Below are 57,671 nucleotides of genomic sequence, written 5' to 3'. Positions count from 1 at the left end.
TGGACATTTACCGTCCGGGTGAGAAATACCCTTCGTACCTGATCTGGATAATGCCAGCGAAGGAAAGCGCAAAGCTGTTCTCCCACCTTTGAATGCTCCCGCGTTGGCTCAGGTTTTTATAACAACGAGCTAACAACATGCCCAATCAATCCCTGAAGTACACAGCGCTGGCACTGGCGCTGACGCAAGCGTTTGTCGCCCCCGCATTTGCAGCCGATGAATCCCCTGCACCGGCGGTGCCCGCCGCGCAAGCCGCGGCAACGCAAACCGCGCAAGAAGTCGTCATTACCGCACAGCGGGTGCACACCACCAAGCACGCCACCGTCGGCGGCTTCTCCGAGCAGCCGCTGGTCAAGACGCCCTCCTCCATCATGGTCATCGATCGCGCGTTGATGGACGACCTGGGCATCCGCAACACCACCGACGCGGTCAAGCTCGACGCCAGCATTTCCGACTCGTACAACGCGGTCGGCTACGCAGAACAGTTCTCGATCCGCGGCTTCGCCCTCGATAACGCATCGAGCTACCGCAAGGACGGCATCGCCATCCCGGCCGACACCCAGATCCCGCTCGAGAACAAGGAGCGGCTGGAGGTGCTGAAGGGCCTCGCCGGCCTGCAGGCAGGCGTCGCTTCGCCGGGCGGCATCGTCAACTACGTCGTCAAGCGTCCCACCCAGTCGCCTCTGCTGTCCGCCACGGTCGGCGCGAGCGAGCGCGGCACGCTGTACGGCGCGGTCGACGCGGGCGGACGCTTTACCGATTCGCGCTTCGGCTACCGCATCAACGCGGCCGGCGAGCGCCTGCGCTCCTACGTCAAGGGCGCCGATGGCGAGCGCCAGTTCTTCTCCGCGGCGTTCGACTGGCAGATGTCGCCGCAGGCCCTGCTGCAACTGGACATGGACTACCAGCACAAGTCGCAGGTCACCGCGCCGGGTTACCAGCTGATCGGCAATGTCGCTCTGCCGGCGAACGTGTCGCCGAAGACGCTGCTGAACGACCAGCCCTGGACCAAGCCGGTGGACACCGACAGCACCAACCTCGGCCTGCGCTTCGAGTACCGCTTCAACGACGCATGGAACATGTCGCTGGCGGCCAACAAGCATTGGTTCAAGCGCGACGACTACACCGCCTTCCCGTATGGCTGCAGCCAGGAGTTCCTGTGGCCGGGCTACTGCTCCAACGGCGACTATGACGTGTACGACTACCAGAGCCTGGGCGAGAAGAAGACCCCGGCGGGCGCGCAGGCGATCGTGCAGGGCAAATTCGCGACCGGCGCGGTGGCGCACCAGCTGACGGCGGGCGCTTCCTTCTACGAGCGCCACGACGTGTTTGGCGACTACGTGTACGAATTCGCTGGCGTCTCCAACATCTACAAGAACGTGATCGTGCCGCCGTCGGGCCTGACCTTCGACTGGGACACGGTGCGCGAGCAGAACACGGAGCGCGAACGCGCGGTCTTCGTGCAGGACATCGTCAGCCTGGGCGACGCGTACACGCTGCACGCCGGCCTGCGCCATGTGTCGGTCAAGCGCAACGGCGTCGATGAGAGCTTCACGCTGCCGAACGTCGCGCTGGTGTACGCACCGTCCGGCCTGTGGTCGGTGTACGGCTCCGTCGCGCACGGCATGGAGCATGGCGGCTACGCGCCGATGGAGACCGAAAATCCGGGCCTGCCGCTGCCGCCTAGCCGTTCGCACCAGGTGGAGATCGGCGCCAAGGCATCGGTGAGCGACATCCTGAATGGTTCGGTCACGCTGTTCCAGATCCGCAAAGGACTCGAGTACACCGACGCCGACAACTTCTATGTGCGCAATGGCGACCAGACCCACCGTGGCATCGAACTGGCCGCCAGCGGCCGCCTGTCGCTGAACCTGCGCTACGGCGCGTCGGCGACGGCGCTGCAGACGCGCCAGGAAGGCACGGGCGACCCGGCCATCGACGGCAAGCGCGCGACCAACGTCCCGCAGTTCAAGTCGAGCGCATGGCTGGAGTATTCGGTGCCGCAGGTGCAGGGCCTGAAGGTGAACGGCGCCTGGCAGTTCTCCGGCAAGAAGGCCTTCGACAAGGAGAACCTGACCTTCGTGCCGAAGTACCACGTGTTCAACCTGGGCGCGTCGTACACCACGCGCGCCGGCGGCGGCAACCTGACGCTGCGAGCCAACGTGGACAATGTGTTCGACAAGTTCTACTGGCGCGACGTGACGCCGGCGCTGGGCGGCTACCTGCTGCCGGGCGCACCGCGCGTCTTCAGGGTCTCCGCGCAGTACGACTTCTAAACAGGGGGGGCGGGGACGGTCCCCACCGGGGTCCGTCCCCTGATCTTTAGCCGCCGTCCCGCCCAGCCCGGGAACGGGGCCTGTATGCTAATGCGTGCGCCCGCCCGCATCCACAATGTCGGCACCACCCTGCACCGCTACGCGCACCGCCACCCGCAACCCTTCCATCACATCGTCCAGCGCCATGCTCGGAGCCCCTGGAAACGCCGCCGCCTGCAGCGGCAGATACGGAATGTGGATGAACCCGGCCCGCATCGCCTTCCCTTCTGTGTGATGCATCAGCCCATAGAACACATGGTTGCACACGAAGGTCCCCGCAGTCTGCGACACCGATGCAGGCAGTCCCGCCTCCCGCATCGCTTTCACGATCGCCTTGATCGGCAGCGTAGAGAAGTACGCAGCAGGCCCGCCAGCGACCACCGGCGTATCGACCAGTTGCTGCATGCTGTTGTCCATGATCGGCGCATCGTCCACATTGATCGCAACCCGTTCCACCGACAGGTCCGCGCGACCGCCCGCCTGCCCTACCGCGATGACGATGGAAGGCCGCAGCTCGTCGATGATTTCGCACAGCACGCGGTTCGCCTCGCCGAACACGCACGGCAGCTGGCGGCCGTGCACGACGAAGCCGGCTTCGCGCCAGCCGTCCAGGTGGCGCACGGCCTCCCATGCCGGGTTGACGGTGGCGTTATTGAATGGCTCGAAGCCGGTCAGCAGCACGGTAGTCGTCATGGTCATTGATGCATCAGGAAGTAGAGCAGCACGATGTTCGCGGCCAGGATGCCCAGCGCGGTCGGAATCTGCGCCTTGATCACGCCGTACTTGTCAGGCAGCTCCAGCAGCGCGGCCGGGATGATATTGAAGTTGGCCGCCATCGGCGTCATCAGGGTACCGCAATACGCGCTGAACATGCCGATCGCCGCTATCACAGCCGGGTTGGCGCCGAAGACGCCGATCAGCACCGGGATCCCGACACCTGCAGCCATTACCGGGAAGGCCGCGAAGCCATTGCCCATGATGACGGTGAACAGCGCCATGCCGATACAGTACACCGCGACGGCCACCAGCTGCGACTCCATCGGGATGTACGAGGTGGTAAGGAACGCGACTGCCTTGCCCACGCCGGCCTGCGCGAACAGCAGGCCAAGCACGGCGAGCAGGTGCGGCAGCACGACGGCCCAGCTGATCGCATCGATCATGCGGCGCGACTCGCGCATGCCCTGCAGCGGGGTCGAGCGGGTCAGCCAGCATGCGCCGATCACCGCGAGCAGCGCGCCGCAGCCCAGGCTCACCAGCGTGAGGTGCTGCTGCTCGAGCACCGGGATGCCGCCGAATTCCACATCCTTGAACAGGGTGGAGCCGATCAGCGTGACCACGGGGATCGTGAGCGCGGGGATCAGCAGCTTGTTGCCGAGGCGTGCGGCGCTGGCGCGGCGCTCCTGCTCCGGCGGCACCTGCGGCTTGCCGTGGCTGACGCCGCCGAAGCCCGCCACGAGCGCCATCGCCACCATGATCGCGCCCGCGATCACGTGCGGCATGGCTTCGCCCGCGAGGTAGATGGCGGCGTACATGGCCCAGAACAGTGCGGTGGTGTAGCGCTTGGGGTTCGACTTGTCGGTGGCCGTCATCGCGGCGACGATCAGCAGCATCGCGCCCAGCACCAGGTAAAAGTAGTCGAGCTTGATCATGCGCTTTCCTTCGCTTCGCGCGCGATCTGGGCACCCAGCAGGTGCAGCCGCCACGCGTGGATGAAGAATGCGCAAATCGCGGTCGGTACGCCCCACAGCGCGATGTGCAGCGGTTCGACCTGCACCCCTTCGGCCACCATGAACGTGTGCATGAGCACCACCGCGCCGAATGCGACGAAGACGTCTTCGCCATAGAACAGGCCAACGTTGTCGGTAGCGGCGACCATGGCGCGGATGCGGTAGCGCAGCTTGTCGGACAGCTTGGGATGGTCGCGCTCGGCCGCGGCTTCGGCCATCGGCGCGACCAGCGGGCGCACCATGGTCGGGTGGCCGCCGAGCGAAGTGAGGCCGCCGGCGGCGGAGATCTCGCGCACGGCAAGGTAGACGATCAGCAGGCGCGAGGTGGTGGCGGCGCGGATTTTGGCCACGGTCGCCTGCGCGTGTTCTTTCAGGCCGAAGCGCTCCAGCAGGCCGATGGCAGCGAGCGGCAGCAGCACGATCAGCGGCAGGTTGCGCGTCTTGATGAACGCGGCGCCGAGCGACTCCAGGATCGCCACCGGCGGCATGGCCGCCGCGAGCCCGGTGGCGGCGCAGGCCGCAATCACCACGAGCATCGGGTTGGCGCGCATCAGGAAGCCGGCTGCGATCACGGCTACGCCGACCAGCGGCCACAGGTTTACTGCTGTCTCCATCGCTCTCCCACTTATTGTCATGTCCGGGTGCTTCCCGGTTTCCTGGCCTCGGTCAGGCTCTATTTCTTGCGCCGGTCCTCGCCGCTGCGCCGCTCATGCAGCTCCAGCTGCGCCAACACCTGGGCCGCGCGCTCCACCCTCGCATCCACACTGCCCTCCAGCAGCGTGTACGCAATCCCGCGCGCCTCCAGCGCACCGATCACCTGCCCATGCACGTAATCGCGGATCTCCGCCGACTCGCGCTGCAGTCCGTCCGCCTCCCACGGCGTATCCGGCGCGGCGACAAACGTGGCCGCATACGCGTGGCGCGCCGCCAGCCGCGCCAGCTCCTCATCCACGCGGTGCCAGTAGAAGCGGCTGTACAGCGCAGTCATGAACGGCGTGGTATCGCAGAACAGCAGATGCGACGCGCGCGCTGCCGCTTCATCTTCGCGCGCCAGTTGCGTGCGCGCGATCAGTACCTGGTCCGCCTCGAACGGCACGCGCTGGCGCGTATCCACGAACTCGCGCAGGTACTCGGGCACCCACAGCGTGTCGTAACGTTCGGCCAGCGCGGCAGCCAGCGTCGACTTGCCGGACGACTCGGCGCCCAGGATGGCGATGCGGGCGACGGTCACAGCGCGCGCCTCCACACGCGCAGGCCCTGCGCTGCAAGGGCGATGAATATCGCATACAGGATCGCGGTGAACATCAGGTCCTTATACACGTAAAGGCCGACATACAGGATGTCGACGATGATCCAGACCACCCAGTTCTCCAGCTTTTTCCGCGCCAGCAGGACCTGGCCGACCAGGCTGCCGGCGGTGAGGAAGGCGTCGGGGTAGGCGACGTCGGTGTCGGTGAAGCGCGACAGCAGCATCGCCACGGCCCCGAACAGCACCAGCCACGCGACGGCCGAAGAGGCGATCCCCTTTCGCGACAGGCGCGAGACTTTCAGCTCCCCATGGTCTGCACCGCCGCGCAGCCACTGGTACCAGCCCCAGAAGGCCGCGCCGATGAACATGAACTGCAGCGACATGTCGCCGTACAGCTTGGCGTTGTAGAAAACCACCGCGTAGGTGGCGGAAGAGACGATAGTGAACAGCCACGCCCAGTGATTCTGGCGGATCGTCAGGAGCACCGTGATTACCGCCAGCGCAAAGGACAGCAGCTCCATCGGCGTGGTCGGCAGGCCAAACAGTGTGATCGCTTCGTTCATCAAGTCAACAATTCAAAAGCAACAGGCAGCGCGTGCTTGCCCCGGTGTATCGGTAAGCAATCCGAAAACACCTGTCGGGAAACTCCCCAAAACAGCGCCAACCCGATGTAGGAACCAATATCCGCAGAATGGCGTCGGAAAATTCCTAATTCGGTGCCTGACCCCGGCGGGGGTAAAAATTCCGGTTTGGGGTTCGGACATGCCTGACCCCGAAAGGAAAAACGGACGGGGTGAGCCGTCCGTTTGGGGCTATTTCTTGTATTTGATTTTCATTTCGGCGAGGACGTTGTCGGCACGGTCGACTTCCTTCATCACCCACAGCATGTAGCGGATGTCGACGTGGATCGCGCGCGTGATGGCGCTGTCGAAGTACCAGTCCTTGGTCACCGACTCGTACGTGGAGTCGAAGTTGAGGCCAACCAGTTCGCCGTTCTTGTTCATGACGGCGGAGCCGGAGTTGCCGCCGGTGGTGTCGGCGCTGGACAGGAAGTCGACGGGGACGGTGCCCAGCACAGGGTCCTTGAAGGCGCCGTAGCGCTTGGCCTGGATGGCTTCACGCAGCTTGGCCGGCGCGTCGAACGGATCCTTGCCGGTGTGCTTTTCCAAGATGCCTTCCACGGTCGTGAACGGGCCCTTGCTGATACCGTCGCGCGGGGAGTACGGGCCGACGGTGCCGAAGGTGACGCGCAGGGTGGAGTTGGCGTCCGGGTAGACCGGCTTGCCCTGCGATTTCTTCCACGCGATGACGGCGCCCATGTATTGCGGGATGGTGCGGTCAAGGTTGCCGTCGATGTCCTTGCGGCGGTTCTCCAGGGCCAGCGCTTCGCCGTACATCTTGACGGCCAGCTGGATGAACGGATCGGTCGACTGTTCGAACGCGGCCGGGGACTTGTCCATCCACGCGAGGCGGGTGGCGGTGTCGCCCAGTTTGGTCTGCTGGTACAGGGCCGGGACGCTCGCTACCGCTGGCAGCATCGGTTCGATTCCCTTGGCGCGCATTGCCGGCGGCAGTTTGGCGTAGCGCTGCAGGGCGGCGACGAAGCGGGCTTCGTCGACGCTGCCGACGAACGACTGCTCGAGGCGCTGCAGGCGCGCTTTGATGAAGGAGATGTCGCGTTCCTGGTAGCCGGTCTCGCGCTCGGCGTCGGGCTTCTGGCGCTCCAGCGAGAGGCGGTACAGGGTCTGCGCGCTCTTGAGCAGTGCGCTGGTGGTGGCGATCGAGTAGCCCAGTTCCTCGTTGGTCAGCGCCATGTCGGCGGCGATCAGCTTGTCGAGGTCGGACAGCATGGCGGTCGGCGCGGCGGACTGGTTCTTGGCCAGCCAGGCGCGGAACTCGGCATCCTGCACGTCCTTGATCGAGGCGATGTCCTTGCGCGCGAAGCCGTCCATCAGGCCCTGCGTTTTCTTGAGGACGTTGTTGGCGGACTTGACGACGTCGGCGTAGCGCACGGCGTTCGCTTCGTTGCCATTGGTGGCCTGCGCGATCACGCCAAGGTCGGCGGTGATTTCGGCGGCGCGCGCCGGGAAGTTGACGTCGCGCGCGAAGCGGATCTCGGACGGCAGCTTGTAGCGGCTGGTGCGGCCAGGGTAGCCGGCCAGCAGGATCGGGTCGCCCTGCTTCAGGCCTTCGGCGGAGACGACCAGGAAGTCTTTGGATTTGTACGGGACGTTGTCAGGCGAAGGGTCGGCGGGACGGCCGTCCTTGCCGACGTAGGCGCGCAGGAAGGCGAAGTCGCCGGTGTGGCGCGGCCATTCGAAGTTGTCGATGTCGCCGCCGTAGTTGCCGATCATGTCGGCCGGTGCGTACACCAGGCGCACGTCGCGCACGCGCATCTGGCGGATGCGGTAGTACTCGAGGCCGCGGTGGAAGGCGGGCACGGAGCAGCGGTAGGACTTGTCGGTTTCGCACTCGGCGACCAGCTGCTTGATGCGGCCGGCGACCGCTTCGTTGAAGGCGCGGCCGGTCATCGACGACGGCAGGCCCTTGAGCACGCGGTCGGTGACGTTTTCGACCTTATCGGTGACGTAGATCTGCAGCGTGGGGCCGCCAGGCAGTTCTTCGGCGCGGGTCTTGGCCAGGAAGCCGTTGACGATGTAGTTCTTCTCTGCCGTCGAGTTGCGCTGGATCGCGGAGTAGGCGCAGTGGTGGTTGGTGACGACCAGGCCTTCCGGCGAGACGAACGACGCCGAGCAGCCGCCGGTCGAGACGATCGCGGACATCGGGTGCTTGGACAGGTCGGACAGCTTTTCGGCCGGGATGGTGATGCCGACGCGCTTGAGTTCCGCTTTCAGTTGCGGAAGCTGGTGCGGCTGCCACTGGCCTTCGTCGGCGTGGGCGGCGCCCGATGCGGCAAGGCCAAGGAGGGCGACAGGCAAGGCGAGAGTTTTGAACAAGATAGTACCCCTGATGAGAAACGTCGCAGGAGTATAGCCGAATGCGTGTTGGCAAAGAATGTTTACGCGGCGATTCCGCCCGTCCGCCATCCCGCGAAAGCGGGGATCCTTGCCGAATTTGCACCGCTGGAGCGATGGGGACAGTCCCGGTGCGGGACCGTCCCCTGCCGGATTACGGCGAAGTGCACATGCAGTGGACGACGGCATTGAACGGCGCGCCGCGCACCGCCGACTGCTTGAGAAACTCCATGTCGGCCGCGACTTCGCCGGCCACGTCCGCCGGCAGCGCGTCCAGCAGCCCAAGCTTGACCTGCACCGCAAGTGCCTGCGACGCCGACGCGCCGAAGAACTGCAGCAACCGGTCCAGGCTGCTGCTCTCGCGCTCGATGTAGGCGACACGGTAGTCGCCACTCAGTTTGGCGCGCTTGGCGGCCGAGTCGATGGCGTCGCCGAACGAGCCGATACGATCGACCAGGCCGCGGTCCAGCGCCTGCTGGCCCGTCCAGACACGGCCCTGCCCCACTTCGTCGATTTTGGCTGGCGTGGTCTTGCGCGCCTGCGCGGCACTGCGCGTGAAGCGGGTGTAAATGTTTTCGACCGACGACTGCACGACCTCCACCAGGCGCGGGTCGATCGGGCGCAGCGGATCGAAGGCGCCGGCGACCCAGGTGGTGGTAACGCCATCGGCACGGATGCCCAGCTTTTCGCCGACCTTTTCGGCCGTCGGCACCAGGGCGAACACGCCGATCGAGCCGGTGATGGTGTTGGCGTCGGCGATCACTTCGTCGGCCGCCATCGAGATCCAGTAGCCGCCCGATGCCGCCAGGTTGCTCATCGAGATGACGACCGGCTTGCCGGCCGCACGCGTCAGTTCCAGTTCGCGCCGGATCAGTTCCGAGGCGAACGCGCTGCCGCCCGGCGAGTCGACGCGCAGCACGACAGCCTTGATCTGGTCGTCCTCACGCGCGGCGCGAATCAGGTTGGAGGTGGAGATGCCGCCGATCGTGCCCGGGCCGGCCGAACCGTCGCGGATGGTGCCGGAGGCGACGATCACGGCGACGCCCTCGCCGAACAGCTTTGGACGGTTGCGTTCGAGGTAGTCGCTGAAGGAGACCTGGCGGAAGCTGTCACCGCCGTCGTCCGCGACGCCGCGCTTGATCATCATGGTGCGGATTTCGTCGCGGGTCTTGAGGCCATCGACCAGTTTGCTGTCCAGCGTGACGCGCGCCAGGTCGCCGCCCCGGTCCTTCAGGCGCTGCGGCAGGTTGTCGATCAGCTGCATGACGGCGCCCGCCGGCAGCTTGCGCTGCTTTTCGACGTCCGCGGTGTAGTTGGCCCACAGGGCGTTATAGAGGTAGGAGTCGGCTTCGCGCGAGGCCTGCGACGGGCCGTTGCCGATGTACGGTTCGGCCGCGCTCTTGTAGGCTCCGACTTTCATCAGGTTGACCGTCACGCCCAGCTTGTTCAGGCCTTCGCCGTAGTAGTTGCGGTAGCCGCCGAAGCCTTCCAGCATGACGCCACCCATCGGGTGCGTGTAGATTTCGCTGGCGTGTGAGGCGATGCCGTACTGGCGCTGGGTGAAGCTGCCGCCCCAGGCGATCACCGGCTTGCCGGCCGCCTTGACGCGGTCGATCGCACGCGCGACTTCGCCGATCACGGCCAGGCCGGCGTAATCCAGCTCGTCGGTGATCAGGACCACGCTGGAGATCTGCGGATCCTTGGCGGCCGCGTTCAGCACGGTCAGCACGTCGCGCAGCTGCATGCTGCGCTTGACTTCGCCGCCGGCCAGCCCTTCGATCAGATGCTCGGACGGGCGCCCGCGGGTCTGCTCGAGCAGGTCGCCGCGCAGTTCGACCACCAGCGCGGTCTTTTCGCCAAGCGGCTTGACGCCGCCGCCGAAGATCGCCCACAGCACGAACACCGCCAGCAGCAGGAACAGGAGGTTGAAGAAGGTGCGCCGGGTGGCGTCGACGCCGCGCCAGAAGGCGCCCAGGCCGCGCCGCATGGCCGAGAATGGTTTGAACTTCATCTGCTACCTCCGACTAAAACTTGTGTAGGTCAGGCGGTGACGGCCTGGCGGCCCGCCTGCTCGGGGCGGGAAATCGCGTACAGGCCGATGAACACCATCAGGCCATTCAACATCAGCAGTTCCAGGCCCAGGCGGTACGAACCCAGGATGTGGGCCTGGTTCGCCTCCAGCAGCGCGCACAGGATCGGCGCGGCGATGGCGATGTACGGCACGCGGCGGTCGTCAATCGAACGGCGGGTGAGGATGCCGAACGCGAACAGGCCGAGCAGCGGTCCGTAAGTGTACGCCGCCAGCTTGAGAATCACGTTGATCATGCTCGCGTTGTCCACCCATTTGAAGATCATCACGATCGCCAGGAACAGGAAGGCAAAGCCCAGGTGGACCGCCTTGCGCCAGCGCAGGCGCTGGGCTTCGCTCAGGTCGGTGCGCCGCTTCAGGCCCAGGATGTCGATGCAGAACGAGGATGTGAGCGCGGTGATGGCGCCATCGGCGCTCGGGAACAGCGCGGAGATCAGCGCGATCAGGAAGATGATCTGGACCACGGCCGGCAGGTGGTTCATCACCACCGCCGAGAAGATCTTGTCGCCGGTCTCGGTGACGCCGGCGATCGGCGCGTACAGGTACAGCAGGCCGCCCAGGAACAGGAAGGCGGACAGCACGATCACCAGGATCACGGTCAGGCTGAGCAGGTTCTTCTGCGAGTCCTTCAGGGTCTTGACCGAGATCGTCTTCTGCATCATCTCCTGGTCCATGCCGGTCATCGTCAATACGATGAAGGCGCCGGCCACGATCTGCTTGAGGTAGTAGCTCGGGCTGTCGACGGAGGTGGTGAAGATCTTTGACAGGCCGCGCGCATCCATCTGCGCCAGGCTCTCGGCCACGGTCAGGTCCATGCGGTCGAGCAGGAACCAGACGCAGACGGCCAGGCCGCCGAGCATGCAGGAAGTCTGCAGGGTGTCGGTCCAGACGATGGTCTTCACGCCGCCCTGGTAGGTGTACATCAGGATCATGCCGAGGATGACCAGCGTGGTGAGCCAGAACGGCACGCCCAGGCTGTCCAGGATGATCGCCTGCAGCACTGCCACGACCAGGTACAGGCGCGCGGTGGCGCCGAACAGGCGCGAGACGATGAAGAAGCCGGCGCCGGCCTGGTAGGAGCGGCGCCCGAGGCGCACGTCCAGGTAGTGGTAGATCGAGGTGAGCCCGAGCCGGTAGTACAGCGGGAGCAGGATGTAGGCCACCGCAATGTAGCCGAACACGTAGCCGATCAGGATCTGACCGTAGCCGAAGCCGTCCGCGCCGACCGCGCCGGGCACGCTGATGAAGGTGGCGCCGGACAGCGTGGTGCCGACCATGCCGAAGGCGACCAGCATCCAGTTGCTGCTCTTGTTACCGATGAAGAAGCTGTCGTTGTTGGCGTTGCGGCCGGTGAACCAGGCGACGGCGAGAAGCAGTGCAAAATAGGCAATGAGGATGGCGAACAGGATGGCAGGAGACATAGGCTGGCGGTGTAATGGACAATCCGCCAGCAATATACACTAGATGTCCTGCCCGATCACCCGCCGGAACGGGCCGATGCAGGCATCTTCCAGCGACTCGGCGGCGCACATGATGAAGACGGTCGCGGTCGCGTTGAAGCGAATGTAGTTGGTGGAGGTGGTGCCGACCTTGAGCACCTGGCCGGCGCAGTCGGCGCCGCCGTTTTGCTTGGTGATCTTGTCGTCGAGCTTGTAGAAGCCCTTGTCGCTCGGCTGCGAAGGAATGCGGAACTCGCTTTCGGAGACTTCCTTCGCGCTCATCACGAGGGTGGTGCCGTCGGCGCGGAAGCGGTAGGTTTCCGAGCAGGATTGCTCTGGCAGGTTGAGCTCCCAGATGCCAAGGATGGGGTGGTTGGAAGCCGGCGCGACGGGTGCGGCGGCACAGGCGAGCGACGCGGCGCTCAGTAGGCTAGCGGCGAGTTTGGTGCGCATGATGGGCTCCCGAAAGGATTCCTTACGGGTCCAGTATGCGCTTGGGATGGCGCGCCGAATGTGCGCAGCCGCACGCTTTGTGGGGACTGCCCGCAAGGACCGTCCCCTTCGCTCGCTCAGGCTTTGGGCTTGGCGGGCCGGCGCGGACGGGCGGCCGGCTTGCGCGCGCGCTTGGGCGCCGCTTCCTGCTCGGCTGCCGGCTCTTCGGCGGGAGCGGCGGCCTCAGGCTCCTGCACCGGCTCGGCTGGCGCGACGTCCGCTGCGGCCTTGGCGGCTGCCTTGGCCTTGCGCGCCGGGGCCTTGCGGGCCGGACGGCGGCGCGGCGTTTCGGCCGCTTCTCCTGCCGGCGCTTCCTCTGCCATGGGCTGCTCGGCCACCGGCTCAGGCGCGGCTTCCTGCTCGAACACCGGTTCAGGCATCTCGGCGATGGCCGCCGCTTCCTGCGCCAGCGCTTCGGCATGCTCGGCGTGCTCTTCGCGCGCCTTGCGGCCGCCACGGGTGCGGCGGCGCGGCTCGGACTTGCCCCGCGTCGCCGGCTCGGCATGCGCCTGTTCCTGCTGCGCGGATGGCTGCTCGCCCTGCTCCGCGTCCTGCTGGTGCTGCACCTGAACCTGCTCGGCAGCCTGCGTGCCGCTCGGACGGTACACATAGGCGCCGGACTTTTCGTCGCGCCCGAATTCCAGCAGGCCACGCGCCTGCGCTTCTTCCAGCAGGTTGCCGAAGGTGCGGAAGCCGAAATAGGTCTCGTTAAAGTCCGGACGGCGCCGCTTGAGCGTGTCCTTGAGCAGCGATGCCCAGATCTTGCCGCTGTCGCCACGCTCGAAAGTGAGCGCGTCGAAGGTCTCGACCACCATCTCGATCGCCTCGGCCTTGCGCGATTCCTGCTCTTCCTTGCGGCGGCTGGATTCTTCCGGCGAGCGCTTCGGCTGCTGCTGTTGCGGCTGGCGGCGCGCCACCTGGCGCTGGCGCTCGCGCACCAGGTCGTCGTAGAAGATGAATTCGTCGCAGTTCGCCACCAGCAGGTCGGAGGTGGACTGCTTGACGCCCACGCCGATCACCTGCTTGGCGTTCTCGCGCAGCTTGGACACCAGCGGCGAAAAGTCGGAGTCGCCGGAGATGATCACGAAGGTATTCACGTGCGACTTGGTGTAGCACAGGTCGAGCGCGTCCACGACCATGCGGATGTCAGCAGAGTTCTTGCCGGACTGGCGCACATGCGGGATCTCGATCAGCTCGAAGTTCGCTTCGTGCATGATCGCCTTGAAGCCCTTGTAGCGGTCCCAGTCGCAGTACGCCTTCTTGACCACGATGCTCCCTTTGAGCAGAAGCTTTTCCAGCACCGGCTTGATATCGAATTTCTCGAAGTTCGCGTCGCGAACGCCGAGTGCGACGTTTTCGAAGTCGCAGAACACAGCCATGCTGAGGTTGTCGTGGGAAGATGCCATGGTGATCAGAAGTTATAAGTGTTGCAAAAACGAGGATTATACCGACTCGACCGCATCCGACCCGCACGCCGTGCGCGTGCGCATCACGGAGCGACGCGCCGCTCGGCTTTGGCGCGCTCGATATAGCGGTCCACATCCTCCTGCAGCAGCAGGCCGCGGTCGCGCAGGGCTCGCGCGCTCAGCGCTACCGCCTTGGCGTATTCCAGCCGGCTGGGGTAGCGCTGCGCGATCGACAGGCGCGGATCGCCTTCCTTGCGGGTGACCGGCAGCGGCACCGCAAAGCCGTCCAGGCCGCACAACTGCCCTTGCGCAAAGCCCTCGCGACGCAGGTTCCAGCCGGCGTAAGTGGCCAGCGGCACGTCGATGTCGGGCAGCCGGACGCCCGCGATGTCATGGCCGTCGGCGTCCACGACCGGCACCAGCAGCTGGTAGCGGCGCGCGGCGTCCGTCTGCGCGGGAACGGCGCCGTAGTCCACCACATGCAGCCAGTTGATCACCTGCGGATAGCGCACGCCATAGCTGGACAGGTCGGGGAAGCCGGTCGCTTCGGGGCGGGCCGGCGCAAGCCTGTAGCCGGCGATGGTGGGGTAGCTCGAGGCGGGTGGCGGCGTGCCGTCGCGCGACCACGCCGCCAGCCGCTCCAGCAGCGCGCGCACCAGCGGCGCCTGGGGCGCGGTGCTTTGGCGGTAACTGCACACGCCCGCGAGCGCCGGTTCGTCCGACCACACATGCTGGGTCGACGACATCAGGTAGACGCGCACGCCTTCCGGCAGTGCGATGTCTTTGCCGGCGCCGTCGGTGACCACCAGCGAAGCGCGGCCCTGCCAGAATTCGGTGCTGCTATCGACGTGCATCAGCTTCGGACAGGTGTTATCGGTGGCGCAGCGCGCAAAGATGCCGTCGGTGCGGCCCGAGACCGGATCGGTCGTCACGCCATAGCTGAACGGGAACTGGTCGCCGGGCGTGAAATGCTCGCCGTGCTGCTTGCTGTTGCGCGACGGACGCCCGAAGCGGTAGTTGGTAAAGCTCTTCTTGGCCCCCGCGATCAGGGGCATGGCGCCGTCGAATACGCGGCCGCCCTGCGGCGCTGCATTGAAGCCTTGCCAGATGAAGTCGCGCAGCACGCGCCCGGACTGCGAGACGCCGACCGCCAGCGCGACCTGCGGATCGATGTCGGCCACGGGATTATTCCCGGCCGTCTCGTCCTTGAGGAACTGGGTGACGTCGCGCAGCGCGGCCAGGCCAAGGCCCATCACTTTCGGGTCGCGCGCCTCATAAACGAATTCGTAGATCGCGCCGGCGTCGAATGCCTTCGGGCGGTCGATCTCGATCTCGCGGGGCGACACCCAGCGCCAGGAGATTACGTCGACCGGGGCATCCTGCATGTGGGCGCGTACCCGCAGACGCGCGCCCTGCTCGCCCGCCGCCGGATAGGCCAGCTTCATGCGGCTGACCGGCTTGACGTCGTCGAACACCGCCTCTTCCACCGTCATCCCGGTGAGCGGCTTGCCGCCATCGCTTGCCAGCGGCAGCTCCATGCCGGCCACCTTGCCGTCGCCGGCCAGCGGCACGTCGCCCTGCCAGCCGATCCACACCAAGGTGTGACCCTGCCGCATCGTGTAGCCGGTGCCAGCGGCGTCCTTGCTGGCCAGGGCGCCGTTGCCTTCGTTCGCCATGCGCATGAACAGCTTGTTGCCACGGTTCGGCACGTCCACCACCATCACGCGCGATGCCTTGGCCGCGTCGCGTGGGCGCAGGACGATGACGTCGGTCTTGTACCTGACCCAGGCGCCGCTGCGCTGTGCCATGCCGATATCGGCGATGGCGCGGTTGGCGGGGTGGTGCGGATTGACGCGCATGTGCGCGATCGCGGTCACCGTCTCGTACTGGCCTACGCCCTCGAAACTCGCGCCGCCAAATGCCGGCGTGCGGCTGACCACTTCAAAGCGCTCGACCTCCGCCGCGGGAGCGTTCGGGCCGCGCAGGTTGATGCCGCAACCGGCCAGCGCCAGCGCGCCAATGGCGCCGGCGAAGATGTTCATGAGCTTCAATGGGACTCCGTGAGCTGGACGGTCGCCTGGTCGCGCGCACCGCCGAAAAATCTGTCGAGGCAGGCCGCGAACACGGGTTCGCCGGGCGCCGCCAATGAGAACAACGTCATCGACGAGTGAAACTTGAGGTTGTCGGGGTAGCCGAAGATGTCGTCGGCCGATGCGGCGCCCGACGCCAGCGCGGCATGCGCGCACTCGCGCAGGCGTGCCCCCAGCACCGGATGGCCGGCGTAGGCGCGCGCCTCGTCGAGCGATGCGAGGCCGTAGTACTGCGCAGTGGCGCTGCGGCCGAGGCCAGCCAGCTGCGGGAACACGTACCACATCCAGTGGGTACGCTTGCGGCCCGCCTGCAGCTCGGCCAGCGCCTGGGCGTAGACCGGGGCCTGCGCCGCGACGAAAGGCTCGAAGTCGAATGGCGTGCGCATCGCCTCAGTCCCCGTGGATGACGGCGCCGCGGTCGGCCAGCAGCTGGCGCAGGATGCCGCGGTGGCAGCGGTTCTCGTCCTCACAGTAGCAGCCGACGGCGAAATCGGCGCTGTGCGAGAGCGCGGCCAGGGTGTCGATGAGGTGACCGGCTTCGGGCTGCGCCATCTCCTTGCGGTAGCCGCGCACGAAAGCGTTCCATTCGGCGTCCGTCCGGGCGGTGCGGCCTGCGGTCATCAGGTCGGCGGTGGGCGCCAGGTTCGGAAGCCAGACGTCGTAGTAGTCGCGGCTGGCGAATTCTTCCTTGGGTACGCCGCGTGGTGGGCGGCGCACGGTGCCGATGCGCAGGCCTTCACCCTTCGCGCGGGGTTCGCCAAGCCTCACGATGCGCACTGCCATGTCGCCTCCTTTTCCAGTGCAGAAGTCGCGCCAGCTGAAGTTCAAGGAACAGTACCCTAGCAGCTCAGGCGCGCGCCATCCTCTAGCATACGCGCGAATTCGGCGGCCGGCACCGCGGGGCTGAACAGGAAGCCCTGCAGCTGGTCGCAGCCGAGATCGCGCAAGAACGCCATCTGCTCCGCATTCTCGACGCCTTCCGCCACGATCTCCTGGCGCAGCTGCTGCGCCATCGTCACGATCGCGCGCGCGATCGCGCAGTCGCTTTCCTCGTGCGGTAATCCGACCACGAAGGAACGGTCGATCTTGAGGGTACTGATCGGGAATTTCTTCAGGTAGGACAGGCTGGAATAGCCGGTGCCAAAGTCGTCCAGCGCCAGCGCCAGCCCCATCGCCACCAGCTCGTTCATGATATCGACAACGGCGTCGCTGCCGCGCACGAGCAGGCTTTCGGTCAGCTCCAGCATCAGCTGCGAGGGCTCGACACCGTGGCGCGACAGCACCTCGTGCATGCGCTCCGGCAGGCGGCGGTCGAACTGGCGCGCGGACAGGTTGACCGCGACCGTCGGCGCGGCCACGCCGGCGTCCAGCCACGAACGCACCTGGCGGCAGGTCTCGTCCAGCACCCATGCGCCCAGCTCGTAGATCAGGCCAGTCTCTTCCGCGACGGGAATGAAGACATTCGGCGGGATCATGCCGCGCTCGGGATGACGCCAGCGGATCAGCGCTTCCGCGCCGACGATGCGCCCGCTGCGCAGGCTCACCTTGGGCTGGTAGTACAGCTCGAGCTGGGCGTCGCGCAGCGCGGTGCGCAGTTCGGACTCGACCCGCATCTGCTCCTTGGCGCGCTGGTCCATCTCCTCGCGGTAGAACAGGAAGCCGTTGGCGCCGCCCTGCGCCGACTTGGCCAGCGCCACGTCGGCAAAGCGCATCAGCGACGGCAGGTCGGTGCTGTCTTCCGGATAGGTGGCAATGCCGATGCTGGCACTGGCCTGCAGGCTGTGGCCGGCGATCGAAACCGGGGCATTGAGCGAAGCAAGCAGCTTCTGCGCGACGATGCCGGCGTGCTCGCGCTTCTCGATCTGCAGCAGGCCGACCGCGAAGCGGCTGCCGTCGATGCGCGCGAGGATGTCGGCGGTGCGCAGCGTTTCCGCGAACAGCCTTGCCGCTTCGCGTACCAGTTCGTCCGCCACTTCGTGCCCGAGCGTGTCGCTGATGGTGCCGATGCGGTGCAGCTCGATCACCAGCAGCGCGCCGTATTCGCCGCTGCGCATCGCCTCGGCCATGCGCTGGCTCATCAGCGTGGCGAGCAGGCTGCGGTTCGGCAGGCCGGTGAGCGGGTCGTAGTTGGCAAGGCGCTGCATCCGCACTTCCGCGTCCTTGTGGACCGTGATGTCGGAAAAAATCGAGAACGTGTGGGTGATCTGGCCCGCGTCGTTGCGCACCACCGAGATCGTGACCGCCTGCGGGAACAGTTCGCCGTTCTTGCGCTTGCCGATGATCTCGCCGCGCCACGGCGCCGCGCCCTTCATGGCCGCGCGCACCTTGGCGCGGAATTCCGCGTCGTGCACGCCCGAGCGCAGCAGGTCCGGCGTCTGGCCGATCGACTCGGCCGGCAGGTAGCCGGTGATGCGCGTGAAGGCGCCGTTGATCGAGACGATGCGCTCGTTGGCATCGGTGATCAGCACGCCCTGGTCGGTGTCTTCGATGATGCGCGCGTGCAGGCGCATCTTCTCGTCCGGGCTCAGGTGCTCGGCCATCGGCGACAGGTGCACGCGCATGCCCACCGGGCTGCCCGTGTCGTCATGGATCAGCGAGAGCGCCAGGCGCACCCAGATCGATTCGCCGTTCTTCTTGCGCCGGCGCGCTTCGATCAGGCCGCTGCCCTGCTCCAGGAACAGCTCGGCGATGCCGCCGTCCTCGCTGTCTTCCTCATACAGGAACAGCACGTGCTGGCCGATCGCTTCCGCGGCCGTATAGCCGAACAGCGCCTCGGCGCCGCTGTTCCAGCCGGTGAGGTAGCCCGCCATGTCGAGCAGGATGACCGGCTCGTCGGACAGTTCGAATTCGCCGGCGGCCGGCGCGCGCGCCTGCTCCAGCGCGAGTTCCAGCTGCGTCAGCGTCGCTTCCAGCTCGGCGCCGGTTTGCTTGCGGGCTGCCAGCGCCAGCGCGCGGCAGCGGTCGAGGATCGCATCAGGCACTGGCGCTGCTTTCACGGACGGCGCCCAGCATGAAGACGGATGCTTCGGCCATGGCCTGGTTGAATTCCTGGTGGCTGACCTGCAGCGCCGCCAGGTGCGCGCTAACGCGATCGAACTCTCCGCGCTCGGCCTGTTCGATCGCCAGCAGCAGCGCGCCCAATTCGCCGTCATGGTCCAGCAGCGCGGCATGGACCGCCTCGCCGATCGACAGCGGCGCCAGCACCTCCGGCAGCGGCATGCCGAACAAGGTGCCCAGCAGCGAGAACATGCCCGTCATGAAGCCCTGCTCCTGCGTCGTGCGGTCCAGGCCCGCGGCACGCGCCAGCAGTTCGATCGCGCGGCCGCGCACCGCCACCCGGGCCAGCAGCATGGCCGAGCGCGGATCGCCGTCGCGCGCGGCGAACAGCATCAGGTTGAGCCAGCGCCGCAATTGCGAACGGCCGAGGATCAGCAAGGCCTGGGAAAAGCTCGTGATCTTGCGCGTTGCGCCCATGCCGAGCGAGTTCACCAGGCGCAGCAGGTGATAGGACAGGGCGGGGTCGCGCCGCAGCAGTGCTTCGATTTCGTGGTTGTCCGCGTCGCTGGCGACACATTGCACCAGCTGCAGGGCCAGCGCGCGCGATGCGGCCTGCGCCGCGCCCAGCCTTGGCGGCGCGCTGAGGCACCAGTCTCCGCCCACCCAGCGTACGCCGGCAGGAACCACGGCCGGGTCGAACGTCTGGCCCGGATCGAACACCTCACCGGGAGCGACTGCCGTCCAGCCGGCGGCTTGCAGCTGTTCGGCCAGCACCGGATCCGTCGAGGCAGGATACAGCCGCGGGAAGGTGGCGAGGCTCTGGAACGCTTCGTCTTCGAACAGCGGCGCCAGGGCGGGCACGTCGCCCGGGCCGGCGTCGAACAGCAAGGCTGCCGGCTTGGAGCGGATATCGGCAACGACCTTCAGGAATATCAGCGGCGCCTGGGCGGGTGCGGTCATGAGTGGTTGCAATAGAGCAATAATGAATCGCTATGTTACTCTGAAAACATATCGGTAAGCCAAGTTAACCGGCCTGCGCCTGTGGTATCCAATGAACGTCATGCGCAGTCTGCAGATCGGCGGAGATATGCTAAGTTAGGCATGGATCGGCAGGATCGGCTCAGTTAATAACAAATAGCAACAATACAGCGGAGATAGGCGGCGATGTTACAGATACGGAAGAGCGAAGAACGCGGCAATGCGGACCATGGCTGGCTGCATTCGAGGCACAGCTTTTCGTTCGCCGACTATTACGATCCCCTGCACACGGGCTTCGGGCCGCTCCTGGTCATCAACGAGGACCGCGTGGCGCCTGGCATGGGATTCGGCACCCACGCGCACCGCGATATGGAAATCATCTCCTACGTGCTCGACGGCGCGCTGGAGCACAAGGACAGCCTGGGCACAGGTTCGGTGCTGCGCTATGGCGACGTGCAGCGCATGTCGGCCGGCACCGGCGTGCGGCATAGCGAGTTCAATGGATCGAAGGCGGAACTGGTGCACTTCCTGCAGATCTGGATCGAACCGTCGGTTCGCGGCATCCCGCCAAGCTACGAGGAAAAGCACTTCCCAACCGAATCGAAGACCGGGCGGCTGCGGCTGATCGCTTCGGGCGATCGGCGCGACGGCTCGGTGCTGATCCACCAGGATGCGTCCGTGTACGCGGCCATCATGGGCAGCGGGCATGTGCTGGCGCACGCGCTGGCGCCGGGCCGCCTCGGATACGTGCACGTCATCCGGGGCAGCGTGGACGTGAACGGCGTCACGCTCAAGGGCGGCGACGCGGCCAAGCTCAGTGGCGAGCCTGAAGTGATGCTGGCAGGCGCCGACAACGCCGAACTCCTCCTCTTCGACCTCCCGCCTCATTAATTATCACCGCCACCGGGGGGCCGGTCCACGGGCGGGGTCGATTTCCGTTACACTTGCGCCTACAGCAATAGAAATTACGGACCACACGCCATGCCCGCAGTACCCGACGAAATCCTCGACTACACCACCTCGTGCGCCCTCCCCACCCCGTGGGCACAGTTCACGCTGCACGCTTTCGTCGAGCATTCGACCGGCAAGGAGCACCTTGCCATGACCCTGGGCGACATCGGCAACGGCGAACCGGTGCTGGCGCGCGTGCACTCCGAATGCCTGACCGGCGACGTGCTGTTCTCGCAGCGCTGCGACTGCGGCGCCCAGCTGGAAGGCGCGCTCCAGCGCATTGCCGAAGAAGGCCGCGGCATGCTGCTGTACCTGCGCCAGGAAGGCCGCGGCATCGGCCTGGTGAACAAGATGCGCGCCTACCGCCTGCAGGAAGCGGGCGCGGACACCGTCGAAGCCAACCTGCAGCTCGGCTTCCACGCCGACGCGCGTAATTACGCGCTGTGCAAGCCGATGTTCGAGCACTTCAAGATCACGTCAGTGCGCCTGATGACCAACAACCCGCGCAAGATCGACGCTGTCGAAAAACTCGGTGTGACCGTCACCGAACGCGTGCCGCTGCTGGTCAACCGCAACCAGTTCAACCGCCGCTACCTCGATACCAAAGCCGCCAAGCTGGGCCACATGATGACGCCCGTTTCGGAGCCTGCAGCGCACGACGGCGAAGCATAAGGTCCAAATACGTTATGCTGGTGATAAGAGAGACAACACCATCCCACCATAGCGCATGAAATTACCGATCACTGCAGTCCTGCTGTCCTGCCTTGCCGCCGTCGCGTTCGCCGCGCCCGCGGCCGTCACTCCAGCCAAACCGGACGCAAAGTCCCCGCCCGGGAAAACCGCACCGGAAAAATCTGGCGCCGACGCCAAGCAGGGCGAAGACGAAGACGGCGAGAGCGCCCTGCCACCGCCCTCCTCGTCCGCCCAGAAGGTCTACTCGGCCGCCAAGGCCGACCTGCTCCAGATCCGCATGCTGCTCAAGAGCGGCCGCAGCCAGTCCTCGGTCGGTTCCGGCTTCATGATCGGCACCAGCAACCTGGTGGTCACCAACTACCATGTGGTCTCGCAGATGGCGATCGACCCCGACGTCTATGTCGGCGAATGGGTCGACACCGACGGCAAGAGCGGCCCGCTGGAACTGCTGGCGGTCGACGTGCTGCACGACCTGGCGGTGGTGCGCATCAACCGCAACGGCACCGGCTTCTTTAACGTGCCGGAAAAACCGGTGCAGCTCACGCAGGGCCAGTACCTCTACTCGCTCGGCAATCCGCTCGACCTGGGCTTTGCGATTTCGGAAGGCGCGTACAACGGCGTCATCATGCGCAGCTTCTACGACCAGCTGATGTTCACCGGCCCGATCAACTCCGGCATGAGCGGCGGCCCGAGCGTGACCGCGAATGGCCTGGTCGCGGGCGTCAACGTCTCCAAGCGGCTCGATGGGGAGCTGGTCAGCTTCCTCGTCCCCGTCAAGTATGTGCAGGAACTGCTCGCCAAGGTCGCGAAACAGGCCAGGCCGCCGAAGGAGTTCAACCCGCTGATCGGCCAGCAGCTGCTGTCGCACCAGAAGAGCATGATCGACAAGCTGCTCGAAACGCCGCTGTCGATCAAGACCATGGGACCGTACAACGTGCCGGTGCGCGAATCGGAGCAGGTGCGCTGCTGGGGCGACTCCAACGTCAAGGACGAAGCCCGCTTTACCGCCTACACCATCAACTGCACGATGGAGTCCGCCATCTACATCTCCGAATCCCAGCAGACCGGCCAGGTGTCGATGAGCCACCAGTACGTACGCTCGAACAACCTCGACCAGGTACGCTTCGCCAACCTGGCCAGCTCCCTCTTCAAGGTGGAAAACCTCGGATCGAACAAGGACACCCGGCTGACCGCGCCATCGTGCACCGAAAAATTCGTCAAGACCCGCACCTTGCCGCTGCGCGCGGTGATGTGCGTGCGCGCCTACCGCAAGTTCGAGGGACTCTACAACTTCACGCTGCTGACCGCGAGCACCGACGACGCCTACGCGAACCTTCAAAGCCGGCTTGACCTGCGCGGCGTCTCGTACGAGAACGGCCTGCGCACCAGCCAGGCATTCCTTAACGCGCTGGGACGCGGAGGCCGCAAATGAACGGCCCCTTCTACATCGAGACGCTGGCGCGCAACGGCGATGTGCTGCACCGGCACCAGGTAGGGCAACTCCCGATCCGCATCGGCCGCGGCTATGACAACGACTACATCGTGGACGACGCGCACACCGCGCCGAACCACGTGGTGGTGGAGCGCGATGAAGCCGGCAACCTGGTCATGCGGGACCTGGGCACCCGCAATGGCGTGATCCACAAGGGCAAGCGCAAGACCTTGCTGCCGCTCGATGGCGACACCATCGTGCGCATCGGGCACACGTCCCTGCGCGTGCGCAGCGCGGACTACCGGGTCGAGCCGGAACTGCTGGACCGCACGATGCACCGCTGGGAAGGCGCGGTGCCGGGCCTGCTCGGCATCCTTTTGATCGCGGTATTCACGCTGTTTACGGTATGGCTGAACGATACCGAGGACTTCGACCCGATCAACTACCTGCAAGCGGCAGCGACCGGCATCGCCGGCGGCCTGGCTTGGGCTGGGCTGTGGGCGGTCGGAAACCGGCTGTTCGGACGCCATGCGCGACTCGGACGGCACTTATTCATCCTGGGCAGCGCGCTGGCTGCGGTAACGGTATTCAAGATCGTCTCCAGCATGGTGGGATATGCGTTCTCGCTCGATGCGCTGGTCCGCTACGGCAGCCACGTCGCCATCGCGATCGCCTGCGTCATGATCTACTTCCACCTGCGGACCATCAAGCCGCACCGGCCACGCAAATTCGTGATCCTGTGCGCGTCGCTGTTCGTACTGGGGTCGGGTCTGACCCTGCTCTCGAACCAGCAAAGCAGCGGCCAGTTCGCGGACGAGCACTACATGTCGGTCGTGCTGCCGCCGTCGCTGCGCGCGAGCCCCGACTATCCGGTCGAAACTTTCTTGACCGACGTGAAGGCGCTCAAGCCGGACCTGGACGTGGAGCGCACCAAAAAGGTGGGCGAGGGCTTTGCGACCGAGGACGACGATTCCGACTCCGGCTCGGAAGAGTGACCCCGAGGCGATAACAAGCTGATCCGATTTTATTGGACATTTGGAAAGGCCTAAGTAATAGTATTGGTTGCTCCCCGCAACTAACTCCTACTCATGGCCCGCATCCAAGCAAACGCACAAGCCGCGTCCTCCGTTCCGGGCCTTACGCTCAACGGCACTGCCGGCGACGACTGGCTGACTGGCAGCCAGGGTAACGACACGATCAGTGGCAATAGCGGTCGTGACGACCTGGATGGCCAAGACGGCGACGATCTCATTTACGGAGGCGATGAGCCGGGCATCCTTCACTATGACGGCGACTACATTAAAGGAGGCGCCGGCAACGATACCGTGTACGCGGGAGCCGGGAACGATCGCATTGTTGGCGGAACGGACAATGATCTGCTCGACGGCGGCGCGGGGAACGACACCATGGAGGATCTTGCCGGAAACAACACCCTGCGCGGTGGCGACGGCAATGACAGCCTGAATTCGCAGGGCGGTTCGCTGCTCGAAGGGGGCGCGGGGGACGACACGCTGAAGGGCGGTCTCAGCGATACACTCGCAGGCGGGGATGGCGACGACGACATCATATTACTTCCATTTGGAATTCCCGCCACGACCGCTACCGCCAGTGGCGGCAATGGCGCGGATCACTTTACGCTCATGGACACGTCTTACCTGGCCTCCATCGACCTGGCGGGCGGCGCAGGGGCGGACATCTTCCGCCCGACGGGAAACATGAGCCTCCTGACGTGCACAATCACCGATTTTTCTGTTGGCCAGGATGGAGACCAGATCGATCTGGGCGCACTGCTTCCCTATGGATTTATTGGCAATCCGTTCTCCAGTCCACATCCACTCGTGCGCCTGGTTCAGGATAACGCCGACACCTTGGTGCAGGCACTCTCGCCATATGGAGGAGACGTGTATCTGCCCGTCCTGCGGCTGGCGGGCGTTGCAGCCAGTACGCTGACGGCAGACAACTTCGTGGGCGGCTATAGTCCCTCCGGCGGCTCTTCCGGGGCAACGCTGGTCGGCGGGGCCGGCAACGATACGCTACAGGGAGCCCTCCTCGATGACCAACTCGACGGCAATGACGGCGACGACGAACTGTATGGCGGGCCTGGCAACGACTCGCTCTCCGGCGGCAGCGGTAATGACACCCTGGTCGGTGGCCTTGGCGTCGATGTGCTGGATGGCGGAACTGGTGACGACACCTTGTCTGACTACGACGGCCAAGCCACGATCCTTGGCGGCGATGGGCGGGATGCGATCGCAATCTCGGCGGCGGGCGCCGCCTACGGTGGCGAAGGCAATGATCACATGGTTATCGGCTCCACCAGTGGCGCCGTCAGCATACTGGCGGAAGGCGGGATCGGGAACGACACCATCGAGCTGAAGGGGTCTGGCGCCCTGATCACGGCCAGTGGCGGCAGCGGCGCCGATGTATTTGTCTTTGACGGCCTTCCTAACGGATCGAACGACATACTGGACTTTTCAGCCGCAGAAGGTGACAAACTCAACTTATTGGCGCTGCTTCCTTACGGACTCAACGCCAATCCCTTCGGCGCGGCGGGTTACCTCCGCGCCGTCCAGGTCGGCGCCGATACGGTCGTCTCGTTCGACCGGGACGGCGCAACCGGCACCTCCTACGGTTGGCAGACGCTTGTCACCCTCAAGAACACAAGCGCATCAACACTTACGCCTGCGAACTTTTCCGGCGCGCTCAATCCAAGCGGCGCAAGCGACGGAGGCACGTTTGACGGCACCGCCGGTGCCGATACCTTGATAGGCGGCATCCTCAACGACACGCTCAGCGGAGGCGCTGGTGCGGACCGGCTTATCGGCATGGCGGGCGACGACCTTCTCATCGGCGGGGACGAGCCGGCAGGCGCTGGCGACTTCCTGTACGGTTACGGCGGCAACGACACACTACGTGGAGGCACTGGCGATGACCTCCTGGACGGCGACAGCGGCAACGACCTGCTCGAAGGAGGTGACGGCGCGGACACATTGCTCGGCAGTTTCGGCGACGATGCGCTCGACGGTGGCGCGGGAGATGACGACCTGGAGGATGCAATCGGCTTGAACTACCTCTCCGGCGGCGTGGGAGACGACGCCATGTCCGGGAGCGGCACGATCGACGGCGGAGCGGGGAACGACACCATCGGTGGCGGTCAGCATGACGTGACCCTGCTCGGCGGAGCGGGAAACGATTCGATCCTGGTCCAGGCCGCGAAGGACAATAGTGTCAACGAAGCCGAAGTGTATGGTGGCGACGGCGAGGACCACATCGAGGTTGCTGCATCTTCGCGGCCCTACTCCGTGAACGCAACCGGCGGGAACGACAGGGACATTTTCAAATTTGGCGGAATGTTCGGGCCATACCTGCCATCGGTCCAGTTGCGCATCACGGACTTCAGCGCTGGCGCTGGCGGCGACCAGCTCGACCTGAGACCAATGTCGACTTACTGGCAGCTGGACGGCCAGAGTCCGTTCGGCACTCCGGGCTACCTCCGGATAGTACAGAACGGCGCCGACACGTGGTTGCAATATGACGCGGACGGCGCTGCAGCCGGAGCGTACGGATGGACTACCATCGCCATCCTGTCCGGCGTCAGCTCGTCGGCGCTGACGGCGCACAATTTCATTGGCGGGTATTGGCCGGACGGATCCACGGCTGGCGTGCGGCTCGACGGCTCGGATGGCAATGACGTACTCATCGGAGGCTTTTGGGATGACACGATCTTTGGCGGCGCCGGCGACGATACCCTTGGCGGTGGCTCTGGCGACGATTCGCTGGACGGCGGCGACGGGAATGATCTGATCCGGCCTTACCACGGCAATGACACCGCGGACGGTGGCGCCGGGGACGACACGATCGACGGCGGCGGTGGCAGGCAACTTCTCATCGGCGGCGACGGCAATGACACGCTGTTCGGCGACAGCGGCACCAACACCCTCGAAGGCGGCGCTGGGGACGACAAGCTCACGTCGAGCGGAGGCACGAGCCTGCTCGATGGCGGCATTGGCGATGATGTACTGGTGGGCGGACGGAACGACACGCTGCTCGGCGGCATCGGGAATGATACGTTCAGTATCAGGTCAAGCGGCGCCCACCCCTTCGCGACCGCACTCACCGCGCATGGCGGCGATGGCAACGACCGCTTCCTCGTCTGGCTGTCACAGGCAAACGAAAGTGTAAGGGTAGCCGGCGGCGCGGGTGTCGACACCTACGGGATGCTAGTCTTGAATGACGTGATCTCTTACCACGTCGTCGATTTCCAGGTTGGCGAAGGTGGCGACCGCATCGACCTCGCCGCCCTCGCAGAGGAATGGGCAACCACCGCCGGACAGCCGTTCAGCGCGCCCTCTGCATTCCGGCTCCTGCAGCGCGGCGCGGACGCGGTACTGCAATACGACAGGGATGGGCCATCTGGCGCGACTCCTTTCCAGGACATTCTGGTGCTCGATAACGTGTCGGCGAGCGCGCTGGTGTCCTACAACTTCGGCGGCATCCAGCTCGGCGGTGTCCCGGGCGGGCCTGCAAACTACCTTGGGACTACTGGCGCGGATGCATTCGATGGCGGCGCGGACAACGATACGATCGCTGGCGCCGCAGGCAATGACACCTTGCGCGGCAATGGCGGGAACGACTCCATCGACGGCGGCGCAGACAACGACGCACTGCACGGCGGCGCTGGCGCCGACCAGCTGTATGGCGGGAATGGCGCCGATACCCTCGACGGTGGCGACGGCAATGATGTTATCGACGGCGGAGCCGGAAATGACCTGCTTATCGACAGCAGCGGCCAGAACACGCTACACGGCGGTACCGGGAACGACCAACTGCGCATCAGCGGCGCGGCGGGAAGCGCGCTGTACGGCGACGATGGCGACGACCAGTTACTGGGCGCTGCCGGCAACGACACCTTGCATGGCGGCACCGGCAACGATGTCCTCAACGGCGGCGGCGGCGACGACCGGATCAATGCGACGGAAGGAAGCGACACGGTCAATGGCGGAAGCGGAAATGACCGCATCGACGCCGCCGCGCCTGGCGCGAGCACGCCCGCCCTCGTGATCGACGGTGGCGCCGGCAACGATTCGATCAGGCTTGCGTTCGGTGTTGGCGCCAGCGGCGAAGTGCTGGCGCGGGGCGGCGATGGCAGCGATACCTTTACGGTGCTGAACGCGGTCGAGCACATGAACCTGGTAGTTGGAGACTTCTCCGTGGCTGGCGGCGACATGCTGGACCTGCAGACCCTTCTCCCTGCCGGCGCTGGTACGCAGGGACGGCTTCAGGCGACGCAGGCTGGCGCGGACACGGTGATCTGGTACGACCGGGACGGCGCCGAAGGCAGCGCAGCCACCTGGCAGCGGCTGGTAACGCTGACCGGGGTCGACCGCACGCTGCTGGACGAGGCACACTTTGCTGGCGGGCTGCTTCCCGACCGTCCGGGGGTCCCGCTCAACCGTGAAGGTACCGACGGTGCCGACAGCATGATGGGCGAAACGCTCGACGACACCATGTCGGGCGGTCTCGGAAACGACACCATTTCCGGAAGCGAGGGCCACGACGTGCTCTCAGGCGGGGCAGACGACGACCTCCTGCTGGGCGGGTTGGGCGAAGACTCGCTCTCGGGCGGCGACGGCGCAGATGTCATCGAAGGCGGCGACGGCAACGACGCAATCGACGGCGGTAATGGAAATGACAGCGTCAAGGGCGGTGCCGGCGACGACATCATCCTCGACACCGACGGACACGATACCCTCGACGGCGGCGCCGGAAACGACCGCATCGATGCCGGATCCGGCAACGATGCCATCAATGGCGGCGCCGGCAACGACACGGTCGACGGCGGCTCCGGCAACGACCTGATCATCGCTGATAGTGGGCACGATACCGTCGATGGCGGAGCGGGCGACGACATCATCCGTGCCCGCTTCGATAGCGGCGCCGCCTCCGCAGTGCGCGCAACGGGCGGCAGCGGCAGGGACACGTTCATGATCGAGGGCGTAGCCGAATCGGTCAACGTGTCGATTGTCGACTTCTCGGTCGCGGACGGCGACGTCCTCGACCTGCTGCAACTGCTCGCCCCGGAGGCCCGTACCGGCGACGGCGTGCGCAAGCACCTGCGAACCGAGCAGGTGGGCAACGATACGGTCATCTGGTTCGACCGCGATGGCTCGGGTTCGGGCACCTACGGCTGGCACCAGTTGCTGACGCTGGCCGGCGTGGACCGGGCAAGCCTGGGAGCAGTCAATTTCGCGGGCGGGCTGGCGCCACACCTGGACGACGTGCCGGAACATTTCGTCGGTAGCGCGGGGGCGGACAGCATCACCGGCGGCCGCTTCGACGACCTCCTGGAAGGTAACCTGGGTGACGACAGCCTGGCGGGCGGCGCCGGCAACGACGAACTGCACGGCGGTGACGGCAACGACCAACTGCACGGCGGCACCGGCAACGACCAACTGCACGGCGGCGACGGCATGGACACGCTTGCCGGCGGCACCGGAAACGACGTGCTGTCTGGCGGCGCCGGCGACGACTGGTTGTCCGACTCGGATGGGAATGACCAGCTCTACGGCGAATTCGGGGCGGACTACCTTCAGACCACTTCGACCGGTGCCACGCTGCTCGATGGTGGCGACGGCGACGACACCCTGGTGGGCGGCGCCGGCGACGCCACCTTGCGCGGCGGGAGCGGCGACGATGTGCTCCGGATCGCGGGAGATGCAGGCGCCCCGGCCCCGTCCATCGTGCTCGAAGGTGGCGCAGGCACCGACACCTATCACCTCTCCGGGTCTCCGGTTGCCGTGCGCATCAACGACTTCCAGGCTGGGGTTGGCGGCGACCGGCTCGACGTTCTCGGCTTGATCCCGGCAGGCGCAGGTCCCGGCGATCCGTTTGGCGCGGGCTTGCTGCGCGTGGTGCAGGCGGGAGCCGATACTGAGCTGCAGCTGGACCAGGATGGTATCGACGGCGCCCAGTACGGCTGGCGCACGATCGCGGTGCTGGCCGGTGTGGACGCCAACGCGCTCTCCGCCGACAACTTCAAGCACAGCATGGTGCCCAATCGCCTGCCCATCCTGGGAACGCAGGGCGATGAGGTCCTGTCTGGCGGCGAACCGGATGACATCATCAGCGGCCTCGATGGCAACGATAGCGTGTTCGGCTTCGATGGCCACGACGTGCTCGACGGCGGCGCAGGTAGCGATTCACTGGAGGGAGGAAGCGGGAACGACACCCTCGCCGGCGCCGATGGCAACGACACCCTGCAAGGGCAAGATGGCAGCGACCACCTGATCGGCGGCGCTGGCGACGACATCCTGAGCAGCGGCGAAGGAGACGGTAACGACCTGCTCGAAGGTGGCGCAGGCGACGATTATCTCCACGCGTCGGGCGGCTACGATACCCTGTACGGTGGCGCAGGGAACGATCAACTGGATGCATACGAAATCTCGGGCCACGTTGGCGGCGGGGACGGCGACGACCGGATCACGGTGAGCGCTGCCAGCGGCCAGGCGCTCGCCGTATCGATCGACGGCGGGGCCGGTCAGGACCATATCAGTGTCTCGATGTTCCATGTGGCGTCCGCCGTCGTACACGCTACCGGCGGCAGCGGCCGTGACACGTTCTCCGTTTCCTTCACGACGGCAGGAAGTAGCGTCACGATTGGTGACTTCTCGGTCACGGACGGCGATATCCTGAGTCTCCAGGCCGTGCTTCCGCCCGAGACGGGGAATCCGTTCGGCGTGCAGGGGTACCTCCGTGCAGAGCAGGCGGGCGACGACACGATCATCTGGTTCGACCGTGACGGCGCCGCTGGCAGCGCATTCACCTGGGAACAACTGCTGACACTGACGGGAGTCGACCGTTCCACACTGAGCGCAGCAAACTTCCATGGTGGACTGGACATCGACGGCAGGCAGGCGCCGGTCCAGCTCTCAGGCGACAGCGGCGCTGACCGCCTGAATGGCAGCATGTTCGCCGACACCTTGTCCGGCGGCCTTGGTAACGACACGATCGGCGGCGGCGCCGGCGACGACAACCTGGCGGGAGGCGCAGGGAACGACCGCCTCGATGGCCACACCGGGAACGACACGATCGACGGCGGCGAGGGCATCGACACCGTCCACTTTGCAGGCGATGTCTCGAAATATAGCTGGACCTGGGACAATGGGGGCCTGATCGTCACATGCAAGGAGGGGTTGGATGGCACCGACCGACTGACCAACGTCGAGCGCATCAGCTTCGCAACCTCGACGATCGCATTGGACGTCGGTGCGGATGGTACTGCGGGCCAGGTCTACCGGCTCTATCAGGCTGCCTTCGGACGCACGCCTGATATCGCTGGGCTCGAATGGTGGATCAAAGCGGCAGATGCAGGGATGTCGCTGGCGGAGATCTCGGGACACTTCATGCAGTCGCCCGAGTTCGCGTCGCTGTATGGCAGCACGCCAAATACCGCGGAGCTGGTCAAGGCCTACTACATCAACGCCCTGCATCGCGAGCCGGACGACGATGGCCTGGCCTACTGGATCCAGGTGCTCGACAAGGGATACGCCACGCCGGAAGTGGTCCTGACCGGCTTCAGCGAGAGCACGGAGAACCAGGAAAGCGTGGCCAAAGTGATCGGCGCAGGCATCACGTTGGGACCGTGGGCTTGAGATGCCTGGCTACGCAGACGGCGGCCCTTTGAGCTCAACGGTATTGCCTTCCGGGTCCTCTATGTAGATCGAGGGTCCGTTTCCTTCGGCGCCGTAACGCATTTCGGTAGCGCCCGCGTGCACCTGCATGGTGTCCAGATGGCGTCGTATCGCCGCTTCGTCGAACGGCTCGACGCGAAAACAGAAGTGGTCGAGGTTGCGCCCTTCCCTGCCCGGCGCGGCGCCGCCTTCCCTGCCCAGCTTTCCATCGACCGGGACCAGATCGACCAGGCAGCTTCCGGCCCGCAGCTGGATGAGGCCGATGTCATCCTTGCGGCGCTCCACCTCGCATCCAAGCACGTCGCAGTAGAAAGCGATCATTGCGTCCAGGTCCCGAACGCGCAGGACGATATGGTCGATATGGCGAATCCTGATCATGCCAGCGCTCCTGTTATCAAATACGGCCGCGCCTGAACGCGGCCAGGAATCGTTTTGCTTCCGAAGGCGACAGCACAACAACGGGATCGCCGTGATGCGCGTAGAGGTAGCGAGGCCCGCCCAAACGGTCCGTCAACTTGGCATTCAACAGGAAGCTGGTCCCTTCCGGATAATCCTCACGCAGCCGGCGCGAACACTGCACCTTGAGCGTTGGCGCGAATGCCTGTCCTGGCATGGGGCGGATCACCAGCCCACCGGTGCGCGGGTCGCGGACCGACTGCACGGCCACCTCGCGGTAGGCGTAGATGTCGCGCGCCATTACGCGGCTGCCGGAGCTGCCCGGACCACGGGCGCCTCGCGGATCGGAAGGTTGGCGGCGGCCGCCGCGAGCGCCAGCGCGATGTCCGCATACCACATCCAGTTGTAGTCGCCGAAGTGCACGAATGCGAGCCCGCCCAGCCAGGCGCCGAAGAAGCCGCCGATCTGGTGCGACAGCAGCGTCAGGCCAAACAAGGTCGCGAGATAGCGCGTGCCGAACAGCTTGCCGACCAGGCCCGCGGTCGGCGGTACCGTCGCGAGCCAAGTGAAGCCGAGGGCTGCGGCGAACACGTAAAACGTGAGCGGAGTCTTCGGCGCCAGCAGGTACAGCACCACGATGACGGCGCGGCTGGCGTAGATCCACGCAAGCAGGGACTTCATGCGCACGCGCGACGACAGCGCGCCGGCGAACAGCGAGCCGGCGATATTGAAGAGGCCAATCAAGCCGATCGCGGTGGCGGAGACGCTGACCGGCAGGCTGCACAGCGCGACTTCGCCCGGCAAGTGCGTGACCAGGAAAGCGATGTGGAAGCCGCAGGTGAAGAAGCCGATGTGCAGGCACAGGTAGCTGCGGTCGCGCATGGCGTCGCGCACTTGTCGGCCCAGGCCGATTCCAACCGGTGCTGCGGGCGCCGGCGTCGCGCCCGGCTTGACGCCGGCGCTGCGGCGCAGCGGCCACGCAAGAGGAATCGTGAGCAGCGTGGTGGCAGCCATGGTCAGCATCGCGACGACCCAGCCGACGCTGCTGATCAGGGCCTGCATCAGCGGCGCGAACACGAACTGGCCAAAGGAGCCGCCGGCGTTGATGAAACCTGCCGCGAAACCGCGCCGCTCGGCCGGTAAGCGCTGCGCCGTGGCGCCGATCAGGATCGAGAAACTGCCGGCGCCTGCGCCAGCGGCGGACAGGATGCCCAGTGTCAGGATCAGGCCGAATTGCGAATCGACGAACGGCGTCGCCGCGAGGCCGGCCGCCAGCATCAACGCGCCAACGATCAGCACGCGCACGGTGCCGTACTTGTCGGCCACTGCGCCGAACACAGGTTGCGCCGCGCCCCACATGAACTGCCCGATTGCCATCGCAAAGCTGATCGAGGCGATGCCGAGACCCGTCGACGTATTGATCGGAGAGAGGAACAGACCTGTCGTCAGGCGTGCGCCCATCGTGATCATCAGGATCGCGGAGGCCGCGAGGATCAGCAGCCACGCCGCGCGTGAGTTCATCGTCGGGTTGTGCATGCGTGATCTTTTCTGATGTCCGGGTTAGCGAGAAATTATAACTGGAGCGCGCGTCCTCATTCCTGCGAACTGCCTCTGCCCTACCCTCACCCCTCTCGTATCCGACCCGCAGCGGATCTCTGAATATTTTTTGGAATCGATTTCCACGGCGAAATTAGCCTGTGATGGGACAAACAAGCTTCACATTGCCACCCTTGGCCTGTGGCTGAACAAAATCCGCGCCACCGAAAAACAGGACCATACACGAGCCAGAAAATCTACGGACGTCGGTCCGTTTCTCCAAACTGAGGCTCCACCAATAGTTGCAAAACTGAAACCACTAAACTGATAAATAACGCTAAAAACGCTCAGACACCGCCAAAACCAAAAGAGCCGGACCCACTACGCTTAAGCGAACGCCCTGGCCGAGAATAGACGATGACATTTCACAATTCTTATAGTGGAAGACGGAATAAAACGAAGACGCTAACTGTTAAGTTGGCTAGCTTGTCTTTATTGTGCGCTTTTATTAACGCAGCGACATATATAGTCCTGCTACCTTTGTTTGGCTGCAAACATGGTACGCCTTATCCTTTCATGATATGCATCGGGGTTGGCATGGTCATTGCCGCCCGGGCAGCTTGGCACAGCCTTGAAGATCGTAAACTCAGGCCACTCGTCCGAAGTACCGTATCGTCGGCGTTAGCGGCAATTATAGGCTTTGTTGCGACCTTCCTCTCATTGTTTGCAATCGTTAATATTGTTGGCTCCTGAATAGTTCGGAGAATAGATCGTCGCGCTCAGCCGGTTTCAGCTCTGCTCTTAGGGTCGTAGCTGCTCTAGATCGCTTTATTGATCCTGATTGGCGCCGATGCTATCAAATGCATCAATCGCGAATGAAATCCTCCGCGCACGTCGTTGCGATCGTGCGTAGCTCCAGAATTTCTTACATCGCGACGTCTTCGGAGAACCAAAGAATAGGTGAACCTAGAAGACTTTGATCTTTGCGAAGGATGTTAATGAAATTTATAAGTGTTGCAAGATTTTTCCTCGTCATCGCCACACTCTCGTTTTGCGGTGCCAATCTAGCGGGTAGCACGTCAGCTTACGCTGCCCCTCCCCATCAGTGCGAGCTCCGACTTTCATCATGGTGTATCGCTGAGGGCGCTTACGAGGTAACACGTAGACTAGCCGATGACTCGATCCACGATAGAGTCTGGATTCTCAAAGACAGATTCGAGCCTCATTCGAAACTACGGGTATTAGAGCCCTACGGATGCAAGACTGGCTATGCGGATACGCTTGAGCTGATCACATATTCTCGGAAAGCAAAATGGGAAAATACCGAATGGGCAAGTGCGCGTATTCGGATAAAAAAGGACGCGTCATGCGACTTGATACTTCTCTTCGAAAAAAATTCTGCACTCGACAGTTGGGCGCTCTTGGGCGGTCTGCAGCTGATTCGCCCTTGCCGGAATGAGCAGTGTGCGGGCCCAGCAGTATCGGACCTAAGACGCGATCTACTGGATCAACATCAACGAAAGCAGTCACGATCATCCCGAGCCAACGGAGAGAAATAGCGAAACTGCCCGAAAAGAGGAGTGCGCGGCAGTTGGAGCAACCCCGCGCAGGGACGTCAGACTAAATCCTCGCGTCCTGGATGATACCTACTCCTACGATCCGAACGCGAACGTCGCGTCGATTATCGGCGGCATCACGTCAGCGTGACGACCTGCACCCTGGGATACGATAACTTGGACCGATTATTGACGGTCAGCGCGCCCAACCTGTGGGGCAAGGCCACTTACGCGTACGACGCTCTCGATAACCTAACCTCCAGCAGCATCTCAGGCGGAGCAACCAACGACGGGCACGGCCAACAGGTCAGCGTGATTGGCACCGATGGAGTGAATCGAGTGCTCGTCTACGGGAACGACGGCAAGCTCCGCTACGCAGGAATAACCGGCATCACGGGCTCCAAATACATTTACCTGGGAAATCACTCGTCAACGGATCGGGTGCTGGCATCAAGGTCGCTAACCAAGCGACCACTGTCAAGCCAAACTCATGGATAAAGGAGGTCAAGATGATCCAAAGGCAGTTCAACGCGATAAGGCATCCAAATGAGCCAGGTCTTCACTAAAGCTGTCGCGGTCACTCTACTTTGCAGTGCTTGCTCTGCTACAGAAGGACAGGACTTACAGGTCGCGTTTGAAGGCGGCACGGCTACGGTAACTATCCGCGATGTACGCCCATTCAGCACACACGAAAACGCATCCAGTTTGATCATCCATGGCGATCTAACCATAAAGTCCAGTCCCGCTGGACTGAAGAACGCGAATCTGAGTTGCTTCTTGCTCCAAGAGGGCACCAAAGTGAGTACTGCTCCATATGTGGATAGCGTTGCTCACATCCTTACCAAACATTACCCAGCCGATGGTGACGGCGTTGTGAGAGCGCGTGTGTACTGGATAATATCGAAAGCCAACCGCAGAAGCTTAACGCTCGTCTTCGACCAGAACTTGAGCCCCTGTTCAGAAACGATAGTTCGTTAATCGGCTTCGCACGGCTTGAGGAAGACTGGGGGATTTACTCCACGTTCCCACAGCGCGCTGCTGCTCACGCCACGCGGATCAGCATCGCCACGGCCTCGGCGGCGATGCCCTCTTCCCGGCCGATGTAGCCCATCTTCTCGTTGGTCTTGGCCTTGATGTTGACCTGCTGCGGCGAGACGCCGATGTCCTCGGCGATGCGCGAGATCATCTGGGGGATGTGCGGCGCCATCTTCGGCTGCTGCGCGATGATGGTCGCGTCGATGTTCCCGATGGTGTAGCCGGTATTCAGCACGCGGTGCGCCACTTCGCGCAGCAGCGTGCGCGAATCGGCGCCCGCGAACATCGGGTCGGTATCCGGGAAGTGCTTGCCGATGTCGCCCAGCGCCGCGGCGCCGAGCAGCGCGTCGATCACGGCGTGCAGCAGCGCGTCCGCGTCCGAGTGGCCTTGCAGGCCGGTCTTGTGCGGGATGGTCACGCCGCCCAGCACGAGTTTGCGCCCTTCGACCAGCGCGTGACAGTCGTAACCGATGCCGATGCGGAACGGCGGGGTTGGATTATAGGATGCCAGTGCCATAGTCTTTCGTGTCTCTCTGTTCTCAAGTATCGGGTGATGCGAGGTACATCTCGGCGATGCGGATGTCGGCCGGCAGGGTCACCTTCAGGTTGCGGGGATGCCCTTCGACGAGCCGGGGCGACAGGCCCAGGGCTTCGACGGCGCTGGCGTCATCGGTGATGGCGGCAGCGTCATGGGCGGCGGCCAGCGCGTCGCTCAGCAGCCGGTAGCTGAACATCTGCGGGGTCTGCGCCAGCCACAGGCCGTCGCGGGGAACCGTCTGCACGCTGGCGCCCTGGCGCTTGACGGTGTCCACCACCGGCAGCGCGAGCAGGCCGCCCGCCGGGTCGTCTCCGACGGTGTCGATCAGCCGTTCGATCAGCTGCGCGGTCAGGCCGGGGCGCGCGGCGTCGTGCACCAGCACGCGGTCTTCGTCGCGCAGCTGGTCGCGGATGGCGGCGAGGCCATTGCGGATCGATTCCATGCGGGTAGCGCCGCCGCAGCGCAGCACGGTCACGCCGCCGGACGGCACGACGGCGTCGATGTAGCCGTCTGCCTCGCTGACCACCACAAAGGTGTGCGCGATCCTGTCGCACGAGAGGAAGGCGGCGATGGTCCGGCGCAGCATCGGCTGGCCGGCGATCTCCATGTACTGCTTGGGCGTGGACGCGCCCATCCTGCTGCCGACGCCGGCGGCGGGGATGAGGGCGACGTAACGCGGCTGCTGCTGTGTCATTGCTTGGTGTTCCTGCTGCTTGCTGGTCCGATAATAGACTGTACCGCACCTGCGCAAACTTTGCTGAGGCGCGAGTACTCCTCGTAGGAGTCGATGGCGGCGTGCACCGGCTCCACCTTCGTCAGTTCCGCCTTGATGTAGGGGATCCAGCGGGTGTCGATTTCGCGGCCCAGCATGGCGTTGGACTGGCCGCGCGGCGCGTACATGGGCTTGTCGCCAAAGCGCGCCGCGAGGGCCGCGCGCACGCTGCGGGCCACCTGTTCCATGTGGTCGGTGTACAGCTTCACGTGGCGCAACTCATGCGACAGCACTTCGCGGTACGGACAGGTGCCGGGACCGAACTCGCGCGAGATGTAGACCGTGATCGGGGAATACCAGAGGTTGACCACGATGTGCGGGGCGATGCATTCATAGTCGCTGTCGCGGTCGTGCAGGATCGAGCCGGTGGCGTCGATGGTCACGTGCGATTCCGTGCGCGTGAGTCCCAGCACGAAGCCGCGCTGGGCGCCCTGCTCCTTCAGCTGCGTCAGCTGGTGGAAGGACTTGGTGTTGTCGACCAGGTAGCCGGCCTGGCGCGCGACCAGCGTGGTGGTGGTCCTGGCAATGGTGTCCTCGCAGCGCGCCTGGAAAGGCGTGCGCGCTGCTTCCGCGGCCAGCGGCCAGCACAGCACGAGCAGCAGCGCCAGGACTCTCATGGGGTCAGGCCGGTTGCCAGGTCCCGGACACGATTTTCTCCAGCCAGAACAGGCCGATGATCGTTTTCACGTCGGTGATCTTGCCTGTCCTGACCATCTCCAGCAGTTCCGGCACGGTCGCGGTAAAGCATTCGAGGAACTCGCCTTCGTCCAGCTTGGGCGCGCCGGCGGTCAGGTCGCGCGCGAGAAAGAGCTCGAGTCGCTCGTCGGAGTACGCGATCGCATTGTGGATGGTGCAGACGTAAGTCCACTCCTTCGCGGTGTAGCCGGTCTCTTCCTCAAGCTCGCGCTTGGCGCAATCGAGGTCGGCTTCGCCCGGGTCGATCTTACCTGCCGGGAACTCGATGAATTCGCGCTGCATCGGATAGCGGAACTGGCGCTCCACCAGCACCCGGCCGTCGGCCAGCAGCGGCAGGATCACCACGGCGCCGGGATGGCGGATGAATTCACGGTGGGTTTGCTTGCCGTCAGGCAGTTCGATCAGGTCGCAGTCGACCTTGAGGAACTTGCCGTCATACACCGTCTCACCGCTAACGCGGCGCTCTTTCAATGACATACGCGCTCCAACAAAATGGGGACAGACCCCATTTTACATTTTACGGTCACGGAAAATGGGGTCTGTCCCCATTTCGAAAATGGGGTCTGTCCCCATTTCGGGGCGCGATTCAGGTGTGGTGGCGGCGGAGGTAGCGCAGGACGAAGCCGGGGAAGGCCAGCACCAGGAACAGGGGGACGGTGACGGCGTAGAATTCCCAGCCCTGTACGAAGGCGCCGCCAATGCTGGATTCGAGCAGGCGCGCGAGCAGGCCGACAACGATGTAGAGGGCAAGCAGTTCGAGCAGGCGCACCCACAGCGGCTTGTGGGGTGCGCCCTCTTCCGTCCTGCCTTTCAGGGCGATCACGCCGAACAGGCGCTCGTTCATGAAAGGCAGGTTGGCGGCGGCGACCGCGAGCGCGATCACCAGCCAGGCAGCCAGCGATACATCCATCAGGAGGCCAGCGTTGCGCTCATCGCGCGCAGGCAGGCTTCGAGCAGGAACGCTGGCACGATGCCGGCAACCAGGACGAAGATGCCGTTCAGGGACAGGGCGATGCGCATGTCGGCAGGCGCCGAGATGGCTGCGGTATCCACCGGCTCGTCGAAGTACATGACCTTGATGACGCGCAGGTAGTAGTAGGCGCCAACCAGCGAGAACAGGACGGCGGTAATCGCGAGCCACACGGCGCCGCTGGCGACGACGGCCTGCAGCACTGCGAACTTGGCGGTGAAGCCGATCATCGGCGGCACGCCGGCCAGCGAGAACAGCAGGATCGCCATCACGGCAGCGAACCATGGCGAACGCTTGGCCAGGCCCTTGAAGTCGTTCAGGTTTTCCGCTTCGAAGCCGTTACGCGCCAGCAGCATGATCAGGCCGAAGGTGCCCAGCGTGGTCAGCACGTAGGTGATCGAGTAGAACAGCGCCGAGGTGTAGGCGGTCGCCATGTTGGAGTGGTCGGCGCCGTTCACGCCGGCCAGCAGGCCAAGCAGCACGAAGCCCATCTGCGCGATGGTGGAATATGCCAGCATGCGCTTCAGGTTGGTCTGGGCGATCGCGGTGAAGTTGCCGATCGCGAGCGACATCACGGCCAGCACCAGCAGCATCTGCTGCCAGTCCACTGCCAGCGACGGCAGGCCTTCCACCAGCAGGCGCACGCAGATCGCGAACGAGGCCAGCTTCGGCGCGGCGCCCAGCAGCAGCGTGACGGCGGTCGGGGAACCCTGGTAGACGTCCGGCACCCACATGTGGAACGGGACCGCGCCCAGCTTGAACGCCAGGCCCGAGACCAGGAACACCAGGCCGAACACCATGATGGTGCTGTCGGCGGTGCCGGCGGCAGCGACTTTGGCCATGGTGCTGATGTCCAGCGTGCCGGTTGCGCCGTACAGCATCGAGATGCCGTACAGGAGGAAGCCGGATGCCAGCGCACCAAGGACGAAGTACTTCATCGCAGCTTCGGTCGACATGGCGTGGTCGCGGCGCATCGCCACCAGCGCGTACAGCGCGAGCGACATCAGTTCCAGGCCCAGGTACACGGAGAGCATGTTGTTGGCCGAGATCATGACCATCTGGCCGACCACGGAGAACAGCGCGAGCACGTAGAACTCGCCGCCCAGGTGGCCGCCGCCGGTCATGGCGCGGTCGGCCGCGTACTTGCGCGAGTAGATCAGGGTCAGCGCGGTCGCCAGGTAGGTGAACAGCTTGAGCAGGTTCGCCATCGGGTCGGAGACGAACATGTTCGACATCGTGTACACGGTGGTGCCGGCAGCGAAGTCGACGTACGAGATGAACGCGGCGCCCGCCAGCGCGAGCAGCGACATCACGTAGGTCAGGTGGCGCTTGGCGTCCGACAGGAACATGTCGATCAGCAGGATCGCGGAGGCCGCGACCACCATGAAGATCTCTGCGTACAGCGGGACAAGGTTAGGGGTATTCATGTAAGTCATTCGCTTATTGTGGAAGCTTGCCTGCAGCTACGTGCTGCAGCAGGTCGGCAACCGAAGTTTGCATCGTGTCCGTGAACGGCGCCGGGTACAGGCCCATGTACAGGGTGGCCAGTGCCAGCACGCCCAGCATGAAGAATTCGCGGCCGTTCAGGTCCGTCAGTTCGGCCACGTGCGCATTGCCCACCGCGCCGAAGATGACGCGCTTGACCATCCACAGCGAGTACGCCGCGCCCAGGATCAGGGCGGTGGCGGCCAGGATGCCGGTGACGAAGTTGAACTGCACCGAACCCAGGATGACCATGAATTCGCCGACGAAGCCGGAGGTCGCAGGCAGGCCCGCGTTGGCCATCGAGAACAGCACCATGAAGGCGGCGAAGCGCGGCATGGTGTTGATCACGCCGCCGTAGTCGGCGATCTGGCGCGAGTGCATGCGGTCGTACAGCACGCCGATGCACAGGAACATCGCACCCGACACGAAGCCGTGCGAGATCATCTGGACGATACCGCCCTGCACCGACATGTCGTTGAACATGAAGAAGCCCAGCGTGACAAAGCCCATGTGCGCGATCGACGAGTACGCGACCAGCTTTTTCATGTCCTTCTGGACCAGCGCGACCAGGCCGATGTAGACCACGGCGATCAGCGACAGCACGATGATCAGGCCGGCGTATTCCTTCGACGCGTCCGGGGTGATCGGCAGCGAGAACCGCAGGAAGCCGTACGCGCCCAGTTTCAGCATGATCGCGGCCAGCACGGCGGAGCCGCCGGTCGGCGCTTCCACGTGCACGTCCGGCAGCCAGGTGTGGACCGGGAACATCGGCACCTTGACCGCGAACGCGGCCAGGAAGGCGAAGAAGATCAGGGTCTGCTCGCCCATCGACAGCGGCAGTTGATGCCACTTGAGGATGTCGAACGAGCCGCCGGCGGCGTTGTACAGGTAGATGATCGCGACCAGCGTCAGCAGCGAGCCGAAGAAGGTGTAGAGGAAGAACTTGAACGACGCGTACACGCGGTTCTCGCCGCCCCAGATGCCGATGATGATGTACATCGGGATCAGGGTCGCTTCAAAGAAGAAGTAGAACAGCAGGCCGTCGGTCGCGGTGAACACGCCGATCATCAGGCCGGACAGGATCAGGAAGGCGGCCATGTACTGCGACACGCGTTCCTGGATCACTTCCCAGGCCGAGATCACGACGATGATGGTGATGAAGGCGGTCAGCGGCACGAACCACAGCGACAGGCCGTCCACGCCGAGCGCGTACATGATGTTGAAGCGGCCGATCCACGGGGTCAGCTCGACGAACTGCATGCCGTGCGCGGCGTTGTCGAAGTGCTGGATCAGCGGGATGGTCGGCAGCAGGCTGACGATCGCGCCCACCAGTGCGAGCCAGCGCACCAGGCCCTTGTTCGACTCGCGGCCGATCGCCAGCAGCAGCACGCCGAAGACGATCGGCAGCCAGATGGCAAGGCTCAGGTACGGAGGAAATGTAGATTGCATCATGGTTTCTTATTTCTTTGCGAACGTCGTTAAGCCTGCCAGAACGGGAAGTACTTCACGAGGAAGAACAGCACGCCGAGGATCATCACAAATGCATAGTGGTAGATGTAGCCGGACTGCAGGTGGCGCACGATGCCGGCGATCCAGCCAACCAGCTTCGCGCTGCCGTTGACGACCAGGCCGTCGATCAGGTTGCGGTCGCCCACGTTCCACAGGCCGCCACCCAGCACGCGCGCGCCGCCGGCGAACACCTTCTGGTTGAACGCGTCCATGTAGTACTTGTTGTCCAGCAGCGTGTGGATGCCCTTGAACTTGGCGTAGAACCAGGCCGGCACACGCGGATTGACCATGTAGCAGTAGTAGGCCGCGGCGACGCCGCCCAGCGCGAGCCAGAACGGTGCGGTCATCAGGCCGTGGGTTGCCATGGCCATCGGGCCGTGGAACATCGCCTTCAGTTCGGCCATCGCAGGATGGTTCGAAGCGACCGTGATCACGCCGTCGAAGAACGAGCCGTGCAGCATCGGGCCGATGGTCAGGTAGCCGATGATGACCGACGGGATCGCCAGCAGGATCAGCGGCAGGGTCACGACCAGCGGCGACTCATGCGGCTTCTCGCCCGGCGCCAGGCCGTGGTGGTGGTCGTGCGAACCTTCGTCTTCTTCATGGTGCGCGTCGGAGTCGTGGCCTTCGCTGTGGTGGTGCGGCTTGCCGAAGCGCTCTTCGCCGTGGAACACCAGGAAGTACATGCGGAACGAGTAGAACGCGGTCACGAACACGCCGGCCAGCACCGCAAAGTACGCGAAGCCTGCGCCCGGCACGTTGGCGGCGTGGGTCGCCTCGATGATCGAATCCTTCGAGTAGAAGCCCGAGAACAGCGGGGTGCCGATCAGCGCCAGGGAACCCAGCAGCGAGGTGATCCAGGTGATCGGCATGTACTTGCGCAGGCCGCCCATGTTGCGGATGTCCTGGTCGTGGTGCATGCCGATGATGACCGAGCCGGCGCCGAGGAACAGCAGCGCCTTGAAGAACGCGTGCGTCATGAGGTGGAACACGGCGACCGAGTAGGCCGAGGCGCCCAGCGCCACGGTCATGTAGCCCAGCTGCGACAGCGTGGAGTACGCGACCACGCGCTTGATGTCGTTCTGGATGATGCCCAGGAAGCCCATGAACAGCGCGGTGATGGCGCCGATCACGATGACGAAGGACAGCGCGGCGTCGGACATCTCGAACAGCGGCGACATGCGCGCCACCATGAAGATGCCGGCGGTGACCATGGTCGCCGCGTGGATCAGTGCCGAAATCGGGGTCGGGCCTTCCATTGAGTCTGGCAGCCAGACGTGCAGCGGGAACTGGGCCGACTTGCCCATCGCGCCGATGAACAGGCAGATGCAGGCGACCGACATCACCATCCAGGTGGTGCCCGGCAGCGTGGCGTTGGCCAGCGCGTCCTTGGCGGCGAACACTTCCTGGTAGTTCATCGAGCCGGTATAGGCCAGCACCAGGCCGATGCCCAGGATGAAGCCGAAGTCGCCGACGCGGTTGACCAGGAATGCCTTCATGTTGGCGAAGATCGCGGTTGGGCGCGTGTACCAGAAGCCGATCAGCAGGTACGAGACCAGGCCCACCGCTTCCCAGCCGAAGAACAGCTGCAGGAAGTTGTTGGCCATGACCAGCATCAGCATCGCGAACGTGAACAGCGAGATGTACGCGAAGAAGCGGTTGTAGCCTTCGTCTTCGGCCATGTAGCCGATCGTGTAGATGTGGACCATCAGCGACACGAAGGTGACCACGCACATCATCATCGCCGACAGCGAGTCGATCTGGAAGCCGACTTCCAGCGGCATGCCTGCCACCGTCATCCAGTTATAGATGGTGCCGTTGAAGGACGCGCCATCGAGCACCGCCAGCAGCGTGTGCAGCGACAGGCCGAATGCGACCAGCACGCCGAGGATGGTGGCGACCGTGGCCACCTTGCGCCCGACGACGTTACCGAAGAAGCGTGTACCAAGCAGGCCCGCCACCATGGAGCCCGCGAGGGGCGCCAGGGGAACTGCGAGCAGGAGGTGTGGGTTGAGGATTTGCCCCGCCATGTTAAACCTTAGTCTTTATAGTTCGAGGATGAATCAGCCCTTGAGGCTGTCCAGGTCTTCCACATTGATCGTGTCCAGGTTGCGGAACAGGACCACCAGGATCGCAAGGCCGATCGCCGATTCGGCGGCCGCCACGGTCAGGATGAAGAAAACGAAGATCTGCCCCGCCGCGTCGCCCAGGTAGTGGGAGAACGCGATGAAGTTCATGTTCACCGCCAGCAGCATGAGCTCGATGGCCATCAGCAGGATGATGACGTTTTTCCGGTTCAGGAAAATGCCCACGATCGAAACCGCGAACAGGATGGCGCCCAGAACCAGGTAGTGGGCCAGCGATAAAGTCATGGTGCCTCCTTAGGCTCGACAACGGCAGGCGCTTCCACGACTGCATCCATCTTCACGATGCGCAGGCGGTCGTTGCGCTTGACGCGCACGGCCATGCCCGGATCGTAGTGCTTGGTGTCCTTGCGCTTGCGCAGTGTCAGCGCCACGGCGGCGATGATCGCCACCAGCAGGACCACGGCGGCGATCTCGAAGCCGTAGATGTACTGGGTGTAGATCAGCAGGCCAAGTTCCTTGGTGCCGCCGATGTGGTAGGCCTGGGACAGGGGCGCTGCATTGAAGTTGCCGAACGAGTGGAACAGCACCGCTGCCATCTCGATGACGATCAGGCCGCCGACGACCGCGGCCACCGGCAGGTACTTCCAGAACCCGGCGCGCATCTTGTCGAGGTTAATGTCGAGCATCATGACGACGAACAGGAACAGCACCATCACGGCGCCGACGTACACCAGCACCAGGACGATCGCCAGGAACTCGGCGCGCAGCAGCAGCCACAGGCCGGCCGCGTTGAAGAAGGTCAGCACCAGGAACAGTGCCGCATGCACCGGGTTGCGGGCCGTGATCACGCCGATCGAGGCGAAGATCATGATGACCGCGAACGCGTAGAACAAAACGTTAGTGAATTCCATTACTTCCCCAATCAACGGTACTTCGCGTCTGCCGCGCGGTCGGCTGCGATCTGGGCTTCGTAGCGGTCGCCCACTGCCAGCAGCATCTCTTTGGTGTAGTACAGGTCACCGCGCTTTTCGCCGTGGTACTCGAGCGTGTTGGTCTCGACGATCGAATCGACCGGGCAGGACTCTTCGCAGAAGCCGCAGAAGATGCACTTGGTCAGGTCGATGTCGTAGCGCGTGGTGCGGCGCGAGCCGTCGTCACGCTGCTCGGACTCGATGGTGATCGCCATCGCCGGGCACACCGCTTCGCACAGCTTGCAGGCGATGCAGCGCTCTTCCCCGTTCGGGTAGCGGCGCAGCGCGTGCAGGCCGCGGAAGCGCGGCGACAGCGGCGTTTTCTCTTCCGGGAACTGCACCGTGATCTTGCGGGCGAACATATAGCGGCCGGTCAGGGCCATGCCCTTGAACAGCTCGGTCAACAGCAGGCTGTTGAAAAAATCTTTTACCTTGGTCATTTCAATCGCCTCTTAATCCCAAATATTCCACGGGGTCTGCATCCACGTAGCGACGAACACCAGGTAGAACAGGGTCAGTGGAATGAATACTTTCCAGCCCAGGCGCATGATCTGGTCATAGCGGTAGCGCGGGAAGGTGGCGCGGGTCCAGATGAACAGCGACACGATCAGGAAGGTCTTCAGGAACAGCCAGAAGAACCCGCCGAAGCCGCCGCCGAATTCCAGCACCGCCAGCGGAGCGCTCCAGCCGCCGAGGAACATCACCGAACCGAGCACGCCGATCAGGATCATGTTCGCGTATTCGGCCAGGAAGAACATCGCGTAGGACATGCCCGCGTATTCCACCATGTGGCCGCCGACGATCTCGGACTCGCCTTCCACCACGTCGAACGGGTGGCGGTTGCACTCTGCCAGGCCGGCGATCAGGTACACGACGAAGATCGGCAGCAGCGGCAGCCAGTTCCAGGACAGGAAGTTCAGGCCCATCTCGGCCATGCGGCCGGTCTGCTGCTGCTGGGCGATGTCGATGAAGTTCAGCGAACCGGACACCATCAGCACGACCACCAGCGCAAAGCCCATCGCGATCTCGTACGAGACCATCTGCGCCGAGGCGCGCATCGCGCCCATGAACGAGTACTTCGAGTTCGAGGACCAGCCGGCGATGATGATGCCGTACACCTCCATCGAGGTGATCGCGAGCAGCAGCAGCACGCCTGCATTGACGTTGGCCAGCACCGCCTCCGGACCGAACGGCACCACCGACCAGGCGGCCAGCGCCGGCATGATGGTCATGATCGGGCCGATCAGGAACAGGGTCTTGTTGGCGCGCGCCGGGAGGATGATCTCCTTGAACAGCAGCTTGAGCGCGTCGGCGATCGGCTGCAGGATGCCGTTGAAGCCCACGCGGTTCGGGCCGATACGGATCTGGATCCAGCCGAGCAGCTTGCGCTCCCACAGGGTCAGGTACGCAACCAGCAGCATCAGCGGCGCGGTCACGGCCACGATCTTCATCATGGTCCAGACCAGCGGCGCGGCGCCGCCGGTGTAGTCGACGACCAGGCCGTGCAGGTTGGTCACGAATTCAGGATAAGCCATCAGACACCCTCCCCTGCTTTTTCAACTTGTACGGCACCGAACATCGCGCCCAGGGTGGCGGTGGATTCGTGTGCGGCAGGCACGCGCACTGCGTTCGCAGGCAGCGTGGCGTCGACCGCGGCTTCCAGGACGGTCCAGCCGGAACCCTGGCTGACCTTGACCTTGTCGCCCGCGTTCACGCCCAGTTGCGAGGCCAGCGCGGCGGACAGGGTTGCCTTCGGCGGCTGCCCGTCGGCCGTGCGCAGCAGCGGCTCGGAGCGGCGCGCGATCGCGTCGGCGAAGTAGATCGGCACGTCGGCGATACGCTCGACCGAACCGGACGTGCCCCATGGGGAAGCCTTCAGCGCGGCGTTGCCGATGTTGGACAGGCGGCCCGACAGGTTGGTCACGCCCGCGCCCAGCACTTCGTCGCGGATCGCTTCCGAGGTTTCGTAGTCGAAGCCCGGGATTTCCATCAGGTTGCCCAGCACGCGCAGCACCTTCCAGGCCGGACGGGCGTCGCCCAGCGGCTTGACGGTGCCGTTGAAGCTCTGCGCGCGGCCTTCGCAGTTGACGAAGGTGCCCGAGGTTTCCGAGAACGGCGAGACCGGCAGCAGCACGTCGGCGTAGTCGAAGCCGTGCTTGAAGGCGGACATGGCGACGACCATGTCGGCGCCGGCCAGCGCTTGCGCAGCCTGCTGCGGATTGGCAGCGTCCAGCAGCGGTTCGGCGTTCAGCAGCACGTATGCCTTCTTCGGGGCGGCGAAGGCCGCCTCGTTCGAGGTGGCGCCGGCCAGGTAGCCGCCGACGGTGTTGGCAGCTTCGGTCAGGTAGCCGAATTTCGCGCCGGTCTGCTGCGCGATCCACTGCGCTGCGGCCGCGATCGCGGAGAAATCAGGATGGTGCGTGACCGCGTTGCCCAGCAGGACAGCGCCGCCTTCGGCCGAGAAGGTGGCAGCGATCGCCTTGGCGGCATCGGATGCCTGGCCGTCGAAGCCGGCCGGCTTGGCGACGCCCTTGGCGTCGGCGACGGCAACCACGATCTCGGACAGCGCAGCCAGCCAGTCGGACGGCGCTGCGATCATCTTGGCGGCCACCGGCATCAGCAGGTTTTCGTCGGTGCTGTGCAGGACCGACAGCTGGGCGCCGGCCTTGACGGCGGCGCGGATGCGGGTCGACAGCAGCGGATGGTCCTTGCGCAGGAACGAGCCGATGATGAAGGCGCTCTTGAGCGTGGAGACTTCCGCGATCGGCATGCCCAGCCATGGCGTGACGGCGCCGTCCAGCGCGAAGTCGCTCTGGCGCAGGCGGAAGTCGACGCTATTGGTGCCGATCCCGCGTGCCAGCTTGCCCAGCAGGTGCAGCTCTTCCAGCGTCGAGTGCGCGGTGCCGTAGGCGGCGATCGCGTTGGCGCCGTGCTCGTGGCGGATGTTGCGCAGGCCGTGCGCGACGTATTCCAGCGCGGTCTGCCAGTCGGTTTCCTTCCACTCGCCGCCCTGCTTGAGCATCGGGCGGGTCAGGCGGTCGGCGGTCGACAGGGCTTCGTACGAGAAGCGGTCCTTGTCCGAGATCCAGCATTCGTTGATCTCTTCGTTCTCCAGCGGGAGCACGCGCATCACGTGGCCGCCCTTGACCTGGACGATCAGGTTCGAGCCGAGCGAATCGTGCGGCGACACCGACTTGCGGCGCGACAGTTCCCACGAACGCGCGGTGTAGCGGAACGGCTTGGAGGTCAGCGCGCCGACCGGGCACAGGTCGATCATGTTGCCCGACACTTCCGAGTCGACGGTCTTGCCGACGAAGGTGGTGATCTCCGAGTGCTCGCCGCGGCCGACCATGCCGAACTCCATCACGCCGGCCACTTCCTGGCCGAAGCGCACGCAGCGGGTGCACTGGATGCAGCGGCTCATCTCTTCCATCGAGATCAGCGGACCCGCGTCCTTTGGCGCCACCACGCGCTTTTCTTCTTCGTAGCGCGAACCGCTGTTGCCGTAGCCGACCGCGAGGTCCTGCAGCTGGCATTCGCCGGCCTGGTCGCAGATCGGGCAGTCGAGCGGGTGATTAATCAGCAGGAATTCCATCACCGAGCGCTGCGCCTGCACCGCCTTGTCGCTGGCGGTGCGCACGATCATGCCGGCCGAGACCGGGGTCGCGCAGGCCGGCAGCGGCTTGGGCGCCTTCTCGACTTCGACGAGGCACATGCGGCAGTTGGCCGCGATCGACAGCTTCTTGTGGTAGCAGAAGTGCGGGATGTAAGTTCCGATCTTGTTGGCCGCGTCCATCAGCATGGAGCCGGGAGCGACTTCGACCTTCTTACCGTCAATTTCAATTTCAACCATGAGATTTCTCTGGCTTCTTAAATGTATGCGGGCACGAGGCAGTGCTTGTGCTCGATGTGGTATGCGAATTCGTCGCGGAAGTTCTTGATCATGGCGCGCACAGGCATCGCGGCGGCATCGCCCAGCGCGCAGATGGTGCGGCCCTGGATGTTGTCGGCGATCGAGTTGAGCATGTCGAGGTCTTCCGGGCGGCCCTGGCCGTGTTCGATGCGGTGGACCATGCGGTACATCCAGCCGGTGCCTTCACGGCACGGGGTGCACTGGCCGCACGATTCCTCGTAATAGAAGTACGACAGGCGCAGCAGCGACTTGACCATGCAGCGCGTTTCGTCCATCACGATCACGGCGCCGGAACCGAGCATGGAGCCGGCCTTGGCGATCGAGTCGTAATCGAGGTCGGTTTCCATCATCAGGTCGCCGCGCACCACCGGTGCGGACGAGCCGCCAGGGATGACTGCCTTGATCTTTTTACCGCCGCGCATGCCGCCGGCCAGTTCCATCAGGGTCGCGAACGGCGTGCCAAGCGGGACTTCGTAGTTGCCCGGACGCTCGACGTCGCCCGAGATCGAGAAGATCTTGGTGCCGCCGTTGTTCGGCTTGCCCAGGCCGGCGTAGGCTTCGCCGCCCATGTTCATGATGAACGGGACCGCCGCGAAGGTCTCGGTGTTGTTGATGGTGGTTGGCTTGCCATACAGGCCGAACGACGCCGGGAACGGCGGCTTGAAGCGCGGCTGGCCCTTTTTGCCTTCCAGCGATTCGAGCAGCGCGGTCTCTTCGCCGCAGATGTAGGCGCCGTAGCCGTGGTGCGCGTGCAGCTGGAACGAGAAATCGCTGCCCATGATGCGCTCGCCCAGGAAGCCTTCCTTGCGCGCCTCTTCCAGCGCTTCCTCGAAGCGCAGGTAGTCCGCGAAGATCTCGCCGTGGATGTAGTTGTAGCCCACCGTGATGCCCATCGCGTACGCGCCGATGGCCATGCCCTCGATCAGCGAGTGCGGGTTGTAGCGGATGATGTCGCGGTCCTTGAACGTGCCCGGCTCGCCTTCGTCGGTATTGCAGACGAGGTACTTCTGGCCCGGGTACTGGCGCGGCATGAACGACCATTTCAGGCCGGTCGGGAAGCCCGCGCCGCCGCGGCCGCGCAGCGACGATGCCTTCAGCTCGGCGATCACCTGTTCAGGGGTGATCTTCTCTTCGAGGATGCGGCGCAGCGCCGAATAGCCGCCACGCTTGACGTAGTCGGCCAGGTGCCAGTTCTGGCCATCGAGGCCAGCCAGGATCAGGGGTTTGATGTGACGGTCGTGCAGGGAAGTCATTTCTTCAGCTCCTCCACCAGCGCGTCGATTTTCTGTTCATTCATGAAGCTGCACATGCGCTTGTTATTGACCAGCAGGACCGGTGCGTCGCCGCAGGCGCCCATGCATTCGCCTTCGACCAGCGTGAACTGGCCGTCTTCGGTGGTGCCGCGGTAGCCCACGCCCAGCTTGTCCTGCAGGTACTGGCCCATGCGTTCGCCGCCGGACAGTGCGCACGGCAGGTTGGTGCAGACGGTGATCTTCTGCTTGCCCACCGGCTTGATGTTGTACATGTTGTAGAAGGTCGCGACTTCCTGCACCGCGATCGCCGGCATGCCGATGTAGTCGGCGATGTCCTGCATCGTTTCCGGCGCCAGCCAGCCCTTCTCGTCCTGCGCGATGGCCAGCGCGGCCATCACTGCGGACTGCCGCTGGTCGGCCGGGTACTTGGCCAGCTCGCGGTCGATTCGTTTGTATGCTTCTTGGGATAACAACATGATGTGCCTTTAACGGTCGATCTCGCCGAAAACGATGTCCTGGGTGCCGATGATGGTCACGGCGTCCGCGATCATGTGGCCGCGCGCCATTTCGTCCAGGCTTTGCAGGTGCGCGAAGCCCGGTGCGCGGATCTTCAGGCGGTATGGCTTGTTGGCGCCGTCCGACACGATGTAGATGCCGAATTCGCCCTTCGGATGCTCCACCGCGCTGTACGCTTCGCCCGGCGGCACGTGCATGCCTTCGGTGAACAGCTTGAAGTGGTGGATCAGCGATTCCATATTGGTCTTCATGTCCACGCGCGACGGCGGAGCGACCTTGTTATTGCTGGTCATGACCGGGCCCGGATTCACGCGCAGCCAGTCGATGCACTGCTTGATGATGCGGTTGGACTGGCGCATCTCTTCGATGCGCACCAGGTAGCGGTCATACGAGTCGCCGTTGGTGCCGACCGGGACGTCGAAGTCCATCCTGTCGTACACCGCGTACGGCTGGGTCTTGCGCAGGTCCCAGGCGATGCCCGAGCCGCGCAGCATGGCGCCGGTGAAGCCCATCGCTTTCGCGTCTTCCGGAGACACCACGCCGATGCCGACGGTACGCTGCTTCCAGATGCGGTTGTCGGTCAGGAGCGTCTCGTACTCGTCGACGTAGCCGACGAAGCGCTTGCTGAAGTCTTCCAGGAAGTCGAGCAGCGAACCCTGGCGGTTCTCGTTGCGCTGCGCCAGTTCCTTCTCGTTGCGGATCAGCGATGCGCGGTACTGCGGCATCGAGTCCGGCAGGTCGCGGTACACGCCGCCCGGGCGGTAGTAGGCCGCGTGCATGCGCGCGCCCGATACGGCCTCGTAGGCGTCGAACAGGTCTTCGCGGTCGCGGAACGCGTACAGGAACGGGCCCATCGCGCCGACGTCGAGCGCGTGCGCGCCCAGCCACATCAGGTGGTTCAGCAGGCGCGTGATCTCGTCGAACATGACGCGGATGTACAGCGCGCGCTCAGGCACTTCCACGCCGAGCAGCTTCTCGATCGCCATCACGTACGCGTGCTCGTTGGACATCATCGACACGTAGTCGAGGCGGTCCATGTACGGCACCGATTGCAGGTAGGTGCGGGTTTCCGCCAGCTTCTCGGTCGCGCGGTGCAGCAGGCCGATGTGCGGGTCGGCGCGCTGGATCACTTCGCCGTCCAGCTCCAGCACCAGGCGCAGCACGCCGTGCGCTGCCGGGTGCTGCGGACCGAAGTTCAGGGTGTAGTTCTTAATCTCAGCCATTATTTCGTCCCGTAGGTTTCTTCGCGGATCACGCGCGGGATGATCTCGCGCGGTTCGATCGTGACGGGTTGGTAGATCACGCGGGCCTGCTCGGGGTCGTAGCGCATTTCGACGTAGCCCGAGACCGGGAAGTCCTTGCGGAACGGATGGCCGATGAAGCCGTAGTCGGTCAGGATGCGGCGCAGGTCGTTGTGGCCTTCGAACAGGATGCCGAACAGGTCGAACGCTTCACGCTCGTACCAGTTGGCGGCACGCCAGATGCCGGTCACCGATGGCACCAGCGGCATCTCGTCGTCCGGGGCGAACACGCGCACGCGCACGCGCCAGTTCTTTTCGATCGACAGCAGGTGGGTGACGGCCGCGAAGCGCGGGCCTTCCCAGGTGCCTTCGCCGTAGGTCGAGTAGTCCACGCCGCACAGGTCGATCAGCTCGTCGAAACGCAGGGTCGCGTCGTCGCGCAGCGTTTGCATGACGTTCAGGTAGTCGGCGGCCTTCACGACGATCGTCACTTCGCCGAGCGCGGTCGTCATCGCGATGCGCTCGCCGAATGCCGCGGCCAGCGCGGCTTCGAGGTTTTGGATTTTTGCGGTCATGATCAGCGCGCGATGGTGTCGTTACGTTTAATCTTGTTGTGCAGCTGGAGGATGCCGTACAACAGCGCTTCCGCGGTCGGCGGGCAGCCTGGCACGTACACGTCCACCGGCACGATGCGGTCGCAGCCGCGCACCACCGAGTACGAGTAGTGGTAGTAGCCGCCGCCGTTGGCGCAGGAACCCATGGAGATGACCCAGCGCGGTTCCGGCATCTGGTCGTAGACCTTGCGCAGCGCCGGCGCCATCTTGTTGCACAGGGTGCCGGCGACGATCATCACGTCGGACTGGCGTGGCGATGGACGGAACATGAAGCCGAAACGCTCCAGGTCGTAGCGGGCCGCGCCCGCGTGCATCATCTCGACCGCGCAGCAAGCCAGGCCGAACGTCATCGGATACATCGATCCGGTGCGGGCCCAATTGATCAGCTTATCGGCTGTGGTGGTGATGAAACCTTCTTTCAAGACGCCTTCAATAGCCATGGCTTATTCCCAATCAAGGGCACCTTTCTTCCAGATATACCAAAAACCGACCACGAATTCGGCGATGAACACCATCATCGTGACGTAGCCCTGCCAGCCCAGCTCCTGCATGGAGACGCCCCATGGGAAGAAGAATGCCGTTTCAAGGTCAAACAAAATAAACAGGATCGCCACCAGGTAGTAGCGAACGTCGAACTTCATGCGCGCGTCTTCGAAGGCTTCGAAGCCGCATTCGTACGGGGAGAGTTTCTGGGCATCCGGCTTGTTGCGGCCCAGCACGAAGCCAAGCGCCTGCGGAATGACGCCGACCGCAAGGCCGACGAGGATAAACAATAGAACGGGGAAGTAATTCTCGAGGTTCACGTGAAGAGCCCTGGTAGTCGGTTAAACAAACGCTGCTTTTCATCGCAGCGCCTGCCGTTTAAACCTGGCTTTTGGCCTACACCAGGATCGAACGGCTGATCCTCGTAAAAAAGCCAGCTTAGGCATGAGCACTATTCGTGCGCCCTTGCTGGCCCTTAGATAATTTCTGGTGCCGACGGCGAGACTCGAACTCGCACAGCTTGCGCCACTACCCCCTCAAGATAGCGTGTCTACCAATTTCACCACGTCGGCTAAGAGACCGCTATTCTAACCGCGGGAGCACAGTTTGCCAATGCCAAATTTGCGCTGCCGCAAGGAAAAAATAGATTTTTTACTCTTTTTTCCCACTCTGGAGCAAGCCCGTTCCGGGAAGCTCCGGCCTTCGCAATGCGCCCTTCGGCCAGGGCAGCTACAGCGAGTGTAGCGAAGGTTCAAAACAGGGACGCACGCTTGCCGGCGATCACACCGGCGAAGGCTGGAGCGCCGCCACCCCAGCGAAGGCCGGGATGACGGGGATACGATCAGCGTGCCGGGGCCGGTGCCGGAGCGGCCGGGACGTCAGCCGGGACTGCCTGGGCGGCAGCCGGCGCAGCGGCGCCGGGAACGGTAGCGTCGGCGGCAGGAACGGTTGCAGCAGGGGCTGCAGGAACAGTTGCAGCGGGTGCGGCAGGAACGGTCGCGGTCGGAACGGCCTGGCCGGCGCGCTCCATCACGCCGCCGCCATCGGTGCTGGCTGCGCCGCGGTTGCCGCCCATCGAGGCCAGGGCCAGCGTGGCGCCGAAGAACACCACTGCGGAGATCGCGGTCAGCTTCGACAGGAAGTTGGACGAGCCGGACGCGCCAAACAGCGAACCCGACGCACCGGAACCGAACGCCGCGCCCATGTCGGCGCCCTTACCGTGCTGCAGCAGCACCAGGCCGATGATGGCCAGTGCAGAAATCACCTGCACCACAACGATCAGATTGAACAAGGTGTCCATGTTATTCCATTCCAAGTTGAGTTAATTGTTTATGCTGCCTGGACGATGGCCAGGAAGTCGGCCGCCTTCAGCGACGCCCCTCCGATCAGGCCACCATCGATATCCGTTTGCGCCATCAGTTCGCGGGCATTGTCCGGCTTCATGCTGCCGCCGTACAGGATCCGCACGCCTGCGCCGGCGTCCGCGCTCTTTTCCTTCAGCTGCATGCGCAGCTGCGCGTGCACTTCCTGCGCCATCGCGGGCGTCGCCGTCTTGCCGGTGCCGATCGCCCAGACCGGCTCATAGGCCACCACGATGCCCGAGACCTGCTGGCCGTCGAGCAGCGCCAGCACCGCCTCCAGCTGGGCCGACACGACCTGGGTGGTGCGGCCGGCTTCGCGCTCTTCCAGCGTCTCGCCGACGCACACGATCGGGGTCAGGCCCGCGGACATTGCGGCGACGGCCTTCTGGGCCACCAGTTCGTTCGATTCGCCGTGGTAGGCGCGGCGCTCGGAGTGGCCGACGATGACATAGCTGCAACCGAAGTCCATCAGCATCGAAGCGGAGACTTCGCCGGTGTAGGCGCCGCTCGCGTGGCGCGACACATCCTGCGCGCCCCAGGCGACCGGCGTACCGGCCAGCAGCTGCTGGCACTGGGCCAGGTAGGGAGCGGGAGCGCATACGGCGCAGTCGGCGCCGGCCGCGCCAGCGCCTTCGGCCACGCCCTTCAGCAGGGGCGCGTTGGCAGCCAGGCTGCCATTCATTTTCCAGTTTCCGACGACGAGTTTGCGACGCATTGCCAGCCCACGAGTCAAATAACCCGTTATTGTAACTTGCGTTACGCAAGCGGGTCAAACGACAGCCCCGCTGCACAGCAGGCAGGGCCGGCCTGCCCTACCCTATTGGGCTACCTCGCCCCATCAGGCGCGAACCTGCGTGCGTGCGCCTGCACCAGCGCCGTCAGCATCACCACCACCAGGCACGCTATCCAGACCGACCACAGCGTATGTGTCAGGAAGTGTGCGCCGCGCAGTTGCTGACCGATTCCCATGGCTGCGCCCAGCGCGATCCCCACGAATGCCGCCCTGCGCGCGGCGCCGGCACTTCCCGGCAGCCAGTAGACGGCCAGCGACACCAGCCACAGCGCGCTCGACGCGTGCCCGGCCGGCAGGCAGTGGCCCGCAACAGCCCCCGCCGGCAGCGACTCGAAAATGCGGACATAGGGCTGCTCGCCGCCATAGCGGGCCAGGTCCCACGGACAATGCGAGGAGCTTGCCTGCTTGAGCAGGCTGATGACCAGCGGGACGCAGATGGCGCTAAGCGCGACGATCCGCATGCGCACCCGGTCCAGCGGCGTGCGGCTGCGCTGCGGCGCGAACGCATCGACGGCGGCGCGGCCCACGCAGAAGGCGGCTGCCAGCAGCATCAGCCATTTCAGGATGACGTGGTTGAAGCGGTCTGCCAGCCAGGCATCGCGCCACGGGAAGGCGTGGAGGCGCATGTCGAACGCGGCGTCGGCCAGCGCCAGGTCCACGTCGGTGTAGCGCCCGATCCACCAGATCAGCGGCGCGAGTGCGGCCAGGACGAAGGCGATGCGGCGCATCGCATCCTTCCCGAGCACGACCGGGGCGGCGGCTGCGGACTGCATCTCAGGTGCGGCGCCGGCAGGACGCAAACAGGTCCAGCCGAGGGTTTCGCGCGACCGTGTCCACCCCAAGCATGCCGAGCACGGAATGGAACACGTTATCGTGGGAGAGCGGGCGATCGCCGGCCTCCTTCAGGCAGGCGCGGTCGATCTGGAAGCGCTCGCTGAAGCCGTCGGACATCCACAACATCATCGGCACCTCGGTCTGCTCGCGCGGCGCGAACAGGTAAGGCGCACCGTGGAGGTACATATTGTTCTCGCCCAGCGACTCGCCATGGTCGGAGAAGTACAGCATCGCCGTATCCACCGACTCCCGGGCAGCCGCTTCGCGCAGCATCCGGATGGTCTGGTCGAGGAAGTGGTCCGTATACAGGATGGTGTTGTCGTAGGCGGCCTCGATCGATTCGCGCGAACACTCGGCAAACTGGTTGCTCGTGCATACCGGGCCGAAACGGCCAAAACCTGGCGGATAGCGCTTCGCGTAGGCCGGCCCGTGGCTGCCCTGCTGGTGCAGGACGACCACCAGGTCCTTGTCGGTGCGGCGCAGGAGCTCCGGCAGGCCGTCCAGCAGCAGCTCGTCGTAGCAGGACTCGGCATTGCAGCGGCTGTCGGGGCGCGCGTGGGTGGTCATGTCCTCGTACCTGACGCGGTCGCACACGCCCTTGCAGCCGGAATTGTTATCGCGCCACAGCACCTCGAACCCGGCGTGCGCCAGGATGTCGAGCAGGCCCTCCTGGCTGGATGCCCTGGCATTGGTAAATCCTTCCCGCCCCAACGCGGAGAACACGCAAGGGACCGATACCGCCGTGGCGGTGCCGCAGGAACTCACATGGCGGAAGTTGATCAGCCCTTCCTGCCGCGCCAGCTGCGGATTGGTGTCGCGCGCATACCCATTGAGCGAGAAGTTGGCGGCGCGCGCCGTTTCGCCGACCACGATGACGGTCAGGGTGCGCCGCGGCTGGCCCGCCCAGCCATGCGCCTTCCTGGCATCGCGCCCGAGCGGGGCGACGACGACCTGGCTGGCGAACCGGTTGCCGGCATAGCCGTGCACCGCCTGCACCACGTTGGTCGGGATCAGCAGGAAGCGCAGTTCGCGATGCTCGCGCAGCACCGGCGCCAGGCTCTTGAAGAAGCACACCAGCAGCAGCCCCGCCAGCAGCAGCGAACCGGAGGCGATGCCGGCACGCTGCAGGAGGCCGCGCACGCCAAGCGGAAAACGGATCTGGGTGCGCGCGATCAGCCATGCGGGCACCGCGCCGAGGATCACGACGGTTGCCGCCAGGTCCCAGCTCAGGAGTTCAGAAGCTTCCCGAAAGTCGGTCTCGGCCACGTTCTGCAGCATGTTCTTGTCGATCACGATGCCGTAGGACGTGACGAAATGGCTGGCCACCGCCGCCACCAGTACCAGCACGATCCAGGCCGGCTTGGCGAGGTAGCGGAAGGTCGCCAGGGTCAGGATGGCATTGAACACCAGGACCACAATCAGGAATGTTGCGGCGAGAACCGGGAGCTGCGACCAGCCGCCCGCGGCCTGGCTGAGCGTCGCCCAGAATTTTGCGTTATATGCGCTTGCCAGCAGCAGCGCCACAGCCAACGCGAGCGCCGAGGCATCGATGCGCCGGGATGCCAATTTGTCCACTCGATCTTCCTTCC

General features: G+C 64.6%; 47 protein-coding genes, 1 tRNA gene and 1 riboswitch (1 of these 49 only partly in view). Of the genes, 6 read left to right on the top strand and 42 right to left on the bottom strand.

Going from position 1 to position 57,671, the window contains the following annotated elements; genetic code table 11:
- Positions 1 to 82, top strand: a riboswitch (TPP riboswitch) (it extends 18 nt beyond the left edge of the window).
- A gap of 55 nt (positions 83 to 137) precedes the next feature.
- The gene (locus ACFSQR_RS17230) at positions 138 to 2,276 is read left to right on the top strand and encodes a TonB-dependent siderophore receptor (protein ID WP_377731243.1); all 2,139 of its coding nucleotides are present in this window, start codon (positions 138 to 140) and stop codon (positions 2,274 to 2,276) included.
- 87 nt (positions 2,277 to 2,363) lie between these two features.
- On the opposite strand, the gene pcp is transcribed toward ACFSQR_RS17230, so the two are convergent.
- From pcp to ACFSQR_RS17155, 15 genes are all read right to left on the bottom strand, one after another.
- Positions 2,364 to 3,008 carry a pyroglutamyl-peptidase I gene (gene pcp, locus ACFSQR_RS17225; protein WP_377731406.1) on the bottom strand — a complete coding sequence of 215 codons (645 nt, stop codon included), beginning with the start codon at positions 3,006 to 3,008 and terminating at the stop codon, positions 2,364 to 2,366.
- A 2-nt stretch (positions 3,009 to 3,010) separates the two neighbouring features.
- A complete protein-coding gene (locus ACFSQR_RS17220) occupies positions 3,011 to 3,964 on the bottom strand; it encodes a DUF979 domain-containing protein (protein WP_377731242.1) in 954 nt (317 codons plus the stop codon).
- Complete coding sequence (locus ACFSQR_RS17215; protein ID WP_377731241.1) at positions 3,961 to 4,656, bottom strand: DUF969 domain-containing protein; 696 nt, start codon at positions 4,654 to 4,656, stop codon at positions 3,961 to 3,963. Before ACFSQR_RS17215 ends, ACFSQR_RS17220 begins: the two co-directional genes overlap by 4 nt.
- Before the next feature lie 59 nt (positions 4,657 to 4,715).
- A complete protein-coding gene (locus ACFSQR_RS17210) occupies positions 4,716 to 5,273 on the bottom strand; it encodes an AAA family ATPase (protein ID WP_377731240.1) in 558 nt (185 codons plus the stop codon).
- Positions 5,270 to 5,854 (bottom strand): nicotinamide riboside transporter PnuC, encoded by a 585-nt coding sequence (gene pnuC / locus ACFSQR_RS17205; protein WP_377731238.1) that lies wholly within the window; start codon positions 5,852 to 5,854, stop codon positions 5,270 to 5,272. The genes ACFSQR_RS17210 and pnuC overlap by 4 nt, the downstream gene beginning before the upstream one ends.
- A gap of 249 nt (positions 5,855 to 6,103) precedes the next feature.
- A complete protein-coding gene (locus tag ACFSQR_RS17200; protein WP_377731237.1) occupies positions 6,104 to 8,248 on the bottom strand; it encodes a S46 family peptidase in 2,145 nt (714 codons plus the stop codon).
- A 172-nt stretch (positions 8,249 to 8,420) separates the two neighbouring features.
- Positions 8,421 to 10,277 carry a signal peptide peptidase SppA gene (gene sppA, locus ACFSQR_RS17195; protein ID WP_377731235.1) on the bottom strand — a complete coding sequence of 619 codons (1,857 nt, stop codon included), beginning with the start codon at positions 10,275 to 10,277 and terminating at the stop codon, positions 8,421 to 8,423.
- 29 nt (positions 10,278 to 10,306) lie between these two features.
- On the bottom strand, positions 10,307 to 11,776 hold the full coding sequence (locus tag ACFSQR_RS17190; protein ID WP_377731233.1) for a sodium:solute symporter: 1,470 nt from the start codon (positions 11,774 to 11,776) through the stop codon (positions 10,307 to 10,309).
- A 39-nt stretch (positions 11,777 to 11,815) separates the two neighbouring features.
- The gene (locus ACFSQR_RS17185; RefSeq protein ID WP_377731231.1) at positions 11,816 to 12,247 is read right to left on the bottom strand and encodes a hypothetical protein; all 432 of its coding nucleotides are present in this window, start codon (positions 12,245 to 12,247) and stop codon (positions 11,816 to 11,818) included.
- 116 nt (positions 12,248 to 12,363) lie between these two features.
- The gene (locus ACFSQR_RS17180) at positions 12,364 to 13,692 is read right to left on the bottom strand and encodes an NYN domain-containing protein (protein ID WP_377731230.1); all 1,329 of its coding nucleotides are present in this window, start codon (positions 13,690 to 13,692) and stop codon (positions 12,364 to 12,366) included.
- 83 nt (positions 13,693 to 13,775) lie between these two features.
- Positions 13,776 to 15,734 (bottom strand): alpha/beta hydrolase domain-containing protein, encoded by a 1,959-nt coding sequence (locus ACFSQR_RS17175; RefSeq protein WP_377731405.1) that lies wholly within the window; start codon positions 15,732 to 15,734, stop codon positions 13,776 to 13,778.
- Positions 15,735 to 15,739: 5 nt separating this feature from the next.
- Positions 15,740 to 16,168, bottom strand: coding sequence for a DUF1810 domain-containing protein (locus ACFSQR_RS17170; RefSeq protein WP_377731229.1), 429 nt, complete (start codon positions 16,166 to 16,168; stop codon positions 15,740 to 15,742).
- A gap of 4 nt (positions 16,169 to 16,172) precedes the next feature.
- A complete protein-coding gene (locus ACFSQR_RS17165) occupies positions 16,173 to 16,565 on the bottom strand; it encodes a DUF488 domain-containing protein (RefSeq protein ID WP_377731228.1) in 393 nt (130 codons plus the stop codon).
- A 56-nt stretch (positions 16,566 to 16,621) separates the two neighbouring features.
- Complete coding sequence (locus ACFSQR_RS17160; protein ID WP_377731227.1) at positions 16,622 to 18,778, bottom strand: putative bifunctional diguanylate cyclase/phosphodiesterase; 2,157 nt, start codon at positions 18,776 to 18,778, stop codon at positions 16,622 to 16,624.
- Positions 18,756 to 19,739 (bottom strand): EAL and HDOD domain-containing protein, encoded by a 984-nt coding sequence (locus ACFSQR_RS17155; RefSeq protein WP_377731226.1) that lies wholly within the window; start codon positions 19,737 to 19,739, stop codon positions 18,756 to 18,758. The genes ACFSQR_RS17160 and ACFSQR_RS17155 overlap by 23 nt, the downstream gene beginning before the upstream one ends.
- Before the next feature lie 204 nt (positions 19,740 to 19,943).
- Here ACFSQR_RS17155 and ACFSQR_RS17150 point away from each other — a divergent pair, with 204 nt between their 5' ends.
- The 5 genes from ACFSQR_RS17150 (at position 19,944) to ACFSQR_RS17130 (ending at position 31,484) form a co-directional block, all read left to right on the top strand.
- Entirely contained in the window at positions 19,944 to 20,648 is a 705-nt protein-coding gene (locus ACFSQR_RS17150) for a pirin family protein (RefSeq protein WP_377731225.1), read from the top strand.
- Between the two features lie 90 nt (positions 20,649 to 20,738).
- Positions 20,739 to 21,380: a GTP cyclohydrolase II gene (ribA, locus tag ACFSQR_RS17145; protein WP_377731224.1), complete on the top strand. Its 642-nt coding sequence runs from the start codon at positions 20,739 to 20,741 to the stop codon at positions 21,378 to 21,380.
- A gap of 55 nt (positions 21,381 to 21,435) precedes the next feature.
- Positions 21,436 to 22,833: a serine protease gene (locus ACFSQR_RS17140; protein WP_377731223.1), complete on the top strand. Its 1,398-nt coding sequence runs from the start codon at positions 21,436 to 21,438 to the stop codon at positions 22,831 to 22,833.
- Positions 22,830 to 23,828, top strand: coding sequence for an FHA domain-containing protein (locus tag ACFSQR_RS17135; RefSeq protein WP_377731222.1), 999 nt, complete (start codon positions 22,830 to 22,832; stop codon positions 23,826 to 23,828). Before ACFSQR_RS17140 ends, ACFSQR_RS17135 begins: the two co-directional genes overlap by 4 nt.
- Positions 23,829 to 23,921: 93 nt before the next feature.
- Positions 23,922 to 31,484, top strand: coding sequence for a type I secretion C-terminal target domain-containing protein (locus ACFSQR_RS17130; protein WP_377731221.1), 7,563 nt, complete (start codon positions 23,922 to 23,924; stop codon positions 31,482 to 31,484).
- Positions 31,485 to 31,493: 9 nt separating this feature from the next.
- Here the strand turns inward: ACFSQR_RS17130 and ACFSQR_RS17125 are convergent, their stop codons facing one another.
- From ACFSQR_RS17125 to ACFSQR_RS16995, 27 genes are all read right to left on the bottom strand, one after another.
- Positions 31,494 to 31,901, bottom strand: coding sequence for a VOC family protein (locus ACFSQR_RS17125; protein ID WP_377731220.1), 408 nt, complete (start codon positions 31,899 to 31,901; stop codon positions 31,494 to 31,496).
- Positions 31,902 to 31,917: 16 nt separating this feature from the next.
- Positions 31,918 to 32,220: a hypothetical protein gene (locus tag ACFSQR_RS17120; protein WP_377731219.1), complete on the bottom strand. Its 303-nt coding sequence runs from the start codon at positions 32,218 to 32,220 to the stop codon at positions 31,918 to 31,920.
- Complete coding sequence (locus ACFSQR_RS17115; RefSeq protein ID WP_377731218.1) at positions 32,220 to 33,455, bottom strand: MFS transporter; 1,236 nt, start codon at positions 33,453 to 33,455, stop codon at positions 32,220 to 32,222. Before ACFSQR_RS17115 ends, ACFSQR_RS17120 begins: the two co-directional genes overlap by 1 nt.
- 2,598 nt (positions 33,456 to 36,053) lie before the next feature.
- The gene (gene ispF, locus ACFSQR_RS17110) at positions 36,054 to 36,563 is read right to left on the bottom strand and encodes a 2-C-methyl-D-erythritol 2,4-cyclodiphosphate synthase (protein WP_377731217.1); all 510 of its coding nucleotides are present in this window, start codon (positions 36,561 to 36,563) and stop codon (positions 36,054 to 36,056) included.
- 22 nt (positions 36,564 to 36,585) lie between these two features.
- Positions 36,586 to 37,278 carry a 2-C-methyl-D-erythritol 4-phosphate cytidylyltransferase gene (gene ispD / locus ACFSQR_RS17105; RefSeq protein ID WP_377731216.1) on the bottom strand — a complete coding sequence of 231 codons (693 nt, stop codon included), beginning with the start codon at positions 37,276 to 37,278 and terminating at the stop codon, positions 36,586 to 36,588.
- A complete protein-coding gene (locus tag ACFSQR_RS17100) occupies positions 37,275 to 37,973 on the bottom strand; it encodes a hypothetical protein (protein ID WP_377731215.1) in 699 nt (232 codons plus the stop codon). The genes ispD and ACFSQR_RS17100 overlap by 4 nt, the downstream gene beginning before the upstream one ends.
- Before the next feature lie 4 nt (positions 37,974 to 37,977).
- The gene (locus ACFSQR_RS17095) at positions 37,978 to 38,529 is read right to left on the bottom strand and encodes an NUDIX domain-containing protein (RefSeq protein WP_377731213.1); all 552 of its coding nucleotides are present in this window, start codon (positions 38,527 to 38,529) and stop codon (positions 37,978 to 37,980) included.
- 109 nt (positions 38,530 to 38,638) lie between these two features.
- Positions 38,639 to 38,962 (bottom strand): DUF2818 family protein, encoded by a 324-nt coding sequence (locus ACFSQR_RS17090; protein WP_377731212.1) that lies wholly within the window; start codon positions 38,960 to 38,962, stop codon positions 38,639 to 38,641.
- Positions 38,962 to 40,449: an NADH-quinone oxidoreductase subunit NuoN gene (gene nuoN / locus ACFSQR_RS17085; RefSeq protein WP_377731211.1), complete on the bottom strand. Its 1,488-nt coding sequence runs from the start codon at positions 40,447 to 40,449 to the stop codon at positions 38,962 to 38,964. Before nuoN ends, ACFSQR_RS17090 begins: the two co-directional genes overlap by 1 nt.
- A gap of 13 nt (positions 40,450 to 40,462) precedes the next feature.
- The gene (locus ACFSQR_RS17080; RefSeq protein ID WP_377731209.1) at positions 40,463 to 41,959 is read right to left on the bottom strand and encodes an NADH-quinone oxidoreductase subunit M; all 1,497 of its coding nucleotides are present in this window, start codon (positions 41,957 to 41,959) and stop codon (positions 40,463 to 40,465) included.
- Positions 41,960 to 41,985: 26 nt separating this feature from the next.
- The gene (nuoL, locus tag ACFSQR_RS17075; protein ID WP_377731207.1) at positions 41,986 to 44,046 is read right to left on the bottom strand and encodes an NADH-quinone oxidoreductase subunit L; all 2,061 of its coding nucleotides are present in this window, start codon (positions 44,044 to 44,046) and stop codon (positions 41,986 to 41,988) included.
- A gap of 33 nt (positions 44,047 to 44,079) precedes the next feature.
- Complete coding sequence (gene nuoK / locus ACFSQR_RS17070; RefSeq protein WP_377731206.1) at positions 44,080 to 44,388, bottom strand: NADH-quinone oxidoreductase subunit NuoK; 309 nt, start codon at positions 44,386 to 44,388, stop codon at positions 44,080 to 44,082.
- Positions 44,385 to 45,014 carry an NADH-quinone oxidoreductase subunit J gene (locus ACFSQR_RS17065; RefSeq protein WP_377731205.1) on the bottom strand — a complete coding sequence of 210 codons (630 nt, stop codon included), beginning with the start codon at positions 45,012 to 45,014 and terminating at the stop codon, positions 44,385 to 44,387. Before ACFSQR_RS17065 ends, nuoK begins: the two co-directional genes overlap by 4 nt.
- An 11-nt stretch (positions 45,015 to 45,025) precedes the next feature.
- Complete coding sequence (gene nuoI / locus ACFSQR_RS17060; protein ID WP_377731204.1) at positions 45,026 to 45,514, bottom strand: NADH-quinone oxidoreductase subunit NuoI; 489 nt, start codon at positions 45,512 to 45,514, stop codon at positions 45,026 to 45,028.
- Positions 45,515 to 45,526: 12 nt separating this feature from the next.
- On the bottom strand, positions 45,527 to 46,609 hold the full coding sequence (nuoH, locus tag ACFSQR_RS17055) for an NADH-quinone oxidoreductase subunit NuoH (protein ID WP_377731203.1): 1,083 nt from the start codon (positions 46,607 to 46,609) through the stop codon (positions 45,527 to 45,529).
- A complete protein-coding gene (gene nuoG, locus ACFSQR_RS17050) occupies positions 46,609 to 48,927 on the bottom strand; it encodes an NADH-quinone oxidoreductase subunit NuoG (RefSeq protein ID WP_377731202.1) in 2,319 nt (772 codons plus the stop codon). Before nuoG ends, nuoH begins: the two co-directional genes overlap by 1 nt.
- A 17-nt stretch (positions 48,928 to 48,944) precedes the next feature.
- Complete coding sequence (nuoF, locus tag ACFSQR_RS17045; RefSeq protein ID WP_377731200.1) at positions 48,945 to 50,240, bottom strand: NADH-quinone oxidoreductase subunit NuoF; 1,296 nt, start codon at positions 50,238 to 50,240, stop codon at positions 48,945 to 48,947.
- A complete protein-coding gene (gene nuoE, locus ACFSQR_RS17040; RefSeq protein WP_377731198.1) occupies positions 50,237 to 50,716 on the bottom strand; it encodes an NADH-quinone oxidoreductase subunit NuoE in 480 nt (159 codons plus the stop codon). Before nuoE ends, nuoF begins: the two co-directional genes overlap by 4 nt.
- A 9-nt stretch (positions 50,717 to 50,725) precedes the next feature.
- Positions 50,726 to 51,979, bottom strand: a complete 1,254-nt coding sequence (locus ACFSQR_RS17035) for an NADH-quinone oxidoreductase subunit D (protein ID WP_377731196.1) — start codon at positions 51,977 to 51,979, stop codon at positions 50,726 to 50,728.
- A complete protein-coding gene (locus ACFSQR_RS17030; RefSeq protein WP_377731195.1) occupies positions 51,979 to 52,572 on the bottom strand; it encodes an NADH-quinone oxidoreductase subunit C in 594 nt (197 codons plus the stop codon). Before ACFSQR_RS17030 ends, ACFSQR_RS17035 begins: the two co-directional genes overlap by 1 nt.
- A 2-nt stretch (positions 52,573 to 52,574) precedes the next feature.
- Positions 52,575 to 53,051 carry a NuoB/complex I 20 kDa subunit family protein gene (locus ACFSQR_RS17025; RefSeq protein ID WP_377731194.1) on the bottom strand — a complete coding sequence of 159 codons (477 nt, stop codon included), beginning with the start codon at positions 53,049 to 53,051 and terminating at the stop codon, positions 52,575 to 52,577.
- Positions 53,052 to 53,054: 3 nt separating this feature from the next.
- On the bottom strand, positions 53,055 to 53,414 hold the full coding sequence (locus ACFSQR_RS17020) for an NADH-quinone oxidoreductase subunit A (protein ID WP_377731193.1): 360 nt from the start codon (positions 53,412 to 53,414) through the stop codon (positions 53,055 to 53,057).
- Between the two features lie 167 nt (positions 53,415 to 53,581).
- Positions 53,582 to 53,666 (bottom strand) — tRNA-Leu (locus tag ACFSQR_RS17015).
- Positions 53,667 to 53,935: 269 nt separating this feature from the next.
- Entirely contained in the window at positions 53,936 to 54,394 is a 459-nt protein-coding gene (gene secG, locus ACFSQR_RS17010) for a preprotein translocase subunit SecG (RefSeq protein ID WP_377731192.1), read from the bottom strand.
- A gap of 29 nt (positions 54,395 to 54,423) precedes the next feature.
- Positions 54,424 to 55,170, bottom strand: coding sequence for a triose-phosphate isomerase (gene tpiA, locus ACFSQR_RS17005; protein WP_377731191.1), 747 nt, complete (start codon positions 55,168 to 55,170; stop codon positions 54,424 to 54,426).
- Between the two features lie 110 nt (positions 55,171 to 55,280).
- Positions 55,281 to 56,021 carry a phosphatase PAP2 family protein gene (locus ACFSQR_RS17000; protein ID WP_377731190.1) on the bottom strand — a complete coding sequence of 247 codons (741 nt, stop codon included), beginning with the start codon at positions 56,019 to 56,021 and terminating at the stop codon, positions 55,281 to 55,283.
- Position 56,022: 1 nt separating this feature from the next.
- On the bottom strand, positions 56,023 to 57,657 hold the full coding sequence (locus tag ACFSQR_RS16995) for a phosphoethanolamine transferase (protein WP_377731189.1): 1,635 nt from the start codon (positions 57,655 to 57,657) through the stop codon (positions 56,023 to 56,025).
- Positions 57,658 to 57,671 lie beyond the last annotated feature (14 nt).

It is taken from the genome of Pseudoduganella sp. GCM10020061 (assembly GCF_042683405.1).
Classification (GTDB): domain Bacteria; phylum Pseudomonadota; class Gammaproteobacteria; order Burkholderiales; family Burkholderiaceae_D; genus Telluria.
This window is presented reverse-complemented; position numbering and strand designations above follow the sequence as displayed.

Bases quoted from the DNA above. Each gene is read 5' to 3' on its own strand.
- ACFSQR_RS17230 (WP_377731243.1), top strand. From the start codon at position 138: ATGCCCAATCAATCCCTGAAGTACACAGCGCTGGCACTGGCGCTGACG.
- pcp (WP_377731406.1), bottom strand. From the start codon at position 3,008: ATGACGACTACCGTGCTGCTGACCGGCTTCGAGCCATTCAATAACGCC.
- ACFSQR_RS17220 (WP_377731242.1), bottom strand. From the start codon at position 3,964: ATGATCAAGCTCGACTACTTTTACCTGGTGCTGGGCGCGATGCTGCTG.
- ACFSQR_RS17215 (WP_377731241.1), bottom strand. From the start codon at position 4,656: ATGGAGACAGCAGTAAACCTGTGGCCGCTGGTCGGCGTAGCCGTGATC.
- pnuC (WP_377731238.1), bottom strand. From the start codon at position 5,854: ATGAACGAAGCGATCACACTGTTTGGCCTGCCGACCACGCCGATGGAG.
- sppA (WP_377731235.1), bottom strand. From the start codon at position 10,277: ATGAAGTTCAAACCATTCTCGGCCATGCGGCGCGGCCTGGGCGCCTTC.
- ACFSQR_RS17190 (WP_377731233.1), bottom strand. From the start codon at position 11,776: ATGTCTCCTGCCATCCTGTTCGCCATCCTCATTGCCTATTTTGCACTG.
- ACFSQR_RS17185 (WP_377731231.1), bottom strand. From the start codon at position 12,247: ATGCGCACCAAACTCGCCGCTAGCCTACTGAGCGCCGCGTCGCTCGCC.
- ACFSQR_RS17180 (WP_377731230.1), bottom strand. From the start codon at position 13,692: ATGGCATCTTCCCACGACAACCTCAGCATGGCTGTGTTCTGCGACTTC.
- ACFSQR_RS17175 (WP_377731405.1), bottom strand. From the start codon at position 15,734: ATGAACATCTTCGCCGGCGCCATTGGCGCGCTGGCGCTGGCCGGTTGC.
- ACFSQR_RS17170 (WP_377731229.1), bottom strand. From the start codon at position 16,168: ATGCGCACGCCATTCGACTTCGAGCCTTTCGTCGCGGCGCAGGCCCCG.
- ACFSQR_RS17165 (WP_377731228.1), bottom strand. From the start codon at position 16,565: ATGGCAGTGCGCATCGTGAGGCTTGGCGAACCCCGCGCGAAGGGTGAA.
- ACFSQR_RS17155 (WP_377731226.1), bottom strand. From the start codon at position 19,739: ATGACCGCACCCGCCCAGGCGCCGCTGATATTCCTGAAGGTCGTTGCC.
- ACFSQR_RS17150 (WP_377731225.1), top strand. From the start codon at position 19,944: ATGTTACAGATACGGAAGAGCGAAGAACGCGGCAATGCGGACCATGGC.
- ribA (WP_377731224.1), top strand. From the start codon at position 20,739: ATGCCCGCAGTACCCGACGAAATCCTCGACTACACCACCTCGTGCGCC.
- ACFSQR_RS17140 (WP_377731223.1), top strand. From the start codon at position 21,436: ATGAAATTACCGATCACTGCAGTCCTGCTGTCCTGCCTTGCCGCCGTC.
- ACFSQR_RS17135 (WP_377731222.1), top strand. From the start codon at position 22,830: ATGAACGGCCCCTTCTACATCGAGACGCTGGCGCGCAACGGCGATGTG.
- ACFSQR_RS17130 (WP_377731221.1), top strand. From the start codon at position 23,922: ATGGCCCGCATCCAAGCAAACGCACAAGCCGCGTCCTCCGTTCCGGGC.
- ACFSQR_RS17125 (WP_377731220.1), bottom strand. From the start codon at position 31,901: ATGATCAGGATTCGCCATATCGACCATATCGTCCTGCGCGTTCGGGAC.
- ACFSQR_RS17120 (WP_377731219.1), bottom strand. From the start codon at position 32,220: ATGGCGCGCGACATCTACGCCTACCGCGAGGTGGCCGTGCAGTCGGTC.
- ACFSQR_RS17115 (WP_377731218.1), bottom strand. From the start codon at position 33,455: ATGCACAACCCGACGATGAACTCACGCGCGGCGTGGCTGCTGATCCTC.
- ispF (WP_377731217.1), bottom strand. From the start codon at position 36,563: ATGGCACTGGCATCCTATAATCCAACCCCGCCGTTCCGCATCGGCATC.
- ispD (WP_377731216.1), bottom strand. From the start codon at position 37,278: ATGACACAGCAGCAGCCGCGTTACGTCGCCCTCATCCCCGCCGCCGGC.
- ACFSQR_RS17100 (WP_377731215.1), bottom strand. From the start codon at position 37,973: ATGAGAGTCCTGGCGCTGCTGCTCGTGCTGTGCTGGCCGCTGGCCGCG.
- ACFSQR_RS17095 (WP_377731213.1), bottom strand. From the start codon at position 38,529: ATGTCATTGAAAGAGCGCCGCGTTAGCGGTGAGACGGTGTATGACGGC.
- ACFSQR_RS17090 (WP_377731212.1), bottom strand. From the start codon at position 38,962: ATGGATGTATCGCTGGCTGCCTGGCTGGTGATCGCGCTCGCGGTCGCC.
- nuoN (WP_377731211.1), bottom strand. From the start codon at position 40,449: ATGAATACCCCTAACCTTGTCCCGCTGTACGCAGAGATCTTCATGGTG.
- ACFSQR_RS17080 (WP_377731209.1), bottom strand. From the start codon at position 41,959: ATGATGCAATCTACATTTCCTCCGTACCTGAGCCTTGCCATCTGGCTG.
- nuoL (WP_377731207.1), bottom strand. From the start codon at position 44,046: ATGGCGGGGCAAATCCTCAACCCACACCTCCTGCTCGCAGTTCCCCTG.
- nuoK (WP_377731206.1), bottom strand. From the start codon at position 44,388: ATGACTTTATCGCTGGCCCACTACCTGGTTCTGGGCGCCATCCTGTTC.
- ACFSQR_RS17065 (WP_377731205.1), bottom strand. From the start codon at position 45,014: ATGGAATTCACTAACGTTTTGTTCTACGCGTTCGCGGTCATCATGATC.
- nuoI (WP_377731204.1), bottom strand. From the start codon at position 45,514: ATGACCAAGGTAAAAGATTTTTTCAACAGCCTGCTGTTGACCGAGCTG.
- nuoH (WP_377731203.1), bottom strand. From the start codon at position 46,609: ATGGCTTATCCTGAATTCGTGACCAACCTGCACGGCCTGGTCGTCGAC.
- nuoG (WP_377731202.1), bottom strand. From the start codon at position 48,927: ATGGTTGAAATTGAAATTGACGGTAAGAAGGTCGAAGTCGCTCCCGGC.
- nuoF (WP_377731200.1), bottom strand. From the start codon at position 50,240: ATGACTTCCCTGCACGACCGTCACATCAAACCCCTGATCCTGGCTGGC.
- nuoE (WP_377731198.1), bottom strand. From the start codon at position 50,716: ATGTTGTTATCCCAAGAAGCATACAAACGAATCGACCGCGAGCTGGCC.
- ACFSQR_RS17035 (WP_377731196.1), bottom strand. From the start codon at position 51,979: ATGGCTGAGATTAAGAACTACACCCTGAACTTCGGTCCGCAGCACCCG.
- ACFSQR_RS17030 (WP_377731195.1), bottom strand. From the start codon at position 52,572: ATGACCGCAAAAATCCAAAACCTCGAAGCCGCGCTGGCCGCGGCATTC.
- ACFSQR_RS17025 (WP_377731194.1), bottom strand. From the start codon at position 53,051: ATGGCTATTGAAGGCGTCTTGAAAGAAGGTTTCATCACCACCACAGCC.
- secG (WP_377731192.1), bottom strand. From the start codon at position 54,394: ATGGACACCTTGTTCAATCTGATCGTTGTGGTGCAGGTGATTTCTGCA.
- tpiA (WP_377731191.1), bottom strand. From the start codon at position 55,170: ATGCGTCGCAAACTCGTCGTCGGAAACTGGAAAATGAATGGCAGCCTG.
- ACFSQR_RS17000 (WP_377731190.1), bottom strand. From the start codon at position 56,021: ATGCAGTCCGCAGCCGCCGCCCCGGTCGTGCTCGGGAAGGATGCGATG.